Consider the following 57,671-nt stretch of genomic DNA (forward strand, 5'->3'; position numbering starts at 1 on the left):
GCGGTGCTCGTCCCGACCATGTGTGGGGCGCCCGTCCCCGTGGTGCTGGCGGGGCTGTCGTCAGCGATGATCGTGTCGTACCTGGTGATGCTCGCGCTGGTCGCTGGCGCCGTCCGAGGCGACCGCGGCTGAGTGCGTCCCGCTCCGGACGGACGGAGCGCGACGATGCGGCTCGGTGATGCCGGACGGCCTCTGACACGTCGGGCGGCGTTGCTCGGTGCGGCTCTGACCCCCGGCGTGGTGCTGGCCGGGCAGCCCGCGGGCGCGGACCGGACGGTGACCACCGCTCCGGACCGGACCGTGGACACCGCTTCGGACCGTGGCGTGACGTCGCTGCAGGGCGTCCTCGACGACGCGCAGCCGCACGCGGTCGTCGAGGTGACGCGCGCGTGGCGGCTCGCCGTCCCCCTGACGATCGACCGTCCGATGACGCTCCGGTTCTCCGGAGGGTCGTTGGCGACGGACCGGGACATCGACCTGGTCCACGTCCGCTCGGGAGCGGTCCGCATCGTCGACGCCGTCCTCGACGGCCCCGGCGCCGAGCACTCCGGACTCGGTCGCGGCATCCGCGCGACGGGCACGGCGGTGCAACCCCTGCGCGGCGTGCAGGTCACCCGAGCCCGCATCACCGGCTTTCCGCACGACGGCGTCCTGCTCGAACACTGCGAGGAGTTCCAGGTCGACGACTCGGTCATCGCCGACGTCGGCTACGCCGGGGTGCTCATGTTCTCCTGCGTCGGCGGTGCCGTCACCGGGAACCGCATCCGCCGCGTCACGCAGCCGGCGCCGTACCCGAACTCGTACGGGATCGAGGCGGTCCGCGCCACGACCACCGGGCTCGACGGGGCCCCGCGCAGCAGCCGGATCCTCATCGCGGACAACCACGTCTCCGATGTGCCGCACTGGGAAGGCATCGACACGCACGGCGGCTCGTCGATCGCCATCGTCCGCAACACGGTCGAGGACTGTCGTGTCGGCATCGCGGTGGTTCCGTCGAAGGACGAAGCCGACGCCGCGGCGACGAAGTACGCGCCGCTGGACTGCGCGGTGGTCGGCAACGTCGTGACACGGTCCGTCCCGGGCGCCGGTTCGGGCATCGTCGTGCGCGGTGCCGGCGAGACGGTCGGGTCGGCGGCGGAACGCGCGACCGGCATCGTGCTCCGGAACACCGTCGCGGGCTACGGCGACGGTGACCGGGACGCCGGGATCCTGGTCTACCTGACCCGGGACGTCCTGATCGCACACAACCGGTGTGCTGACGGCCTCCGGCGTGGCCTGTCGCTCTACCACTCCAACGAGGACGTCACGCTGGTCGGCAACGCGGTCGCGGGCCTCCGTCAGCAGGGGAGCGCGACGTCGGTCGCGGTCGACGTCCGTGCCACGGCGAACAGCGCCGTCCTCCTCGACAACCGCTACGAGGCCGGTGCGTCGGACACGCCCGTGACCGGGGTGCAGTGTCGCCAGGCCGACAACGACGTGGTCCTGGTGGCGAACGACTGGAGCGCCACGACCACCTCGGTCGTGGCGACCGCCGGCGCCGTCACACGCTACCGGGAGGCGTGACGCGGCGCTGCCGGCCCGGTCCCGGCGGTCGCCGGCGCCACAGTGGACGCTGGCCCGGCACCCGCCGGCGCCACAGTGGACGCTGGCCCGGCACCCGTCGGCGCCACAGCGGACGGCCTCCGAGTCACCGTCGGCGCCACAGCGGACGGCCGCCCGGTGGCCGCCGGCGCCAGAGCTGTCGCCCGTCCGGCAACCGCCGACAGCACGGCCCCGAACGGTCCGGCTGCCGGCGCGGCACGCTCGGTCGGTCCTCGGCCCGACCATCCGCTCCGCGGCGCGATCGCGAGCACGAGGGTCCCGACGAGCAGTCCGTGCGAGAGCATCGCCGTGAAGATCGACGTGTTGCTCAGCATGATGCTCGGCATCACGACCGCCATCGCCGCCACCCGGAGCGGCACCCCTCGTCCGGCGCGGTCCAGGAACCGGAGCCACACGAGCAGCGCGAGGGCAGCGACCGGGATGCCCGCCCAGCCGAGGTTCGCGAAGCCGTCGGCGAAGAGGTTGGCGTTCGCGTACCCGTTCGAACCCGGCACCAGGAAGGCCGCGATCCGCTTGGGCGGCGGGAGGTCGTACGGGTAGTCGACCCAGGCCCGCAGGAACGAGTACCCGTACCCGGCCGTCGGGTTGTCCGAGAAGTACTGGACGTACACCGAGCTGAGCAGCCCCGGCGTGAGCATGAAGCGGCGTGTGAACACCGAGGTCCACGTGATGCCGCCCTGGACCTCGTCGGCGACGGCCGACACGACCATGATGACGATCGGCGCGACGAGGAACGACGTCGATGCACGGGCGTCACGACCGCGGAAGAGCACGGCCATGCCGAGGACGGCCACGAACGAGAACAGCACCGCCTTGAACCCGGTGCTGGAGTACAGCAGGAACTGCCCGACGGCGGCCGCGACGACCAGGGTCGGCCGCCGTCGGGCGAGCCCCCGCGCGAGCACGAGCGGGTTGATCACGTACGCCTGCCCGGTGAGCAGGTAGCCGAGCGTGCCCCCGGACCCGACGTCGGCGGTGTACTCGGCCCGCACGTCGTAGATGTCGTCGAGCGCGAGGAACCGGACGTGGATTCCGGTCGTCGCCACCATCACCCCGTACGTCGCCGCCGAGTACATGCTGCAGACGGTCCAGGTCAGCACGCCGCGGTCGACGCCACGCGACCCGACGCGGATCTGGTCGGCCCCGCGCGACCCGGGCGCGCTCGGGTCCGCCCCGGCACCGGCACCGGCCCCGGCCCCCGCCCCCGCCCCCGCCGGAGCGTCGGCGGTCCGCGGCGTCGCCAGGCAGACCACCGCGAAGGACACCCCGACCGCACCGGTCACCGCGAGGGCCGTGGAACCCGGGAGGTACCCGGTCGAGGGGCTCATGAGCATCGTCGGCGCGACGCACACGACGAAGATCGTCCAGAGCACCACGTGCGACGGCCGCGCCAGGACGGCCGGGAGCGCGAGGGCGACGACCGCCGTCATGCCGGTCACGGCGAGACGGAGCTGCCAGGGCGCATCGACGTGCGTGAACCCGGTGTACGAGAACAGCGGCGCCACGAGGTTCGCCGCGATCCAGTCGGTGGTCACCCCGAGGACGGCGACGGCGGCGGCCACGACGACGACGCGGCGGAGCACCCCGGCGACCACCGCCTGCTCCGCGATCGTCAGCGACGGACGCACGGCAGCAGTTCGTCGTACATCGCGACCAGTCGGGTCGCCTCCCGCTCCCAGCGGAAGCGCTGCGCCGCGCGCCGCGCCGCACCACCGTGGCGTTCGAGCAGGGCCGGGTCCTCCGCGTACCGGCGCACGGCCCGGGCGATCGCCCCGGGGTCGTCCGGCGGGACGAAGGTCGCGCAGTCGGCACCCTCGAGCAGCATCCGCATCATCGGGGTGTCCGTCACGACCACGGCGAGGCCCGCGGCCAGGTACTCGAAGAGCTTCGTCGGGAAGATCTGGTCGGTCACGGGTGTGCGCCGGAACGGGACGAGGCCGATCCGCGCGCCCAGCAGCAGGTCGCGCGCCGCCGTCGGTCCGACGACCCCGCCGTGTCGGAGCAGCGCGCCGGCCTCGGCCGTTCGCAGCGCCGTCGTGTCGGTGGCGGCGTCGATCGACCCGACGAGCTCGATCCGCCACCCGGGTGGGAAGTCCGGCTGCTCCGGGACGGCGGCGACCACGTCGACGCCACGGTCCCGACTCAGGACGCCGACGTGCGCGACCACGGCGGGGCGCGCCTCCAGTGCGGTCTGCGTGTCGTCGGCCGCGCGCCGCAACGGGTAGTTGTGGATCGCGATCCGACGCGCCTGCGGGAAGCGGCGGCCGGTCCACTCCGTCGCGGTGACGACCCGGTCCGCCGTACCGGCCAGTCGCAGGAGGCCGTGCGAGAGCGCGGAGAGCACGGCGCGCTGCCGGTACGACAGGTAGTCCTTGCCCCAGATCTGGTCGGGCAGGTCCTCGTGGGCGTCGTAGACCACGATCCGGCCGGCCGCCCGGAGGACCGGGATCGTCCAGATCAGCTCGGGGTCGTGCAGGTGCACCAGGCGCGCCCGCGACCGCAGCGCCAGCAGGAGCGCCTCGGTCGTGGAGAGCAGCATGCGTCGGAGGCGTCGCCGGGGCGGGATCCGGACCACCTCGACCGGTGTCGGCGGCGCCTCGAGCGGGCTGTCGACCGCGATCAGGCGGACCCGGTAGCCCGCGTCCGCCGCCGCTGCTGCCTCCCGCAGGTGCACGCGGTTGTCCACCCACGGGTGCGCACTCGACACGTGCACGATGTCCGGAGTCATCCGGCCACCGCGGCGTCGAGGGCGGCCGCGTACCGACCGGCGAGGACCCGGTAGTCGTGGTCGCGGAGCACGTGGTCGCGGCCGCGTGCGCCCATCGCGTCGCGCTCAGCGGCTGGCATCGTCGCGAGCGCGAGCATGCCCTCGGCGAGCGCGTCGGGGTCCTCCGGGCGGACCTGCAACCCGCACCGGGCCGCCGAGACCGGTGCGAGGGGGACCGGCGCAGCGACCAGGAGGGGCCGTCCGCAGAGCATGTACTCGTACTGCTTGTTCATCGAGACTCCGTACCGGTAGAGCGACAGGTCGCGCATCGTGACGACGAGACAGCCGGCCTGTCGGCCGATGCGGCGCGCGGCGACCTGTGGCAGTCGTCCGTCCCAGACCACGTCCGGGCCGGACGGGAGGCTCGACACGCGTCGCCGGAGACGGCTCACGTCGCTGCCGTCCCCGACCAGGCGGAGTCGGAGCGGCGGGCCACCCGTCGCGCGGGCGCGGTCGTGTGCCAGGGCGAAGGCGTCGAGCAGTGTCTCGAGGTCGTTCGCCGGACCCATCGACCCGATGTACGTGATCGTGAAGGGGACGGGCCCGGGGCTGGGTGCGGTCCCCGTGCGGCCGACGTCCTCCGGCTGGACGCCGTTCGGGACCCAGGTGAAGGGTCGGTGCTGCCCGCGCTCGCCGTAGTACCGCCCGACGCTGTCGAGCGGGGACACGACGTGCACGGCCCGGTCGACCGTGCGTCGCTCGACCGACCGGAGGGCGCGGACGACCGGATGCCGTTCCGAGAGCCCGGCGAGCCCGATGGCGGACTCCGGCCACAGGTCGCGCGGTTCGAAGACGAACGGCACGTGGTGGCGCCGGGCCAGCACCGACGCTGCCCAGGCGGCGAGCGGGTGGAACGAGCTCCCGACGACGACGTCGGGGCGGGGGAGCCCGCGCAGCATGCCCGGGACGAGGAGGAGGAACGTGAAGGTCAGGAGGTCCGCCAGTCGGCGGACGGTCCGACGGAGCCCGGCGCCGCGGTGGTCGACGCCGCGCAGCCAGCAGAACTCGAGGCCGTCGCCGGCCCAGCGCTCGCGGAGGCGGCCGGGGCGCATGTGGGATCGTCCGGTCGGGTGGTCGGTGCCCGCCGCGATGACGACGGCGTGCCAACCGTGCGTGGGGAGGTGTTCCGCGAGCAGCTGGTGTCGGGTGGCCCGGCCGTCGCGCTCCCGGTGGTGGGCGTAGTGGTTGACGATCCAGACGACGCGGCGGCCGCAGCCCCGTGGGTGCTCGCGCCGGTGCGGGTGCTCGTTCCGGCCCGGGCGCTCGTTCCGGCTCACGCGCTCGTCCCGGCCCGGGCGCTCGCGCCGGCTCACGCGCTCGTCCCGGTGAACGTCTCGCTCGTGGCGTGGCCCGGTGTCGTGATCCCCTCGCGGCGGAGCACGACACCGACGGTCCGGAGCAGGATGCGGGCGTCGAGCGCGAGCGACCGGGTGTCCACGTACTCCAGGTCCGCGCGCAGCCGGTCGGGCCAGGGGAGCGCGTTGCGCCCGCGGATCTGCGCGAGGCCGGTCAGGCCGGGTCGGACGTCGTGCCGACGGTGTTGCTCGGGTGTGTAGAGGTCGAGGTACCGGCAGAGACTCGGACGCGGTCCGACGAAGCTCATCTCGCCGACGAGCACGTTCCAGAGGCTCGGGAGTTCGTCGAGGCTCGTCGACCGGAGCCAGCATCCGAACGCCGTGAGCCGGTCGGCGTCGCTGACCACGCCCTCCGCCTCGCACGGTTCGCGCATCGTGCGGAACTTCACGATGGTGAACGTCGCACCGTGCAGCCCCGGGCGGTCCTGTCGGAACAGGACCGGACGGCCGAGCCGGACTGCGACGAGCAGGGCGATCACGAGGAGCAGCGGGGCCAGGGCGACGAGCGCCATCACTGCCCCGACGGCATCGAGGGCGCGCTTCACGCTGCGCTCCCCTCGGTTGCGGACCTCGGCGCCCCGGGCCGCGTGTAGGAGCCGTCCGCGACGGGACGTCTGGACTTCGTGAGGACGACGCCGTCGGGGTGCTCGCCGACGCGTGCGAGTGCCGCCACGGCTTGCCGGACGTCCGAGCGCTTGGTCTGGCCCGCCGCGGCCACCAGCACGGTCGTGGACACGAGCGTGCTGACGAGGGCGGCGTCGGTGACGGCGAGGACGGGAGGCGTGTCGATGAGCACGACGTCGAACTGCGTCGCGAGGTCCGCCACCACCTGCTCCATCGCCGCTGAGCCGATGAGCTCGCTCGGGTTCGGCGGGATCGTCCCGGCGGGGAGCACGCTGAACACGTCGGCGCCCCACTCCTGCAGGACGTCGTCGAGCTCGGCACGGCTGACGAGCAGGTCGGTGAGGCCGACGGCCCCCTCGAGGTCCAGCGAACGGGCGACGTGCGGCCGGCGGAGGTCGGCGTCGACGACCACGGTCCTGATGCCGCTCTGCGCCAGGGCGATCGCCAGGTTCAGCGTCGTGGTGGTCTTGCCCTCGGCAGGACGTGCGCTCGTGACCGCGATCGTGGGGACGCCACCCGTGCGGAGGAACTGGAGGTTCGTGCGCAGGCTCCGGAACGCCTCGGCACGCGGCGTCGTCCCCTCGTCACGGCTGATGAGGGGCTGCCGGACCGCGTCCGGGTCGAGGCCGATCTCGCCGATCACGGGGACGTCGCCGTCGAGGTCGTCGGCGGACCGGACGCGGGTGTCGGCCGCGGCGCGGAGCAGTGCGAGCCCGGCGCCGACGGCGAGCCCCACGGCGAGTCCGAGCGCCAGGTCCGCCCTCGTCCTCGGCGCGATCGGCGACGTGGGGGTCGACGCCTCCGACACCCGTTCCAGCCGGACCGACGGTTCGCCGCTCGCGGTCGTCGGCTCGATCTCGGACACCACCTCGGCGAGCATCCGCCCGGTCGTGTCCGCGATCCGGGCTGCTCGCGCGGCGTCGCCGTCCGTCGCCGCGATCTCGATGATGACCGTCCCGGAGCTGACGACGCTCGTCACGCGGTGTCCGAGCGCCGCCGGTGTAGTGTCCAACCCGAGGGCGTCGATCACGCGTTCCAGGACCCGCGGCGACGATGCCAGCACGGTGTAGGACGTGATCTTCTGCTGCGCCGCGGTGGACCCCTGGGCGATGTCGCCGGCCGAGGCGTTCTGCTGCCCGGCGACGGAGACGTAGTACGACGTCGTCGCGCGGAACGTGGGCGGTGTGGTGCTCGTGACGACGAGGGCCGTCCCGCCGCCGACCACCGCGGTGGCGAGGACGATCCACCAGCCGGAGACGAGTGCTCGTGCGATGACGAAGTGGTTCATGCGGGTCCTCTCGTCGAGTGGTCCGGGTGCGGTGTCGCGTGCGGAGCGGGGTCCCCGTCGCTGGTGCCGGGGACCCCGCTCGGCGGTGAGGTCAGCTGCGCGTGTCGGCCGGGACCCGGAACAGATCCGACGTCGCGCTCCTGCCGAACGCCGTCTGCCGGATCGCGAAGGAGTACTCCGTCGCACCGGCCGCGACGGCTGCCTCGAACGACCAGGTGCCCTCGTCGCTGACCCGGAACGGGCCTCCCGGCACGATGACCGCGCCGTCGGCGTCGACCACGTCGTAGGTGGCGCCGGGCGTCGCGGTGCCCGTGAAGGTGTTCGTGGTCCCCGGGGCGACCGTGGCCGGGCCCGTGCGGGTGACGGGGGAGAGCTCACCAGCCTCGATGCGGACGGGTGTCGTCGCCGAGGCGGCGAGGGACCCCTGCGGCGCCGAGCCGCTCACCGCGATGCCGAGCTCGCCGGTCCCGGCGGCGGTGCCCGGGTTCCGCACCGGCACGCCGAACCGGATCTCCTGCCCGGGGGTCAGCTTCCACCCGGCGTTGCCCGGCGCCCACCGGAAGGTGACGGAGCGACCGTCGTCCGACACCACGCCGCCGACGAGGTTGTCCGCGGGGAAGTCCGTCCAGTCCCCGCCGGAGGCGGGACGCTGCTGGCCGCGGATCGTCGTGAGGTCGCTCGGGAAGGTCGTCCCGGTCGGCGCCGTGAAGCGCACCGTGGCGTCGGACCCGGGACCCGTGATCTCCGCGGCGGCACGGAGTTGACCGAACACCGTCGTGGTCGCACCCGCCGGCAGCGTGGTCGTCGTGCCGTTGACACCCGTCAGGAGTTCCTTCGGCGCGAACACCACGTCGACGGAGGTCTGGTCCTGGTAGGTGCCGTCGATGTACTGCTGGAACGTCAGGGTGTTCCTGCCGTCGCTGAGGCCGCCGACCACGGCACTCCACGTTCCGCTCGACGTCGCGGTCGCCACGACGACGCCGTTGCGGCGGATGGACGCGTTCGGGGTGGCGGTGCCGGTGACCGTCGCCGTTCGTGCGGCGTCGTCCTGACCGGTGAGCCTGGCGGTGATCGGACGGGCCGCGTACGGCCGGGTGATCGCGCCGAGTGACGTGGTGGCGGTGCTGTACCAGCCGTAGCCGAAGAGGTCTCGGCCGTAGGAGTGCACGTACCCGGAGGAGATCGTCTCGCCCTCGCGCCAGCTCGACGGCCACGGCACCAGGACCCCGTTGGTCGTGCTGACGTCCTTGAGGTCGATGCCGACGGCCGGGATCCTGACCCACGAGCGGCAGGACTTCCACCCGCTGCAGACGGGCGTGGCGGAGATGTACATCCCGTTCTCCCGCGCGGAGACCCGGACGTCCCGCGGTGCTCCGAACGAGCCGTACGGGGTGATGGCCGTCCGCGCGGACGGCTTCCCGCCGGAGTCCGGGTCGGGGCTGGCCGTCGTGCCCGGGGCAGCGCCCGCGGTGAGGACGCCCGTGGTGAGCAGGGCGACGAGGACCGCGGCCGGCGCGGCGCGGCGGAGGTGGTGCGTGGTCATGGCTTCCTTCCTCGGAGCGTGGAGCTGGAGTCCCCGGTGGGGCGGCCGCCGCGGGGCGACCGCCCGACCGGGGGTGTCGGTGTCAGCGGGTGTTCGCCGACACGGTGAAGAGCGACGTCGTGTAGCTCGCGCCGTCGATCGTGATGCGGAACTTGAACTTGAAGTCGAGCTGTCCGGCCGAGACCGCACGGTCGAAGGTCCAGCGACCGCCGGCGTCGATCGGGCGGATGCCCGGGACGATCGGGGTGCCCGATGCGTTCAGCACCTCGTACCGGGCACCGGCCGGTCCCGACCCGGTGAACGTGTTGACCTCACCCGGACGCACGGTCTGCGCGTCGGGGACCACCGGGGCGAACCCCGCGTTGGCGCGGAGCACGAACAGCTCGGACGTCTCGGTGACGCCGTCCTTGGTCTGCCGGATCCTGAAGCGGAACTCCGTGGCACCGTTCGAGATCACGCGGTCGAAGGTCCAGGTGCCGTCACCGGCCACGCTCAGGCTCCCGGGGACGAGCGGCGTGCCGGAGACGTTCAGGACCTCGTAGGTCGCGTCCGGTTCTGCCGTCCCGACGAAGGTGTTCGTCACGCCGGGCGTCACCGTGTCCGGGCGCGTCAACGTGACGGGTGCGAGCCGGCTGGTCGAGCCCGGGTTCACCGTGACCTCGGCGACGGTGGTGTTCGCACCCTTCGAGTGCTGCACCACGCGGAGGACGTGCTCCGACCGGTCGAGGGCGTCGGTGTCGAGGGTCCATCGTCCGTTCGGCAGGACGCCGTCCGCGCTCCGCCCGACGACCACGTCACCGTTGCTGGTGTCGAGGACCTCGATGCGGGACTCCGGCTCGCCGCGGCCCTCCATGCGGAGCGGTCCAGCGGGCTGGACGGAGTCGTCCGCCGGTGTGTCGATCGTCACCGCGGCGCCGTAGTCGACCCCCTTCGTGACGTCGTGGGTCGTGTCACGGAGGCCGCTGAGCGACTGGGAGGCGGTGACCCGGTACGAGCCGCCGGCATCGGGTGCCGGGATCGTGGTGGACCATGCGCCGGAGACGACATCTGCGGTGACGGGTGCACCGATCGGCTGCCCGTCGGGCCCGAACAGCGACACCAGCGCTCCCGGGTGTGCCGTACCCGATGCGACGACGGGGGCGTCGATGTCCGGGGGGAACGTCGTGTCGAAGGTCAGGGCATCGGCAGTGAGCTCGGCGGTCAGCGTCGCCGACCCCGTCTGCTCGCTTCCCTCGTACTGCTCGAGCGCGATCTGGTTCGGGCCGAAGACGAGCGACCCGACCGTCGTGGACCAGGCGCCGTTGCCGTCGACCCGGACCGGTGCGCCGCCGTTCACCAGGACGGTGGCGTTCGGGGTCCCGGTGCCCGAGATGCGCGCGGTCCGCGCGAGCACGTCGATGCCGTCGAGGCGGGCGGTGAACGCGGCGATGAAGTCGTCGATCGTCGGGACGCGGTCCGCGACGGTCTTCGACTGGAGCCGCATCACGTCGTCCTTGTTGAACAGCCCGAGGAAGCCGTCGTTGTAGGTCGACTTGAGGCCGGTGCCGATCGGGTTGTTCGAGCCGGTGTTCGCCGCCTGCGTGAACCGCTGCGCCGGGTCGTCGTCGTCGCACGCCTCGAGCGTGACCGGCGAGGAGTTCGTGATCGTCGTCGAGCCGGCGGTCAGACAGAGCCCGGGATCCGACTGCGGCCGCACGGTCGACGTGGAGCCGGCAGCCGGGACGAACCAGTTCACGGCGGCCGCCCGTGCCTGAGCGAGCGTCCCCGCCCGGTTCGCGGGGACCGGCTGTCCCGCCGCCGCTGCCGACGGTGCGCTGAAGGCCATGGCGCCCTCGAACGGGGAAGTCTCGGTGACGAGTGGTCCGACGACCTGGGGAGCGTCGTCGAGCGTCTGGGCGGCCTGGGCGCCGGAGGCGACGAGGCTCGACGCCACAGCGGTGACCACGATCACCCCCGCGCCCAGGACCCGACGCATCGGTGCCGTGGAGTGCAACTTCGGCATTGCTGCCCTTTCTGTTGAGAATGCAGAACGACACCGAAGATATCAGGTATTTCACGCCGGTCAATGGCTGAGAATGCAATATCGAGAAATGTCCCTACTTGCGAGATATCGACATTTCGAGAATGTCCGGTGCCTCGCGGACGTCTCCGATCAGCCGGTCCGCATGGCGTGATGAGTACGCTGACGCGGTGCCTGACTTCGCCGACTTCTTCCGTCGACGCCCGGAGGACGGGCCCGACCTGCTCACGATCGACGGCACCGACCGGTTCCTGCTCGACGAGGCCCCGCACGTGCACGGCGACGCGCTCCGGCAACCCGGCGCGGTGACCATCGTGGACGACCAGCGCGGCGTCCTGACCATCGGGGTCATCGCCGTGCACGGTGCGACGAACGTCCGGGTCGTCCAGGACTCGCTCGTCAGCCAGCGCGCCCTGCAGGCGAACGCCGGCACGTTCGGGCACCGCGGGTTCCACCACCCGGCGTCGTTCGAGGACGCCTTCCGCGACACCCGGCTCGTGCTGCTGCGGCTCACGAAGTCCCTCGACCGCCTCGACGAGGTCGCCCGGGCGGTCGCGCGCTCCGCCGCACCCGACGTCGTGCTGCTCTGCGGCGGCCGGACGAAGTTCATGACGCTGTCCCAGAACGACGTCCTGCGCCGGTCCTTCGGCGAGGTCGTGGCGTCACGGGGGCGCGCGAAGTCGCGGCTGCTCGTGGCGCAGGACCCGTTGACGGCCGCAGCGAACCGCGCCGCCATCACCGCCCCGTGGCCCCGCGTGGTGCACAACGACGAACTCGGGATGACGATCGCGGCCCACGGTGGGGTCTTCGCCGGTGCCTCGCTCGACATGGGCACGCGCGTGCTCCTCGACGCGATGGACGACGCGGTCCCGTCCGCCAGGGTGGCCGTCGACCTCGGCTGCGGCAACGGGGTCATCGCGACCGCGCTCGCTCGCCGACGCCCGACGATCCGCGTCGTCGCGACCGACGTCTCGCACACGGCCGTCGCGAGCACCCGCGCGACGGCCGACCTCAACGGCGTGGGCGACCGCGTCACCACGGTCCGGAGCGATGCCGGCGACGAACTCGACGAGGGCTCCGCACAGCTCGTGCTCTGCAACCCGCCGTTCCACGCGGACACCACGGTGACCACCGACGCGGCCGAGGCGATGTTCCGGAACGCGGCCACGATCCTCCAGTCCGGAGGCGAGCTGTGGTGCGTCTGGAACTCGCACCTGCGCTACCGACCCGTGCTGGAGCGGGTCGTCGGGCCGACCCGACAGGTCGTCCGCACCGACCGGTTCACGGTGACGGCCTCACGCCGCGTCTGATCCACGACGCGACGGGAGGCCCGTGGCTGCGCAGCCACGGGCCTCCCGTCGTCTGGTGGGTCGCGTCGCGACCAGCGGCTCAGGCCGGGACGTAGTCGAACGTGTCGGGGTCCGGACCCGTGCGGTGGCCCTTGTCGAGCGTGGTGATGTCGGTCATGTCCTCGTCGGAGAGCTCGAAGTCGAAGATCGCGAAGTTCTCCTCGACGCGCGAGCGGGTGACGGACTTCGGGAACACGATGTCGCCACGCTGGATGTGCCAGCGGAGCACGACCTGCGCGGGGGTCTTGCCGACGCTGCCGGCGATCCGGGTGATCGTCTCGTCGTCGAGGACCAGGCCCTGCGCGATCGGCGACCAGGCCTCGGTCGCGATGCCGAGCTCACGGTCGACGGCGCGGAGCTCCTCCTGCGCGAGGTAGGGGTGCACCTCGATCTGGTTGACGGCCGGCGTGACGGTCGTCTCGGCGATCAGACGGCGCAGGTGGTGTGCCTGGAAGTTGCTCACACCGATCGACCGCGAGGTCCCGTCGGCGTAGAGCTCCTCGAGGGCCTTCCACGTCGGGACGAAGTCCGTGACGGTGGGCAGCGGCCAGTGGATCAGGAAGAGGTCCATGTACCCGCCGAGGAGGTCGGCCGACTTCTTGCCGTTCTCGAGGGCTGCTGCGGGGGCGTGGAAGCCGTTGTTGAGCTTCGAGGTCACGAAGATCTCGGACCGGTCGATGCCGGACTCCGCGATGGCCTCGCCGACCTCCTTCTCGTTGCCGTACATCTCGGCGGTGTCGATGTGGCGGTAGCCGACCTCGAGCGCGGCCAGCGTGGCGGCCTTCGTCTCGGCGGGGTCGATCTGGAACACACCGAACCCGAGCTGCGGGATGGTCTTGCCGTCGTTGAGGGTGATGTCTGGAACGGTCATGGTCCCAGACAACCAGCCCCCACCCGACGCCCGCTCCAGCAACGTCCAGGGACGGGCTACTCCAGGGCCGCCGCGATGTACGCCGCGAGCGCCTCCCCGTAGGCCACCGCCGGGTCTGCCGCCGCGAACGAGCGCTCCGCGCCGCCGATCACCGTGGTCACGGTGTGCACGACGCGCTCGCCGGAGGCCACCCGGGTCAGGCCGACGAACGCGGGACCGAGGAGCTCGCGGAGCTGGTCCTCGCGCGGCAGCCACAGCGACTCGTCCGCGGAGACCGAGTCGAGCGCCCACTCCGTCGTCCCGTTGAACCCGAGCGTCGTTCCGGAGGGGTGGTCGTGCCGTTCGACGGTCATCTCGGACACCGTGTAGACGTCGTCGTCGACCCCGGGCTTGTCGATGACGAAGCGGTCCCCGGTCTCCGGGTGCCAGCGGAGGCCGGCGGCACGGAGGGTCTTGGCGAGTTCGACGGTGATCACGCCACCAACCTGCCACGTGTGCCCGTGCAGATGTCCCAGCAGGGAAGCCGTACTACCATCGCGGAGCACCCCTCGTGCGTGGCGCGCCCCCGGGCGTTCCACGCGCGCGACGCGACGACGCCCGGACGACCGGTGCCGTGCCTCCAGTCCGTGCTGGCCCCGGCACCCACCGCAGGCCGGGCCAGACCGCGGTGGACCGCACGAGCGGCCGCCCAGAGAAGGACCGCAATGACCCTCGACCGCGAGGAACTCCGCGACGCCTGGACCGTCTCGATGGTCGAGGAGACCGCACCCGCCGGCGCACCGGCGGGCGCGACCGGGAGCATCCCGGCCACGGTCCCCGGCCAGGTGCACACCGACCTCGAGCGCGAGGGGCTGCTCGCCGACCCCACGTTCGACCGGAACGAGCAGGAGACCGCCTGGGTCGGGCGTGCCGACTGGACCTACCGACGGCGGGTCGACGTCGACCCGCGCGGCCACGAGCGCATCGACCTGGTCTGCGACGGCCTCGACACGGTCGCCGAACTCACGCTCGACGGCGTACAGATCGGCGCGACGCGGAACATGCACCGGCGCTACCGCTTCGACCTCCGCGACGCGACCGACGGCAGCAACGCCAGGACCGAACGCGACCTCGAGGTCCTCTTCGAGTCGCCGTACCGCGAGGCCGGCCGCGTCGCCGCACGCTCCGGCGCGATGCCGGGCCCGTACGACGAGCCGTTCCCCTACGTGCGCAAGATGGCGTCGAACTTCGGCTGGGACTGGGGGGTCACGGCCGTGACGAGCGGCCCGTGGCGTCCGGTCGCGATCGAGCGCTGGTCCACCGCCCGGCTCCGGGACGTGCGTCCGCTCGTCGACGTCGAGGCCGGTGAGGGCGTCCTCGACGCACACATCGCGTTCGAACGCTCCGGGCCGACGAGCTTCGGCGACAACACGGCCGACCTCGACCAGGACGGGGAGGACGACGACCTCGTGCTCGTCGTCACCGTGTCGGGGGAGACCGTCGAGGGGACGAAGACCCGGCAGCGCTCCCGCGCCCAGGTCACCCCGAAGGACGACGAGACCGTCGTCACCGTCCGCGTCCCCGACGTCCGCCGCTGGTGGCCCCGCGGCTACGGCGCGCAGCCGCTCTACGACGTGGTCGTCGAGCTGCAGACGGTGGACGGCGAGGTCCTCGACCGCAACACGTTCCGCACCGGGTTCCGGTCGACACGGGTCGAGACCGCGGTGGACGCGATCGGCCGGCCGTTCGACGTGCACGTCAACGGGACGCGCATCGACGTCCGCGGCGTGAACTGGATCCCGGACGACGTCATCGTGTCGCGCGTCGACCGTGCCCGGTACGCCGCTCGCCTGCGGGCGGCGGCCGACCTGAACGTGAACCTCGTCCGGGTCTGGGGCGGCGGGGTGTACGAGTCGCACGACTTCTACGAGGTCTGCGACGAGCTCGGGTTGCTCGTCTGGCAGGACTTCCCGTTCGCCTGCTCGGCCTACCCGGAGGACGAACCGCTCCGCAGCGAGGTCGTCGCCGAGGCCCGGGACAACGTCGCCCGGCTCTCCCGCCACCCCTCCCTGGTGCTCTGGAACGGCAACAACGAGAACATCTGGCTGCACGACGTGGACGGGTGGGCCCCGACGCTGGGCGATCGGGGATGGGGTCTGGACTACTACCTCGACCTGCTGCCGACGATCGTGGACGCGGTGGACCCGTCGCGCTTCTACACGGTCGCGTCGCCGTGGTCGGGCTCCGAGTCGCTCCCCGCCAACGACGTCGACCACGAGACGCACCACTCGTGGGACGTCTGGAACCGGCTGTCCGACGACCACTACCGCGACAGCGTCCCGCGCTTCGTCTCGGAGTTCGGCTGGCAGGCGCCGCCGGCCTGGCGCACCATGCGGGACGCGGTCACCGACGAACCGATGACGCCGACGTCGCCGGGGGTCGTCCACCACCAGAAGGCCGCGGACGGAATGCGGAAGCTCGCCGACGGGATCGCGCCCCGGTTCGGCACGGTGCCGGACGACGACTTCGACCGCTGGCACTACCTGACCCAGTTGCAGCAGGCGCGCGCGATCGCGACGGGCGTGGAGCACTGGCGGACGCACTGGCCGCGGAACACCGGGGTGGTCGTCTGGCAGCTGAACGACCTGTGGCCGGTGTCCTCGTGGTCGGCCATCGACTCCGCCGGGCGCCTGAAGCCGCTCGCGCACGAGCTGCGCCGCCTGTACGACGACGTGCTGCTGACGATCCGTCCGGTCTCCGACGTGCCCGTCGCGGTCGCGCCGGCACCGAGCGCGCCGGCTCCGGACGCCGACCGGACGGGAGGCACGGCCCGCCCGACCGCGTCGCTGCCGGTCACCGACGTGGCCGGGTCGTCCACCGCGTCGCTGCCGGTCGCGGACGTGGCCGGGTCGTCGACGGCCTCACTCCCCGTCGCCGACGCGAGCGGGTCGTCGACGGCCTCGCTCCCCGTCGCCGACGTGGCCGGGTCGCCGGTCGAGGTCGCCGTGCGGAGCACGCGGGGCGGTCTGGACAGCGTCGTGCGGGTCCGCCGGATCGACCTCGCCGGCCGGGTCCTGGCCGAGGAGACGCTGCCTGTGCACCTCGACGCGGCGGGGGTCGCGGTCGTGCCGCTGCCGGACTCCGTGGGCGTGGTCGGGGACCCGCTGGGCGAGCTCCTCGTGGCCGACATGGACTGGCGCCGCGCGGTGTGGACGCCGTCGCCGGACCGGGACATGCGGTGGGAGCCCGCGCACTACCGCGCGGCGTTCACCCCCGCGGCGGACGGCGACGGCCTGGACCTCGTGGTCGAGGCGGAGTCGCTCGTGCGCGACCTCCTGCTCCAGCCGGACCGGGTCCAGCCGGGCGGGACGGTGGACCGCGGGTTCATGACCCTGCTGCCGGGGGAGCGGGTGTCGTACCGGCTCCACGGCGTCTCCGAGGCGGACGTGCCTCGGCTCACGGACACCGCGGTGCTGTGGTCGCTCGACCGCGTCCTGGCCCCGTGAGGGCACCGGCGCCGCGCATCCTGTGCGAACCGTGACCGTTGCCGACCGGGGCTGGGGTTCCACGACCATGGGAGTTACGATGGATGAACGACGGCTTCCGCCGAGCGCGTCAAGGACGACGTGCTGACGGCGACCAGTTCACGGATCAAGGAGACATGATGCTCGGAAACCTCACCGGTCTGCACCTGCTGATCATCCTCGGCATCGTCGTGCTGCTGTTCGGCGCGACCAAGCTCCCGGCGCTCGCCAAGGGCCTCGGCCAGTCGATCAACATCTTCAAGAAGGAGATGGACAGCGACGACAAGAAGGCCAAGGGCTCCGACGGCACCGTCCAGAACACCGCCGTGCCGACCACGACCGCCGAGCCGGTCGTCAACCAGGCCCCTGTGGTCAACCCGGCGCCGTCCGTGCAGCCCAACACGGACGTCCACACCAAGTAGTCCTCCCGGTCCTCCCAGAGCCCCGCGCCGGTCCACAGGCGCGGGGCTCTGTCGCACCCGGCACCCGCGAGGGCGCATGATGAGCGCATGACCGACGCTCCCGCCCCGCCGCACGCCGCGCCCCTCCGCGACGACCGCCGCGTCGTGCTCGTCGTCGCGATCCTGGCGTCGTTCGTCGTCGGGCTCGACTCGAGCGTGGTGAACGTCGCGCTGCCGGCGATCCGCACCGAGCTCGGCGGCGGGCTGGTCGTGCAGCAGTGGACCGTCGACGCGTACCTCGTCACCCTCGGGTCGCTCATCCTCGTCGCCGGGTCGCTGTCCGACCTGTTCGGTCGCGTCCGCGTCCTGCAATGGGGCCTGGTGGTCTTCGGTGTCGCCTCGGTCGTGTGTGCGATCGCGCCGACGGGTGCGGTCCTGATCATCGCCCGGGCGTTCCAGGGGGTCGGCGGCGCCCTCGTCACACCGAGTGCCCTGGCGCTCATCGTCGCGGCGTTCCGGGGCGCGGCCCAGGCGAAGGCGATCGGCACGTGGACGGCCTGGTCGAGCGCCGCGTCGATCCTCGGCCCGGTCGTCGGCGGCGTGATCGTGGACGGCATCGGCTGGCGGTGGATCTTCGTGGTGACAGCCGTGCCGATCGCCGTCACGATCCCGCTGGTCCGGCGGATCTCCGGCGACGTCGTCGCTGGCGACCGTCCGCACGTCGACGTCGTCGGTGCGGTGCTCGCGGTCCTCGGGGTCGGCGGGGTGGTGCTCGGGCTCATCGAGCAGGAGCGCCTGGGGTGGTCCGACCCCGTCGTGGTCGCGGCCCTGGTCGTCGGCGGTGCGGCGCTCGTGGCGTTCGTCCCGTGGGAGCTCGGCGTCGCTCGGTCGTCGGGGACGCCCCTGGTCCCGCTGGCGCTGTTCCGCGCCCGGAACTTCACGGTCGGCAACCTGGCGACGCTGTCGATCTACGGCGCGCTCGGCATGGTGTTCTTCGTCGTGACGCTGTTCCTGCAGGAGGTCTGGGGCTACCCGGCCTGGGTCGCCGGGCTCGCGACCCTCCCACCGACGCTGATGCTGCTGGCGCTGTCGACGACCGTCGGCTCGCTCTCCGGCCGGTACGGACCGCGGTGGTTCATGGCCGCGGGTCCGGCGATCGCGGCCGTCGGGGCGCTGGTGCTGCTCGCCGTGGGCGACGACCCGGCGGCGTACTGGTGGTCGGTGCTCCCGGGGCTCGTGCTCGTCGGCGCGGGGATCGCGGCGATGGTGACGCCGCTGACGAGCGCCGTCCTCGGGTCCGTCCCGCAGTCCGAAGCCGGTGCGGGGTCGGCCGTGAACAACGCGATCGCCCGCATCGCCTCCCTGGTCATGGTCGCCCTGGCGGGGATCGTCCTCGGTGGCGAGGTCAGTGTCGGGGCGCTGCACCGCGCGATGGTCGTGATGGCACTCCTGCTCCTCGCCGGTGCCCTCGTCAGCGCCCTCGGGATCCGGAATACGCCGTCGCGCACCTGAGTTGAGCCGAGTAGACTCAAGTACGAATCACGACCACGAAAGGACGGATCGCATGGCGAACCTCCAGGGCGCTCCTGACTCCCAGGAGCGTCAGAAGACCGCCCTCGAGCAGTACGGCGTCGACCTGACGGCCGTCGCTCGCAGCGGCAAGCTCGACCCCGTCATCGGCCGAGACGCCGAGATCCGACGCGTCAGCCAGGTGCTGACCCGTCGCACCAAGAACAACCCCGTGCTCATCGGCGAGCCCGGTGTCGGCAAGACCGCCGTCGTCGAGGGGCTCGCGCAGCGCATCGTCGCCGGTGACGTCGCCGACTCACTCAAGGACAAGCGGCTCGTGTCGCTCGACATCTCCGCGCTCATCGCCGGGGCGAAGTACCGCGGCGAGTTCGAGGAGCGGCTGAAGGCCGTCCTCAAGGAGATCAACGACTCCGACGGACAGGTCATCACCTTCATCGACGAGCTGCACACCCTGATGGGTGCCGGCGGCGGCGAGGGCTCCGTCGCGGCGTCGAACATGCTCAAGCCGATGCTCGCCCGGGGTGAGCTCCGACTCATCGGCGCGACGACCCTCGACGAGTACCGCGAGTACATCGAGAAGGACGCCGCCCTCGAGCGCCGCTTCCAGCAGGTCTACGTCGGCGAGCCCAGCGTCGAGGACGCCGTCGCGATCCTCCGCGGCCTGAAGGAGCGCTACGAGGCGCACCACAAGGTCACCATCAACGACTCCGCCCTCGTGGCCGCGGCGAGCCTGTCGAACCGGTACATCTCCGGCCGACAGCTCCCCGACAAGGCGATCGACCTCATCGACGAGGCAGCCTCGCGCCTCCGGATGGAGATCGACTCGAGCCCGGTCGAGATCGACGAGCTGAAGCGCACCGTCGACCGACTCCGCGTCGAGGAGTTCGCGCTGAAGCAGGAGAAGGACGACGCCTCGAAGGCCCGTCTGGAGACCCTGCGGAACGAGCTGCGGACGCGCGAGGAGCGTCTCGCCGAGCTCGAACAGCGCTGGCAGGCCGAGCGGGCGTCGCTGAACCGGATCGGTGAGCTGAAGCAGCAGCTCGAGGACCTCAACATGCGCAGCCAACGCGCCCAGCGCGAGGCCGACTACGCCACGGTGTCCCGGCTCGAGTACGGCGAGAAGCCGCGCATCGAGGCCGAGCTCGCGGCGGCGGAGCAGGCCGAGTCGAGCGACCGGATGGTGAACGACAGCGTCACCGACGAGGACATCGCCGCCGTGATCGCACAGTGGACGGGTATCCCGGTCGGACGGCTGCTGCAGGGCGAGACCGAGAAGCTCCTGCACCTCGAGACCGAGCTCGGTCGTCGGATCATCGGGCAGCGCACCGCCGTGGCCGCGGTGTCCGAGGCGGTCCGGCGCACCCGGGCCGGCATCTCCGACCCGGACCGCCCGACGGGCTCGTTCCTGTTCCTCGGTCCGACCGGTGTCGGCAAGACCGAGCTCGCGAAGGCCCTGGCGGAGTTCCTCTTCGACGACGAGAAGGCCCTCGTCCGCATCGACATGAGCGAGTACGGCGAGAAGCACTCCGTCGCACGGCTCATCGGCGCCCCGCCCGGGTACGTCGGGTACGAGGCCGGCGGGCAGCTCACCGAGGCCGTGCGGCGCCGCCCGTACTCGGTGATCCTCCTCGACGAGGTCGAGAAGGCGCACCCGGAGGTGTTCGACGTGCTCCTGCAGGTCCTCGACGACGGTCGTCTGACCGACGGGCAGGGCCGGACGGTCGACTTCCGGAACACGATCATGGTCCTGACGTCGAACCTCGGCTCGCAGTTCACGACCGACATGTCGCTCACGGAGCCGGAGCGCGAGGAAGCCGTCCGGACGCTCGTGCAGCAGGCGTTCCGTCCGGAGTTCATCAACCGACTCGACGACATCGTGGTGTTCCAGGCCCTGACCGCGGAGGACCTCGGCCAGATCGTGTCGCTGTACGTCGACCGGCTCGCCAAGCGCCTCACCGACCGCCGGCTCGAGCTCGCGGTCACGCCAGAGGCGCGGGGTTGGCTCGCCGAGCGCGGGTACGACCCGGTCTACGGCGCACGGCCGCTCCGTCGGCTCATGCAGCGCCAGATCGACGACCAGCTGGCACGCGCGATCCTCGCCGGGGACGTCCGCGACGGCGACACGGTCCGGGTCGACGTGGCGTCGGACGGCGACGGACTGACGGTCGAGCCGTTCGAACTGGCCGAGATCGTCGAGGAGTGACCGAAGCACCCGTGGCATGACGGGGCGCATGGCCCGGCACCGGTTCCTGGGACCGGTGCCGGGCCTCCAGGCCTAGCGTCGTGCCCATGCCCGAGATCCGCGCGCTCCGGCGCCTCACCGAGTCCATCGAACACGCGAGCGTGCTCGACACGGCCGTCGACTTCGACCGGAAGTTCGTCGACGCCACCGCTCGACCGCGCGCGCTGCGGCAGCTGCTGCACGGCGTGCCGTTCGGACACCCGATCCACCCGCTCATGGTCCAGGTGCCGCTCGGCGCCTGGATCTCCGCCGCCGTGCTCGACCTGCTCGGCGGCAAGGGCAACGCGAAGGCCGCGAAGACCCTCGTCGGTGTCGGGCTCGTGTCCTCCGGGAGCGCGAGCGTCGCCGGGTACGTCGACTGGTCCGAGCTCGACCGCGAACAGCTCCGCACCGGGTGGGTCCACCAGGCCGTGAACTGGGTCGGCATCTCCCTGTACGGGCTGTCCTGGCTGCAGCGGAAGCGTGGGAACCACGGCGCGGGCAAGCTGCTCGGCTTCGCCGGCCTCACCGTCGTCAGCGTCGGCGGGTACCTCGGAGGCCACCTCGCGTACCGACAGCGTGCCGGGGTCAGCACCGCGGGCGAGGTGCCGTTCGACGCCCCGCGCTGAGCACCGATCGTCGCCGCACGACCCGTCCGAGGTCACGGTGACGAAACACCTCGGCCGCCAGGCTCGGGGTCATGGAACACCTCAGCCTCGACACCATCCCGCTCACCGTGGTCCCTGATCGCGCCGGTCCCGGGTTCCTCGTCCGCGTCGACGAGGTGACCGGAGCGGTGGACCTCGATCCAGGAGCGGCATAGGAACACTGCATACAGTGTTCCGGTGCGCGTACTGGTGGTGGATGACGAGATCGCCCTGGCCGACCTGATCGCGAAGGGCCTGGAGCGGCAGGACATGGCCGTCGACGTCGCCTACCGCGGCGACCACGCGGACGAGCTGCTCGCGGTCAACGACTACGACGTCGTCGTGCTCGACCGTGACGTCCCCGGCGTCCACGGGGACGAGGTCGCACGGCGGCTGACGGCGCGCGGCGGTCTGACGCGCATCCTCATGCTCACGGCGGCGACCTCGCTGACGGACCGCGTGCACGGACTCGAACTCGGCGCCGACGACTACCTGACGAAGCCGTTCGAGTACCCGGAACTCGTCGCCCGGGTCCGGGCACTCGGGCGGCGGGCGGTCGCTCCCGTGGCGCCGGTGCTCGAGCGCGCGGGGATCGTGGTCGACACGAACCGACGCATGGCGACGCGCGACGGGCGTCCGCTCGACCTCACCACGAAGGAACTCGGCGTCCTCGAGACCCTTCTCCGGGCAGACGGCCGGATCGTCTCCGCCGAGGAGCTGCTCGAGAAGGTCTGGGACATGAACATCGACCCGTTCACGACGGCCGTCCGCGTGACGATGTCGAAGCTCCGGCGGAAGCTCGGCGACCCGGACCCGATCCGCACGGTACCGGGGACGGGCTACGCGTTGTGAGTCCCACCCGGTGGACACGCTCGTGGAGCATCCGGGCGCGGACCGCCCTGGTGTTCGCGCTCGCGGCGATGGCACTCGCCACCGGCGTCGTGGTCTTCACGAACGTGATGTCGCTCTCCGGTGTCGGATCCGACGTCACCGCCGCGTTCCGGACGACGCAGGACGGCCTCGACGTGGAGCGGGTGGCACCGGCGACACCCCTCACCGGCGCTGATGCCGAGCGGCTCGCCCGGTCGAGCGTGATCCGGCTCGTCGCCGTGCAGCAGTGGCAGTGGTCGGCGGTCGGCGTCGCGGGGGCCGGCATCCTCGCCGGGGGCATCGGGTGGCTCGTCAGTCGCCGCATGCTCGCGCCGATCGACCGGATCACCGCGACGGCGAACCGACTCAGCGCGTCGAACCTGCACGAACGCATCGCCCTCGACGGCCCGGACGACGAGCTCCGGCGGCTCTCCCGCACCATCGACGACCTGCTCGGACGCCTGGAGTCCGCGTTCGAGAGTCAACGGCGCTTCGTGGCGCAGGCCTCGCACGAACTCCGGACGCCGCTCGCGGTCCAGCGCGCGGCGGTGCAGATCGGCCTGCACGACGACGTCGACGCCGAGGACGTCCGGGCGGTGCGCGCGGAACTCCTGACGCAGAACCGGCGGACGGAGCACCTCGTGGAGTCGCTGCTCGTCCTCGCCGAGGCCGATCGGGGGCTCGGAGGCTCGGCGGTCGAGCTCGACCTCGCCGCGATCGCGGACGACGTGGTCGCGGCGACCGCCGACACCGCCCGACGGGCGGGCGTCGTCGTGACGCACGAGGACCGTTCGGTGCCACTCGGCCCGGACAGCCGACCGATGCTCGGCGAACCGATGCTCGGCGAACCGACGCTCGTTCGGCAGCTCGTCCGCAACCTGGTCGACAACGCCGTCGAGTACAACGCGCCGGAGGGGTTCGTCCGCATCGTCACCGACCGCAGCGGGATCCTCGTCGAGAACTCCGGCCCCGAGGTCCCGGCGGACGTCGCGCCCCAGCTCGTCGAACCGTTCCGCCGATGCCCGGGGAACGCCGGAACGGGGAACGCCGGAACCGGGAGCGATCCGGCCGGCCGGCACAGCGGCCTCGGGCTGTCGATCATCGCGTCGATCGTCCGGGCGCACGCGTGGGACCTGACGATCACGGCCCGGCCTGAGGGCGGCCTCCGCGTGCGCGTGGAGGTTTCGCCGATGTGACCCGCGGGCGCCGCGGCACGAAACACCCGGTGCGGTGTCCTGGATACATGAACACGACCACCACCACCACCAGGCGGACCACCGCCACCGTCTGCAGCATCGTCGCCGCGGTCCTGCTGCTCCCCGGGCTCCTGACGGCGTGCTCGACCAGCGCCCCGGCCGACGGGGTGACCACGGCGAAGGGCTCGTCGTCCGCCGGCTCGAGCCTGGCGGCGTGCATGCGCGGCAAGGGCTACGACATGGAGGACCCCTCCTCCGCCGGCAGCACGCAGTCGTTGTCCGCACCCGAGGGTGTGGACGCGGACCAGTGGAAGGCGGACCTGACCACGTGCCTGGACTCGGGTGGCGCGGGGGAGGCCGAGTACAAGCCGGCCAAGCCGATGCCCGGGCTGGAGGAAGCGCAGGCGAAGGCGACGGAGTGCATCCGTGCGAACGGGTTCGAGGACTACCCGGACGACCAGGCGGGCCAGATGGCGTACAAGCCGTCCGACGAGGAGACCTTCACCGGCGTGATCACGCGGTGCAACGAGGAGGCGTTCGCTGGGCTCGGCACGCCGGTCGATCGATGACGGGCACCACCAGGCGACGCGGCGTCGTCGTCGCCGGTCTCGTCGTCGCCCTCGCCGCAGGAGCGGGCACGTGGGCGCTGATCGACCTGCAGGGTGCCGAGACTGCGGCGGCGGACGCGCACCACCGGCCGCGGCACGCCACCGCCGTCGTCACGAAGGGCGACCTCACCGATGCGAGGGTCTTCGCCGGGACGCTCGGCTACGGCGCCCCCACGGGTGTCCCGGGAGCGGCGTCCGGCACGCTCACCTGGTTGCCGAAGCCGGGTCAGGTCATCCACCGCGACGAGGTCCTCTACGCGGTCGACGAGCGCGGCGTCCGCGCCATGACCGGCACGGTGCCGCTCTGGCGGACCCTCGAGCGGGGTCGGAAGGGCGCAGACGTCCGCCAGCTCAACGAGAACCTGCAGGCGCTCGGGTACGACGTCGCGACCGACGACGCGTTCGGACCGCGGACCGAGCGGGCGGTGCGGAAGTGGCAGAAGGACCGGGGCCTGACCGTCACCGGCACCGTCACGGCGGACGACGTCGCGTTCGTCGACGGTGACGTCCGCGTGGCGTCCGTCACGGGCAGGCTCGGACAGCCGGCCGGCGGCGACGTCATCGAGGTCACGAGCACCCGGCAGGTCGTCACCGCGACCGTGTCGCAGCGGGACGCCGAACGCCTCGCCGTCGGCACCGCGGTCGAGGTCCGGGTGAACGGCACGGGGGACCCGATGCCGGGTGAGGTCACCGACGTCCGACCGAGCACCGCCGAGGGCGCCGAGTCCAAGGTCGACGTGTCGATCACGTTCGCGGCGGGCGACCGCCAGCTACCCGCCGCCGCCGCGGCGCAGATCGACGCGAAGGGCACCACCGAACACGACGTGCTGTCGGTGCCGGTCGCCGCGCTGGTCGCCGGCCCCGGAGGATCCACCGCGGTGGACGTCGTCCGACGCGACGGCACGACGAAGCGCGTCGCGGTCCGGCCCGGGTTCTCCGCCGCCGGGCGCATCGCGGTCACCGGTGACGTCCACGAGGGGGACGAGGTCGTGGTGCCGGGATGACCGCCGTCCTCCGACTCCACGACGTCACGAAGACGTACGGCGACGTGCACGCGCTCCGCGGGGTGTCCCTCGAGGTCGATGCGGGCGAACTCGTCGCCGTCGTCGGACCGTCCGGTTCCGGGAAGTCGACGATGCTCAACGTGGTCGGCACCCTCGACCGGCCGACCTCGGGCACGGTGACGATCGCCGGCGCAGACGTCGACACCATGTCCGACGACGACCTGTCGATGCTCCGCGCGGACCACATCGGCTTCGTCTTCCAGCACTTCCACCTGCAGCCGGGAGCGACCGCGACCGAGAACGTCGCCGACGGCCTGCTCTACACGGGCGTCGGTCGGCGCCAGCGGCACCGGCGGGCCGTCGAGGCGCTCGGCCGTGTCGGTCTGGGGCACCGGGCCGACCACCGTCCGGACCAGCTCTCGGGCGGGGAGCAGCAGCGCGTCGCCATCGCCCGGGCGATCGTCGGCGATCCGACGATCCTGCTCGCCGACGAGCCGACCGGCGCGCTCGACACGGCGTCCGGGGCGGCGATCCTGGACCTCCTGCGCGAGCTCAACGCCGGCGGGACGACCGTGCTCGTCATCACGCACGACCTGGAGCTCGCCGCGTCCCTGCCGCGGCAGGTGCGGATGCGTGACGGAGCGGTGCAGGACGACTCCGGCACCGGCAACGGATCCGACGCCGCGACGCTCGCCAGCGCGATCCGGGGCGTCCGGTGAGCGCGCGGCGACCGGGCGTCTCCGTCGGCGACCTGCTCCGCCTCGGCGTCTTCGGCCTGCGCACCCGCCCGACACGGGTCGTGCTCTCCGCGCTCGGCATCGCGATCGGCATCGCGGCGATGATCGCCGTCGTGGGCATCTCCTCGTCGAGCAAGGCGAAGCTCGACCAGGTCCTCGACGCCCTCGGCACGAACGTGCTCACCGCGACGCAGGCGAACGGCTTCGGGACGCCGGAACCCCTGCCGGACACCGCGCTCGAGTCGGTGCTGCGGCAGGACGACGTCGAGGACGCCGCCGCCGTGGGCGTCACCCCGGAGGGGCGGGTGTACCGCAACCCGTACATCCCGGCGCCGGAGACGAAGGGCATCGCCGTCGCCGCGGCCTGGGGCGACGTCCCGCGGGTCCTTGGCGGCACCGTGCGGTCCGGCCGGTGGATCGACGACCGGGTGGACGCACCCCCGCAGGCCGTCCTCGGCGCGGCTGCTGCGGCGGCTCTCGGGATCGAGACCGTCGACCAGGACACCCGTGTCTGGACGGGCGGCCAGTGGGTCCAGGTGGTCGGGGTCCTCGACCCGCTCCAGCTCGCGGCCGACCTCGACGCCACGGTGTTCGTCCCGCGGGGCTTCGCGGAGCAGCTCGGTTTCGACGGCGCCCCGACGGCGGTCTACACGCGCGTCGACCCGGAGCGTGTGGAGCAGTCCCGCGACGTCCTCGCGCGCGCGATCCGCCCGGGAGCGCCCCAGGACGTCGGCGTCACCCGGCCGTCCGACGCGCTGGCGGCGAAGACCGCGACCGACGACTCGTTCACCGGCCTGCTCGTCGGCATCGGCGGCGTCGCCCTGCTCGTCGGCGGGATCGGCGTCGCGAACACGATGGTGATCACGGTGCTCGAGCGACGCGCCGAGGTGGGCGTCCGCCGTGCGCTCGGTGCCCGGCGACGGCACATCCGCGACCAGTTCCTGGTCGAGTCGCTCCTGCTGTCCCTCCTCGGCGGCGTGGCGGGTGTGGTCATCGGCGTCGGCGTGACGATCGGGTTCGCCGTCGGGCAGGGCTGGCCGGTTGCGATCCCGCTCTGGGCCGTCGGGGGCGGACTCGCTGCCACGGTCGTCATCGGCGGCGTCTCGGGGCTCTGGCCCGCGGCGCGCGCAGCGCGCATCCCACCGACGACGGCGCTGGCCGCCGTGTAGCTGCCCACCGCTCGCCCTGGAGGCCCGGTGCCGGTCCGCCGGACCCGCACCGGGCCTCCAGGCGGTCGCGGTGACCACGGACCGGCGTGCGCCGGCGGCGGGTCAGGCGGCGGCCCAGCGCTCCGTGCCCCAGGTCACCGGAACGTCCTGCATGAGCAGCACGTCCGAGAACTCGGCGCTGTCGCGGGGGAGCGACGCGATGAACGAGGAGTGCACACGGTGCGCCCGGGCGGCGTGCACGCGCCAGGCGTCGGTGTGCAGCTCGAGTCCCTCCAGGCCGCCGCGGTGCCCGGGCGACCATCCCGTGCTGCCCGCGCGGAAGAACGCGGACGCCTCGGCGACGTCGCGGAAGACGCTGCTCGTCCAGCGGTGGTCGGGGACGCGCTCGACGTCGACGTCCACCTCGGCGTCGGCGGCGTCGAAGCCGACACGGAAGCGGTCGCCGTCCTCGTCGACGTCGAACCGGGCGTGCTGGTGGACACCGGGCATCACACGGCCGCCGAGGGCGACGGGGACCCACGACGCGCTGTAGCGCTTCGGGATGTAGACACCGCGTCGGACGCCGTCGACAGCGTCCCACTCGACGGCGATGCGGTGCGCCGCGTTCTCGGCACCCCACGCGATGCCCCGCGGGACCCACGCGGGGCGGAGTCCGGCCATCCGGAGCAGGCACACCCCGGCGACCGCCGACCCGTCGACGACCTGCGGGCGGAGCCCGTCGGGCAGGACCCACCGGAGGGCGGCCGGGTCGACCCGGAAGTTCACGAGGAGCCGACGGTCGATGCGGGCGACGATGCCGGTCCGGGACGGAGCCGTGGGGTTCGACGGGGCGGCCCGGTGCGCTGCGGTGGTCACCCGATGGATGCTAGACCCGCTGCGGGTCCTCCACCAGGGGGACCGAATGGTGCCTGGTCATGACCAGTTCGTCAAGCATTCCGCAGGATTCGTTCGACATCCGTGATCCCCCGGAAACATGCGGATGTCCGCTCCTGTTCCGGCCGCGATCGGTGGTTGACATCCCCGCTCCGAGGGTCTTTCATTGCGATTACGCAACGTCCTTTCATAAAGGTCGGACCAAGGGAGTCAACGTGACACGCACGCGATTCGCCGCACTCGGTGCGCTCGGCCTGGCAGCCGCGCTCGCCCTCGCCGGGTGCTCCGCCGGAAGCAACGGAGCTTCCGACAGCGGGACGAAGTCCATCGGCACACCCGATGGCAAGGGCAAGACCATCAACGTCTGGATCATGAACGGCGACCTCAGCCCGAAGATCCTGTCCGTCGCCGAGCAGCAGTTCACCAAGGCCACCGGCGCCAAGGTGAAGCTCCAGCTGCAGCAGTGGGACGGCATCACGACGAAGCTCACGACGGCGCTGGCGCAGAAGGACGCTCCGGACATCGTCGACCTGGGCAACACCGACGTTCCCGTGTACGCGGCGACCGGTGGTCTGATGGACCTCTCGCCGTACAAGAAGGAACTCGCCGACGGGCAGACCTGGCTCTCCGGCCTCGAGGGGCCGGCGACCGTCGACGGCAAGCTCTACGGCGCACCGCTCTTCGCCGGCAACCGGGCCGTCATCTACAACAAGAAGACCTGGGCGGACGCGGGGGTCACCAGCGCCCCGACCTCGTACGAGGAGCTCACCGCCGACCTCGACAAGGTCAAGGCGGCGAACCCGGCGGCCGACTTCTCCGCGTTCTACATGCCCGGCCAGTACTGGTACGGCGGCCTGCAGTGGGTGTGGGACGCCGGCGGGCAGATCGCCACGGAGAAGGGCGGCAAGTGGTCCGGGGCGATCGACTCCGCGGACGCGGTCAAGGGCCTGACGGCGTGGAAGGACTTCCAGAACGACTACTCCGCCACGTCGACGCAGGACATCAACACCGACAAGCCCGCCGAGAGCGACGTGTTCGCGCAGGGGAACACGTCGGCGATCCTCGGTTCGGCCTGGGAGATCGGGTCGATCACGACCGCGAAGCCCGAGCTCAAGGACCAGATCGGCACCTTCGCCCTGCCGTCGACGACCGCGGGCAAGAACACGCCGGTCTTCCTCGGCGGCTCGGACCTCGGCATCCCGGCGAAGTCGGCGAACCAGGATCTCGCGCTGTACTACATGAAGATCCTCACCTCGAAGAAGTTCCAGGAGGACCAGGTCTTCGGTGTGGACGGCTGGGAGCCGAACTCCACGCAGCTCCTCGACGCGGTGTCGAGCAAGGTCGACGAACTCCACAAGCCGTACTTCGAGGCGGCCTCGACCAGCCGTCCGACGCCGGCCACCCCGGGCTGGGCCACCATCGAGGGCGACGCGAGCTTCCAGTCGATGTTCGCGGACATCGCCACCGGTCGGAAGTCGCCACAGGAGTCGGCCGACGACTTCTCGAAGCACCTCACCTCGGCGCTCAACGCGAGTCTGTAGTCCATGACCTCGACCGCTGACACGGCGACCGGCTCGGCTCCCGCCGGGCCGGTCGCCGGCGCCGGGCAGCCGCCCGTCGCCGGCCGGGTCCTCCGACCGACGGGGCGGCGGGGACAGTCCGGTCGCCCGCCCCGCCCCCGTCGCCGTTCCGTCGGGTCGTCACGCGCGCCGCTCGTGCTGCTCGCGCCGGCCGCGGTGCTCCTGCTGGCGCTCGTGGTCTACCCGCTCGTCCGGCTGGTCGTCATCTCGTTCCAGGAGTACGGCCTCCGCGCCATCTTCACCGGGCAGGCCGGGTTCGCCGGGCTGACGAACTACACGAACGTCCTCGGCGACGCGAGCTTCTGGCCCGTGATCCTCCGGACCATCGCCGTCACCGCCTCGATGGTGGTCGGCACACTCGTCATCGGCATGGCGGTGTCGCAGCTGCTCACCCGGCTCGGCGTCGCGATGCGGACGGTGGTCAGCGTCGTGCTCGTGCTGGCCTGGGCGATGCCGAACGTGGCGTCGAGCCTGGTGTGGCAGTGGCTGTTCCAGCCGTTCTACGGCGTGCTCAACTGGCTCATCACGCAGATGCGCGTCTTCGGGGACCACACGCAGGACAACTGGGCGTCGCACCCGGGGCAGGCGTACACGATCGTGTTGAGCCTCGTGATCTGGCAGGCGGTGCCGTTCGTCGCGTTGACGCTCTACGCCGCGCAGTCGCAGATCGCTCCCGAGTACTACGAGGCCGGGTCGCTCGACGGGGCATCGGCGTGGGCGATGTACCGCGCGATCACCCTGCCGGCCCTCGCACCGACGCTGCTGCTCGTGACGATCCTGTCCGTGATCTGGGACTTCAACGTGTTCAACCAGATCTGGCTGCTCACCAGGGGCGGCCCGGAGGACGCGACCCTGACCCTCGGCGTGTGGACGTTCGTGAAGTCCTTCGTCTCGAACGCCTACGGCCAGGGCGCCGCCATCGCCGTCATCTCGACGGTGATCCTCGGGGCGCTCACCAGCTACTACATCCGCCGGCTCATCCGGAGCGGGGAGGAAGACCTGTGACTGCTCCGTCCGTCCGACCGTCCGGCGCCGTACCGAAGGCCCGGAAGCGCAAGCCACGCGTGCTCGCCAACACCATCGCCGTGCTGTTCTGCCTGGTGTGGGTGTTCCCGATCTACTGGATGGTGAACACCGCGTTCAAGCCGGCCGACGAGGTCACCACGCTCACGCCGATCTGGGCGCCGCTGCACCCGACGTTCGAGAACTTCACGAGGGCGCTCACGCAGGAGGGGTTCCTCGGCTACCTGCGGAACTCCGCCATCGTCGTGGTCGCCGCCGTCCTCCTCTCGATCGTGGTCGGCTTCCTGGCCTCGGCGGCCCTCTCGCGCTTCCGGTTCCGGGGCCGTCGGGCGATCCTCGTGGGCATCCTGTTCGTGCAGATGATCCCGTCCGGCGCGCTGCTCATCCCGCTGTTCCTGTCGTTCCAGTCGCTCGGGCTGCTGAACAGCTACATCGGGCTGATCCTGGCGTACGTCGCGAGCGTCCTGCCGTTCTCGATCTGGGTGATGCGCGGGTTCTTCGTCGCGGTCCCGGTCGAGATCGAGGAAGCGGCGAAGACCGACGGCGCGGGGACCTTCCGCATCCTGTGGAGCGTGCTCTTCCCGCTCGTGATGCCCGGCGTCATCGCCACGAGCGTGTTCGCGTTCATCGCCGCGTGGAACGACTACCTCACCGCGTACGTGATGCTCAAGGACCAGTCGATGTACACGCTGCCGGTGTGGCTCGCGGGCTTCTCGACGAACAAGGGGACGGACTTCGGCGGGCTGATGGCGGCCAGCGTGCTGTTCAGCCTGCCGGTCGTCGTGTTCTTCCTCATCGTCCAGCGCCGACTGGTCAGCGGCATGACCGCGGGGGCGGTCAAGGGGTAGTCGCTCGCCCCACCACGGACGGGAGGCTCGGTGCCAGCTGGCACCGAGCCTCCCGTCCGTCGTCGGTGCGCGCCGGGCCGCCACCTAGTGCGGTCTCGAGGTTCCACGACTTGCCGCATGCGTACGACGAGGTTCCGTGAAGTGGCGGTTTCAGCGCTCGAGGTTCCGGAATTGTGGCATCTCGGGAGAGGGGCGGGCGAGTGCCGGCGAGGTGCGGGGGAGGGGCAGCGCAAGAGCACAGTTGCGGTTGTGTGGGATTGCGGCGTATGGTGCTCGAAACCAACGGGAACGAAGGAGTTCGGGCATGTACGCAACGGAGCGCCACGACGCCATCGCCGAGCAGCTGCAGGCCGCCGGCCGGGTCTCCGTCGCCGACCTCGCCGAACACTTCGACGTCACGACCGAGACCGTCCGTCGTGACCTCGACGCCCTCGAGTCCGCCGGCGTCCTCCGCCGCGTGCACGGGGGAGCGGTGCCGGTCGGCCGCTCGAGCGTGGTCGAACTCAGCGTCGCCGAGCGCGAAGGACAGCACGGTTCCGCCAAGTCCGCGATCGCCCGGGCCGCGATGCGCCTGGTCCCGCCGACCTTCACCGGATCGATCGCCCTCGACGCGGGGACGACCTGCGCCGCGGTCGCGTCCGAGCTGGCCCGGTGGGAGCCCGCCGAGCCCGGCGCCACGATCACCGTCGTCACGAACTCGGTCCCGATCGCGGCGACCCTGCAGCACAGCGCGCACGTCGAGCTGCACCTGCTCGGCGGTCGCGTCCGTGGGGTCACCAGCGCAGCGGTCGGCACGGCCACCGTCGAGCAGATCGGCGCGCTCCGCCCCGACATCGCCTTCGTCGGGACGAACGGCCTGTCCGCCGGCTTCGGTCTCAGCACCCCCGACGAGTACGAGGCGGCGGTCAAGGGCGCCTACGTGCTGGCAGCCCGTCGGAGCGTCGTGCTCGCCGACGCGGCCAAGCACGGCGTCGAGGCGCTCATGCGGTTCGCCCGCCTCGACGAGATCGACACGCTCGTCACCGACCAGGCCCCGCCCGCCGACCTGGCCGAGGCGCTCGCCGAGTCCGACGTCGAGGTCGTCGTCGCATGAGCGGTCGCATCGTCACCGTGACGCCCAACCCGTCGCTCGACCGGACCATCGAACTCGCCGGCGAACTGCAGCGCGGCTCCGTCCAGCGCGCGACCCGGTCCACCGCGGAGCCCGGCGGCAAGGGCGTCAACGTCTCCCGCGTCGTCGTCGCCAGCGGCGGGGACACGATCGCCGTCCTCCCCGGCGACGAGCTCGACCCCGTCCTGCTCGGCCTCGCGACCCGCGGCATCCCGACCGCGGCACTGCCCATCGGCGCACCGCTCCGGTCGAACGTCACCGTGACGGAGCCGACCGGCACGACGACGAAGCTCAACGAGCCGGGCCCGTCCCTCGCCGGGCGCCTCGACGAACTCGCCGCCCTCGTCGCCGCCGCCGCGGACGCCACCCCCACCGGACCCCGCGCCCGCTGGGTCGTCCTCGCCGGGTCGCTGCCGCCGGGGCTCCCCGACGACGCGCTCGCCGTCCTCGTCCGGGCCGTCCGCGCCCGACACGGCGACGCCGTGCGGATCGCGGTCGACTCCTCCGGCCTCCCGTTCACCGCGCTGCTGCAGTCCGGCGAGCGGATCGACCTCGTCAAGCCGAACGCCGAGGAACTCGCCGAGGTCGTCGGCGGCGACCCGGACGAGTACGAGCGAGACCACGACCTCGCCGCCGCGGCCGCCGAACGCCTCCGCGACCGCGGTGTCGACACGGTGCTGCTCACCCTCGGCAGCGCCGGCGCCGTGCTGATCGGACCGGACGGCTCCTACGCCGCCGCGGCACCCCGCATCGTCGCCCGTTCCACCGTCGGCGCCGGGGACTCCGCCCTCGCCGGGTACCTCCTCGCCGAGGTCGCCGGAGCGCCGGCCGACGAGCGCCTCGCCCAGGCCGTCGCCACCGGAGCCGCCGCGGCGGCACTCCCCGGCAGCGACGTCCCCGCCCTCGACCACACCGACCCGAGCGGCGTCACCGTCACCCGCATCGCCACGACCCCCGCGTCACTGCAAAGGAGCACACCATGACCGCTGAGCCCACCACGAGCCCGGGACTCATCAGCGTCCCCCTCGTCGGCCTCGACGAGGACCTCGGCGCCACGTCGGCCGACGTCATCCGCGTCCTCGCCGACCGCGTCGCCGCCAGCGGTCGCGCGGCCTCGGGCGAAGCGCTCGCGGCCGACGCGATCGCCCGCGAGGCCTCCGTCGGCACCGGCGTCCCCGGCGGCATCGCCATCCCGCACGCCCGGTCGGCGTCGGTGACCGAGCCGACCCTGGCGATGTCCCGCCTGGCCCGCACGGTGCCGTTCGGCGCTCCGGACGGCGACGCCGACCTCGTCTTCATGATCGCCGTGCCCGAGGGTGCCGACAAGGACCACCTCACCGTCCTCTCGACCCTCGCCCGTGCGCTCATCCGCGAGGACTTCACCGCCGCCCTCCGCGCCGCCACCACGCCGCAGGAGATCGTCGACCTGGTCGACCGCGAGGTGACCGGCGAGGTCGCCGACGCCGGCGTGACGGGCACACCCCGAGCCTCCAGTCCGGCCGCAACGACGGCCGGGACGACGGCCGGGACGACCAGCGCGACCGGCGCGCCCGCCGCCCGCAAGGTCATCGTGGGCGTCACCGCCTGCCCGACCGGCATCGCGCACACGTACATGGCCGCGGACGCCCTCGTCGCAGCAGCCCAGCGCGCCGGCGCCGAGATGCACGTCGAGACGCAGGGGTCCTCGCAGGTCGAGCCGCTCGACCCGGCGCTCATCGCCCGCGCCGACGCCGTCGTCTTCGCGGTCGACGTCGACGTCCGCGACCGCTCCCGCTTCGCCGGCAAGCCGCTCGTCTCCGGACCGGTCAAGCGCGGCGTCGACGAACCCGACGCGATGATCGCCGAGGCGCTCCGCGCCGCCGACGACCCGAACGCCGCCCGCGTCTCCGGCTCGGCCGCCGAACCCGGCACGAGCACCGCGAAGGACGAGCACTTCGGCCAGTCGCTCAAGCGCTGGCTCCTCACCGGCGTCAGCTACATGATCCCGTTCGTCGCGGGCGGCGGGCTGCTCATCGCGCTCGGCTTCCTGCTCGCCGGGTACGGCATCGCGCTGACGCACGGCAACGACGGCGTCAACAACGCGGTCTACACGCTGCAGCACTTCACCCTGCTCGACCTGCCGCCGCAGGGCCTGCACTACTACCTCGGCGCGGCCGCGTTCGAGATCGGCTCGGTGTCGCTCGGGTTCCTCGTGGCGGCGCTCGCCGGGTACATCGCGTACGCCATCGCCGACCGCCCGGGCATCGCACCGGGCTTCGTCGCCGGCTCGATCGCCGTGTTCATGAACGCCGGGTTCCTCGGTGGTCTCGTGGGCGGCCTCATCGCCGGTGCGGCCGCGTACTGGATCGGCCGGATCCCGGTCTGGCGCTGGCTGCGCGGCCTGATGCCGGTCGTGATCATCCCGCTGTTCGCGTCGATCATCGCCTCGGGGCTGATGCTCCTCGTCCTCGGCGGTCCCATCGCCTGGGTCATGACCGAGCTCACCGCGTGGCTGAACTCGCTCTCCGGCGCCTCGGCTGTGCTGCTCGGGATCATCCTCGGCCTGATGATGGCGTTCGACCTCGGCGGACCGGTGAACAAGGTGGCGTACGCGTTCGCCGTCGCCGGGCTCGGTGCCGGATCGGCCACGAACGTCGTGCCGTTCGAGATCATGGCCGCCGTGATGGCCGCGGGCATGGTCCCGCCGCTGGCCCTGGCACTCGCGTCCACCGTCCTCTACCGCCGCGGCTTCACGAAGCCCGAGCGCGAGAACGGCAAGGCCGCGTGGCTGCTCGGCGCCTCGTTCATCTCGGAGGGCGCGATCCCGTTCGCCGCCGCCGACCCGCTGCGGGTCATCCCGGCGTCGATGGTCGGCGCTGCGGTCACCGGGGCGATCTCGATGGCCGCCGGGGTCACCTCGCGGGCGCCGCACGGCGGGATCTTCGTGTTCTTCGCCATCGGGAACATCTGGATGTTCATCGCGGCGATCCTCGCCGGCACCGTGGTCTCCGCGCTCGTGCTGGTGGGCCTGAAGAAGTGGGTGCGGCGCACCCCGACCGCGGACGTCGCCGACGTCCCCGGGACCGGGGCGGCGGTGCCGGCGGACGACCGGGTGGCGGTCGCCGTCTAGGCAACGGGGGTCGACGCGTCCGACCGGACGGACGACGGACGGGAGGCTCGGTGCCAGCGGGTGCCGAGCCTCCCGTTCGTCATCGCGTCGGTCCGCCGGTCAGGCGGCCAGCAGGAGCGGCGCGGTGTCCGCCGACGTCGACCGGGCGAGCGCACCGGGGTCGAGCGGCGGCACGGACGCGTGCGAGATCTTCGGGTGCACCGGACGCCGCTCGGTCTCGCCGCGCCCGATGAGGTCCTCGTGGAGCTTCTCGCCCGGCCGGAGCCCGGTGAAGACGATGTCCGAATCGCCCCCCAACGCCGCGACCATGCGCCGTGCGATGTCGAGCACCCGGACCGGCTCGCCCATGTCGAGCACCAGGACCTCGCCCGGCTGCGCGATCGCCGCGGCCTGGATGACCAGGTGGCAGGCCTCCGGGATCGACATGAAGTAGCGCGTGGCATTCGGGTGTGTGACCGTCACCGGACGCCCGGTCCGGATGAGCTCGGCGAACAGGGGCAGCATCGAGCCGCGGCTGCCGAGGACGTTGCCGAACCGGACCGACACGAAGTCCCGGCCGGTCTCCGCGGCCGTCCACGCCGTGAGCCGCTCGGCGAGGCGCTTCGTCTGCCCGAGGACGCTCGTCGGGTTGGCGGCCTTGTCGGTCGAGATGTTCACGAGCGTCTGCACGCCGGACTCCGCCGCGGCGCCGAGGACGTTGCGCGTGCCGAGGACGTTCGTCTTCCAGCCCTCGTCCGGGTACTGCTCGAGCATCGGGAGGTGCTTCAGCGCCGCGGCGTGGAACACCACGTCCGGGCGGCGGTCGAGCATCACGGCGTGGATCGCCTCGGCGTCGCGGATGTCGGCGAGCACGACCTCTCGGCTGTCGAGGAGCCCGTGCCCGGCGACGGAGACCTGCACCTGCTGCAGGGCGGTCTCGTCGCGGTCGAGCATGATCACCTCGGCCGGCTCGAAGCGCAGCAGCTGGCGGCACAGCTCGCTGCCGATCGAGCCGCCGGCCCCCGTGACCAGGACCGTGCGGTCGCGGACGAAGTCGACCTCGAGCCCGAGCTCGTCAGCGGGGTCGCGGCGGCCGATGAGGTCGTCGACGTCGAGGCCGTCGAGGCCGGGGATGGTGCAGTCGGACATGGGACTCCTCGCGCCGGTGGTCGATCCTCCCCACCGTAGCGTGTCACATGTCAGTCGGCCAGAGGGTCAGTCCGCGATGTTCGCCGTGACCGCGTCGATGTACGCCGCACGCTCCTCGCGGGAGCTCGGACGTCCGGGGACACCGGGGCGCTCCTGCCACGGGAACGGTCCGGTCTCGTGCCGGTACTCGATCCCCATCGCCTCGAGCCGTGCCAGGTGCTCGACGAGTCGGCCCCGGAAGTCCGCGACGTCCCGCGGTCCGCTGGCGTCGGCGGACCAGAGTGCCTCGGCGAGGGCGGCCACGCGCGGGAACAGCTGGTAGTCGAGCTTCCGGACGGTGTCGACGTGCTCGGTCCACATGTTGCCCTGGCCCCCGATGACGTGGGCGCGCTCCGCGTCCGTCAGGTCCGACGGCACCGGGTCGAACGCGAAGACGTCGTCCACCGATAGCACGATGGCCACCGGGACCGGCTCGTTCGGCAGGTCGCTCTGCCGGTAGTCGAGGTACACCTGGTCGTCCGGCGACGAGATGACGTCGTGCCCGCGTCGGGCCGCCGTCGTCGCACCGCGGAGACCGCGCCACGACACGACCGTCGCCGACGGGGAGAGCGTGCCGCCCTCGAGGATCTCGTCCCACCCGAACGCCCGACGGCCCTTCGACTCGAGGTGCGCCGCGAGCCGGCCGATGATCCACGCCTGCAGCTGCTCCTCGTCCTCGAGACCGAGCTCCCGGATCCGCTCCTGCGTGCGCGGGTCCTGCTCCCACTGCACCTTCGGGCACTCGTCGCCACCGAGACCGATGTAGGCGCTCGGGAACAGCGCGACGACCTCGTCGAAGACGTCCTGGAAGAACGCGATCGTCGACTCCTCCGCGTTCAGGACGTCCTCGGCGATGCCCCACTCCGTCCAGACACCGACGCCGGACTCCGGGTGCACGCCGAGCTCCGGGTACGCGGCCAGTGCGGCGCGGACGTGCCCGGGGGTCTCGATCTCCGGCACGACCGTCACGAACCGGTCCGCTGCGTAGGCGACGATCTCGCGGACGTCGTCCTGCGTGTAGTGCCCGCCGTGCGGCCGTCCGTCGAACCCCTGCGGGCGGAGCGTCCCCTCGGCGTCCGGCACGTGCGCGCCGACCTGGGACTCGCGCCGCCACGACCCGACCTCGGTCAGGCGCGGGTGCTTCCGGATCTCGATGCGCCAGCCCTGGTCGTCCGTCAGGTGGAAGTGCAGCGTGTTGATGCGGTGCGCCGCGAGCTGGTCGATGACGCGGAGGACCTCGGCCTTCGTGCGGAAGTGCCGGACCACGTCGAGCATGACGCCGCGCCACGCGAACGCCGGGGCGTCCTCGACGGTCTGCGCGGGGACCGTCCACGGGCCCGTGCCCACCCGCCCCTTCCGGTACACGTCCGGCGGCAGGAGCTGCAGGAGCGCCTGCACGCCGTAGAAGACACCGGCCGCGGAACCGCCGACCACCTCGACGCGGTCACCCGTGACGACCAGGCGGAACGACTCCGCGGTCGAACCCGCGGGGCCGGCCGGCAGCGGCGACCCGGTCGTCCCGTCCGCGGTCGCGACCCGCAGGGTGATCGTGTCCGGTGCCGACGCCTCGGCGGTGCCGTCCGGCGCGTCCCGCACCGGCAGCCCGGTGGAACCGCGGAGCGTCTGCTGCAGGAACAGGCGGACCGACTCGCTGGCGGCGTCCGCGGCGATGCGGGTCGACGGAGTGATCTCGAAGGCGCCGACCCCGGAGGTCGACAGACGCGGGCGGGGGATGAGCATGTCGGAGTCCACCATTCCTCAACGGTCTTTCGTAATATGGAGGCTATGGCTGTGCACGAGACCCTGTCAACGATGAGCACCCCGGGTGCCCTGCGCCTGGTGAACTCCCGCGCCATCCTCGACGAGCTCTTCCGCGTCGAGAGCTCCGCCACCGTCACCGAGCTCAGTCACACCGTCGGACTCTCCCGCCCCACGGTCGAGGCGTCCCTGGCCGACCTGGTCGCGGAGGGGTGGGTCCGTGAGGCGGACGCGATCGCCACGCCCAACAAGGCCGGACGCCGGGCCAAGCGGTTCGAGGGCGACGCCAGCGCCGGCTCGGTGCTCGGGGTCGACCTCGGACTGCACGGCATCGTCGGGATCCTGGCCGACCTCCGCGGCGAGGAGATCACCCGCGTCGAGGAGGTCTACCCCGACCTCGCCTCCGCGGACCAGGCATGGGCGAGCGTGCAGGACGTCGTGCACCGACTGACCTCGACCCCAGGTGCCGGCCGACTCCTCGCCGCGACGTTCGGCGTCCCCGCCGTGGTGGACCGCAGCGGCGCCATCGACTACACGATCGCGGTGCCACAGTGGGTCGAGGGACGGATGCCCGGTCGCATCCACGACCTCTTCCCGGACGCCACGACGATCTTCGACAACGACGCCAAGCTCGCCGCCACCGCCGAGGCCATGTGGGGCCGCTTCCACGGGGTGCGCGACGCGCTCTACCTCGTGATGGGTCGTCAGATCGGTGCCGCCTACCTCGTCGACGGCGCACTGGCGCGCGGCGCACGCGGCGCAGCCGGCGAGGTCGGCGGCCTCGCCTCGACCGGCTGGCCGAGCGCACCGGCCCGACTGGAGGCACGGATCCCGTCCGGATCGGACGTCGAGTCCGTCATGGTGTCGGCCGGGCAGGGGGACCGCGCCGCTGCCGAGGTCGTCTGCGCCCTCGCCGAGGACGTCGCGATCGGTGTCGCGCAGCTCGTCGCGACGATCGACCCCGAGGTGGTCGTCGTCGGTGGCGAGGTCCTGCCGGCGGCGGAGGTCTTCTGCTCGGCGCTCGCCGCGGCCGTCGGACCCGCGCTCCGGCACCCGGTGGACGTCGTGCCGTCCACGGTCGGGCGGGACGCGGTGGCCAGGGGCGCACTCGCGCGGTCGCTGACGCACGTGCGGGAGACGCACATGGGTCTGGGTTGACGACGGCGTCGACCTGAACGTCCTGCAACCTGTCAGGGCGCTCAGGGAGGATGGCGCCATGACGACTGCCATCGCTGCCGCCACGTCCTCGCCCGACGCCGACATGGGCGGGCTGTCGGGGATGGTCCTCCGACTCATCGACGCGCTCGGCGAGTGGGGCGTCGCCCTCATGCTGTTCGTCGAGACGGTCTTCCCGCCGATCCCCTCCGAGGTCATCCTGCCGTTGGCCGGGTTCCTCGCGGGGGCCGGGCGGATGGATCTCGTACTCGTGCTCGTCCTGGCGACGCTCGGCTCGTACGTCGGCGCGCTCGTGCTCTACTGGCTCGGGCGCGCGATCGGCTTCGACCGCACCGTCCACTGGCTCGGCAAGCTCCCCCTCGTCGACGAGGACGACTTCCGCAAGGCCGCCGCGTGGTTCCACCGGCACGGCCGGAGCGCTGTGCTGTTCGGACGCCTCGTCCCGATCGTCCGGAGCCTGATCTCGCTGCCGGCCGGCGCCGACCGGATGAGTCTCTGGTCGTTCTCGCTGTTCACGGTCCTCGGCTCGGGGATCTGGAACAGCCTGCTCGTGCTCGGCGGTGCGGCACTCGGCACGCAGTACGACCGGATCGAGGGCTACACCGAGTGGATCGACCGCGCGATGTACGCCGCGATCGCCGTGGTCGTCGTCGTGTTCGTCGTCCGGCGGGTTCGGCGTTCGCGCGCCGAGCGTGCGGCACGCGAACGCTCGCGGGTCACGCCTTCGTGAGCGCCGACTCCTTGTGGGCGGCCTTCTTGCCCGACTTCTCCGACTCGATGATCCAGTAGGGGTCGTCGTCGGTCGGCCGGAACGTCTGACCGTCGAACTCGAAGTCGCTCGTCCGCTTCTCCACGAGCTTCCCGGTGGTCTTCCCCTGCGAGGTCTTCCAGTGCACCTCGTCGCCCTTCGACAGCGCCATACGGACAATCCCTTCGTCGTGTGTGCACCGAAGCTAGACCCCGCGCATCCGCGTCAGTACAGGGATGTACCCCGCGTCACGAAGTCATAACGTCCGCACTTCGCGACGCGTTGGCGCGTACCGTTGTCGAGGAGTCACACGGCGAGCACCGACGCCATCTCGACGACTCACCACCCTGACGGAACGACATCACGATGACCCTGGTCGACAGCGCCCGCACGGAGACCGTCCTCTCCGGACGGTACCGCCTGTCCCGGCTCATCGGCACGGGCGGCATGGGGTCCGTCTACGAGGCCCGCGACGAGCACACCTACCGCCTGGTCGCGGTGAAGCTCTTCGCGACGCCCCAGGCGATGACGACCGCCGACCGCGTCCGCCAGGAACGCGAGATCCGACTGCTCAGCATGCTGTCGCACCCCGGGCTCATCCCGCTGTACGACGCCGGCACGCACGAGTTCTCCGACGGCCCGCACCGGTACATCGTGATGGAGCTCATCGCCGACATGACGCTGCTCCGGCGTCTGGCCGAGGGGCCGCTGCACAACTACGAGGTGGCCGACCTCGGCGCGCAGCTCGCCGACGCCCTGGCGTACGTGCACTCGCGCGGGATCGTGCACCGCGACGTCAAGCCCGCGAACATCCTCATCAGCGACGAGGGCTCCTCCGGCTTCGCCCGCACGGTCAAGCTCACCGACTTCGGCGTCGCGCACTTCGTCGACGGTTCACGCCTGACGAACGACGGCACGATCATCGGCACCGCCGCGTACCTCAGTCCCGAGCAGGTGGCCGGTGAGCCGATCAGCTACGCCACCGACGTCTACTCGCTCGGACTGGTGCTGCTCGAGGCCCTGACCGGCCACCAGGAGTACTCCGGCACGCTCGTCGAGGCCGCGCTCGCCCGACTCCGGAACAGCCCCGAGGTGCCGGAATCCGTCGGGCCCGAGTGGCACGACCTGCTGCTCCGGATGACCGACCGCGACCCGGCGCGGCGTCCGACCGCCGTCGCGGTGGCCCGCGCCCTCCGTGGAGGCTCGACGCAGATCACGGGGCCCGTCCCGTTGGGCCCGCACCGCGCGGCGCACAAGCGCGACCACCGGATGCACCGGGCGGCGCACCGCCACGCCAAGCGCGGCACGTTCGTGGCCGTCCGGCGGTGGCGACGACGGAACATCGTGGCCGGGTCGTTCGCGGTCCTCGGCGTGGTCCTCGCCTGCACCGCGAGCTACCTCGCGGGCGCACTGCACTGATCGCCAGGAGCTGACCCGGGGCCGACCGGTTTCGTGCAGGATGGACTGCATGACCGACCAGCGCTGGATCAAGATCTGCGGCCTGTCGACCCCGGAGACGGTCGACGCCGCCATCGACGCAGGGGCCGATGCGGTCGGGTTCGTCTTCGCTGCCGGCAGCCCCCGGACCGTGACCGCCGACCTGGCGAAGGAGCTCGTGGCGCGCGTGCCGGACGGCATCGACGCCGTCGGGGTCTTCCGGCACCAGGAGATCGACGAGGTCGTCGGCATCGCGTCAGCGGTCGGCCTCACCACGCTCCAGCTGCACGGCGGCGAGGCGGCGAGTGACTTCGCCCGTGCCCGTGATGCGGGGTTCTTCACGATCCGGGCGGTGTCCGCGGTCGACTACCTCGCCGAGACCGAGGAACAGCGCGCCTCGTACGACCACGACCTGCTGCTCCTCGACGCCGCGGTGCCGGGCAGCGGTCGGCTCATCGACCCGGAGACCATCAACGGCGGCGTGGACGAGGCATGGATCCTCGCCGGTGGACTGACACCCGCGAACGTCGTCGACGCGGTCGAGCGACTCGATCCCGACGGGGTCGACGTCTCGAGCGGCGTCGAGTCGGAGCCCGGCGTCAAGGACGCCGCGAAGATCCGGGCGTTCGTCGAGGCGGTCCGCAGCATCCCCTGAGCGGCCGAGCCGAGCCTCCAGGCCGGCTGGTTCGGCTGGTCTGGCTGGTTCGGCGGCGCGGGTGGCGCCCTGCCGCCATCGGGCGTCAGGCGGACCGGACCCCGAGCGTCGGGATCAGGTCGGTCAGGAACGCGTCCGTGTCCTCCCAGCCCTCCACCGCATGGCAGGGAACGCCGAGGGCCTTCACCGGGTAGTCGTTGCCTTCGGGGTCGAGGCGGTCGCCGACGAAGAGCATGTCGTCGAGCGCGATGCCCGTGAGCTCCGCGAGACGACGCATGCCGTACGCCTTGTCGATGCCCTTGCGGGTGATGTCGACGCTCGTCGAACCGCCGGAACGGACCTCGAGGTCGGGCAGCTCCGCCTGCACGCGCCGACGGAGGTCGTCCTTCTTCGCACCGGTCGGGTCCCACGCCTTCTTCTCGGCGACCGGAGCGGCCTGGCCGAGCGCGGAGAACGTGATCTGCGACCCGCGGTCCTCGAGGATGTCGCCCCACGTCCGCGACTCCCAGTACCCGGCGGCCTTCGCCTCGGCCTCCACCGCCGCGAGGGCCCGGGCCTTCTCGTCGTCGGTGAGGTCTTCGGCGTACTGCAGCGCCCAGTCGTCCCCGGCCCAGCGGTAGTACCGGGTGCCGCACGTCGGCAACAGGTGGAGGTCGTCGAGGGTCAGTCCGTCGCGGTGGCGGAGCGGGGTCACGAGCTGCTGGTCGAACTGGTGGAAGTTGCCACCGCTGATCACCGCGACCGGGACGACCTCGAGCAGCGCGGCGAACGTGTCGAGCATGCGCGGGTCGAGAGCGGACTTCGACGGGGCGAGGGTGTCGTCCAGATCGAAGGCGACGAGACGTGGAGCGGTCATGCCCCCGATTGTGTCATGCGGCATCCTGACGACCAGCGGCGCTGGACGCACCTGTGGACAGACGAACGCGGCCAGGCCCTGTGCAGGACCCAGCCGCGTGCGACGCTCGGTGGACTACTCCTTGACGAGCACGACCTCGTCGAGCGGGATGCGGGTACGGGGTGCGACCTCGCGCGCTGCGGCCTTCTCGTCGAGCTGCGACGGGTCCGCGACGGTGCCGATCGCCGTGACCGTGAACGGCACGAAGCGCTCCGGCAGGTCGAACGCCGCAGCGATCCCGGCGGCGTCGATGCCCGCCATCTGGTGCACGTGCAGGCCCTCGGCGTGCGCCTGGACCGTCAGCGCGGCGATCGCCTGGCCGAGGTCGTACTCGGCGAAGCGTCGGACGTCGCCCTCCTCGGACGTGGTCTCGAGGACGCCGACGACCAGGGCGCTCGCCCGGAACGCCCACGCGGCGTTGAAGCCCATCAGGTGCTCGTTGACCTTCCGGAACGTGTCCGTGCCCCGGCGACCCGCGATGAACCGGCGCGGCTGCTGGTTGCTGGCGGACGCCGCCCAGCGGGCCGCCTCGAGCACGGCGTCGAGCTGGTCGTCCGTCATCGTCGCGGTCTCGTCGTAGGAGCGCGGGCTCCACCGCTCCTCGAGGAGCGGGACGAGCGGCTGGCTCGAGTCGGTCGAACGGGAGAGAGTCGTCGCGTTGGTCATGTCGACGACAACGATGCTCCATGCGTCTGCATTTCCGCGATGAACGACCTCACAGCGCGCCGCGAGCGCGTCCACCTGCCAGGATGGGTCTGATGAGTGGCGTCCTGATCGGTTTCGCGATCATCGGCGTGATCATCGCGACCGGGTACGTCGTCGGGCGCATCGGGCTCCTCGGGCCGCACGCGCAGTTCGTCATGAGCCGACTCGCCTTCTTCGTGCTGATGCCGTGCCTGCTGTTCCACACCATCGCGACCGCCGACATCGCCGCGCTGGTGTCGCCGATGCTCTGGGTGTCGCTGCTGAGCGCCCTCGTGGTCGCACTGGGGACCGCGCTCGTGTTCGGCCTGGCCCTCCGACGCTCCGTCGCCACGACGACCGTCGGCGCGCTCGCCGCGAGCTACGTCAACGCGAACAACATCGGGCTGCCCGTCGCCGTGTACGTGCTCGGACAGGCCACCGCCGTCGTGCCGGTCATCCTGCTGCAGCTCGTCGTGATGGCGCCGATCGCGCTGACGGTCCTCGACGCCGCGACCGCATCAGGAGGCGGGTGGCGGCGACGCGTGCTCGGCCCGGTGACGAACCCCCTCATCATCGCGTCACTGCTCGGGTTGGTCTGCTCGGCGTTCCGGATCGAGCTGCCGACCCCGGTGCTCGAGCCCTTCTCGCTGGTCGGGGCCGCCGCCGTGCCGCTCGTGCTGCTGTCGTTCGGCATGAGCCTGCACGGGTCCACGCCGCTCCGTGACCCCGGGATCCGCACGGACGTCATCGTCGCGTCGGCGATCAAGCTCGTGGTGATGCCCGCCGTCGCCTTCGTGCTCGCCCGGTTCGTGTTCGGGCTCGACGACCAGCAGGTGTTCGTCCTGACGACGCTCGGGGCGCTGCCCGCGGCGCAGAACGTGTTCAACTACGCGCAGCGGTACGACGCGGCGGTCCCCGTGGCGCGGGACGTCGTGCTCATCTCGACGCTCGGTGCGGTACCCGTGCTCGTCGGGGTCGCCGCGCTCCTGCACCCGTAGGGGCGTGGCGCGCGGGAGCGGGGTGGGGCGGGGTCGGGGCGGGGTCGAGGTTCCGTAAGTTCGGCACCTCGCACGTCGAGGTTCCAGAATTCTCGGACCGCGGCGTCGCCCACGCGGCGAGTCGTGGAACCTCGGCGGGGTCGAGTGGTCGAAGTTCGGCGGGGCCGAGTGGTCACGACACCCCGCGCGTTGGACGCCGAGTGGTCGGTACTCGTCGGACGGAGAGGTCGCGGGCGACGTTCCTCGACCGGTCGGCGGAGGTGAGCGGGATGTCGTGACAAGTCGGGCAGGCGGGCGACGGGTGACGGCGCCGGGCAGCGGGCGACGGGCGCCGGAGCGGGTCCGGCGTCAGAAGATCATCGGACGGTCGTCGTCGAGGGACGTCTCGAGGTCGAGGTCCACGACGACCGGCACGTGGTCGCTCGGGGCGTCGCCCTTGCGCTCGTCACGGTGGATCGACGCACCGGTGACGGCGTCCGCGAAGCCCTGCGAGCCCATCACGAAGTCGATGCGCATGCCCTCGCCCCGGGGGAAGCGCAGCTGCTTGTAGTCCCAGTACGTGTACCCGCTCGGCACGAGGGGCCGGACGACGTCCTGGAGTCCCCGCGCCTCGAACTCCCGGAAGGCGGCCCGCTCCGGCTCGGTGACGTGGGTGTGCCCCTCGAACACGGAGACGTCCCACACGTCGGAGTCGAGCGGCGCCACGTTCCAGTCGCCCATCAGCGCGAGCTTGAGGTCGGGGTCGGCGTCGAGCCACTCGGTGGTGCGGTCGGCCAGCTGCGCGAGCCAGTCGAGCTTGTACGTGTAGTGCGGGTCGCCGATCTCCCGGCCGTTCGGGACGTACAGGCTCCAGAGCCGGACGTCCTCGACGGTGACCCCGATCGCCCGGGCCTCGACGGGCAGGTCCGGCCCCTCGTGGCCCTTGAGGAACCCGGGCTGGCCGGGGAAGTCCCGCGTGACGTCCTCCATCGGCAGGCGGCTCGCGAAGGCGACGCCGTTCCACTGGTTCAGGCCGTGCGCCTCGACCTGGTAGCCGGCAGCCTCGAACGCCTCGGTCGGGAACTGCTCGGGCTTGCACTTGATCTCCTGCATGCCGAGGACGTCGACGTCCTCGCGGACGAGCCAGTCGACGACACGGCCGACTCGGGTGCGGACGGAGTTCACGTTCCAGGTCGCGACGCGCATGGGATCGAACCTACCGGGCGGGACATCGGAGCCGCTCGGTCGCAGGGGGCGTTGCCGTGACCGGCAGCTCAGCGCAGCTGTCGGAGCAGCGTTGCAGCGACCTCTGGATCGAACTCGGCAGCGGCGATCCTCTGGGCGAGCTCTCCCCGCCGCCGTTCGAGCTCGGCTTGGTCCGACCGGCCGGACTTCCGGTCGAGGTCGAGCACGTTCACTTCGGTGCCGGCCGCCAACTCGGTGAACTCGCTCGACGGCGACCGGTAGAAGCGCAGCGCCGAACGCAGGGCCGCGTGTGCCCGGACCTCGTCGTGGAGTCGGATGTACACGAGGGCGAGCCGCGTGTCGTCGATCGCGGTGTCCCCACTCGGATCTCCGAAGACCTGGGCGTCGATCGCCCGCGCTCGCCGGAACCGGCGGAGCGCCACCGTCAGCTGCGCAGCGGCGCTCGGCCCCTCGCCTCGCCGCTGGTCGATCCAGATGCTCGCACGTGTGAGGTGGACGTCGCCCTGAGCGAAGAGGACCGACGCCATGTCCCTGCTCGATGCGGAGTCCGGCTCGAGCAGGGCGACGGCGCGCGCCAGGACCCGCTCAGCCTCGTCCAGATGTCCGTCCCCGTGATCGGGATCGAGCTCCGCGCGCTTGATCGAGAGGCGACCGAGATGGAGGTACGGGATCGCCGCGAAGCGGTGGGTACCGCCACCGGCACGCTCGTAGATCGCCACCGAGTCCTCGAGACGTGCTTCCGCTTCCTCGAGTTCGCCGGCGTCGAGTTGCGCCCACCCGAGGTCGTTGAGCTTCGCCGCGTACAGGGTCGAGTCCTCACCGGTCGTCCGCCGGGCGTACTCGGCGCGCTCACGGAGGATGGGGACGGCCCGCTCCGGGCGACCAGCGGCGAGGTGTGCGTGACTCAGCGTCTCGCGCAGGAGGTCCTGGTGCCCCGGATCGGCGTCGACGGAGAGCAGCGGCTCCAGGAGTGCCACGGCTGCGCCGGGAGCGAGTTGTTCCGCCCTGATCAAGGCGCGGTGGATCGCGACCACGCCGCCGACCTCCTCGCCGAAGCGCTCTTCCAGCTCGTCCACTGCCCGCAACGCATCCGAGTACCGGCTCCGCCACTCCAAGCCCAGGATCCGGGAGATCAGGGCGTCCATGACCGCCGCAGTGTTGCCGACGCCCACTCCCAGCGCGAGGGCACCACTCAGGACCTCGTCGGCTTCGGTCATGCGACCCTCGTGTGTGAGGAACGCCCCCTCGAGACCCATGAGCGTGGCGCGCGCGACCTCGGGGGACGTCGTCTGGTCGACGAGCGCCCCAGCAGCCTGGAAGGCACTCCGGAACCCGCTCGCCCGACTGAGGTTCACCGCGGTCCTGGCCAGGTCGGTGAAGATCGTGAAGTCCTCATCGGGTGACTGGCCAGCAGCGCGCACGAGCATCGGGACGGACGGAGCGAAGCTGTCGAAGGCGATCGCCTGTCTGGTCCCGGACGACAGGAGCAGCATGTCGAGGGCGGTCCTGCAGCCGTCGCGGACCGAGTCGGCGGTGGCGGGTCCGTGCAGTCGGGCAACCAGCGAATGGCATCGGACGACACCGCTGTCCTCCGTCTCCACCAGCCCGACGGCACGCAGCGCAGCCAGCGCGTCGTCGACCGCGAAGACCGCGTCCCCGTCGGGCTGCACCGCCGCCAGGAGGAGCTGCCGCGGGATGCCGACGTCACCGCAGACGGCGATCATCGCCAGGACCGCTCCGGACTCGCGGTGCAGGGCGACGGCACGGGCGAGGTTCTGCGCGAACGTCAGGGCGAACGAGTCCGGGTGGTCACGTGGTGCGAAGCGTTCGAGTACCGCAGTGGTGTCACCGCGGAGTCGGTCGAGCACGTCGGCAGCGGAGAGTCGGGTCGACCGCATGTAGGACGCGACCTGCTGCAGCACCAGCGGCGACCCGCCCACGAAGGTCGCGAGATCGTCGAGGTCTTCGCCGTCCTGTCCGTCGACACCCGCGAGCTGTCGGAGCAGGTCCGTCGACTCGACGTGGCCCAGCGGGCTGAGCGGCACGGTCCACGCCCGTGGGAGGTCGAGGTCCGACTGCGCGGTCATGATGAGCGACGTCCCCGCGGCCGCAGCCACGTCGAACGGTTCCACGTCCTCGGCTCGTTCGACTCCGTCGAGGACGATGAGGCAGTCGCCGCTGGTGGAGACGGCCGCCATCAGGGCGGCGATCGGGTCTTCGGTGTCATCGAGGCCGTTCGACGTCAGAGCCGCCGCGCAGTCGGCCTGCAGCGTCCGCCGGTCCCCGGCGCGGAGCCAGAAGACCGTCCGGTCACTGCCTCGAGCAACCGCACGTGCGACCGCGGACTTGCCGTTCCCTGGGCCCCCGACGACGACACACCGCGCGTGCTGGTCGAGAGCGATCCGCACGGCGCCCTCGGCGGTTGGCCGCTCCTGGTAGTGGCCGCCGCCCTCCCGGTCGTTCTTCCGGAGTCCGAAGCCCTGGAGTCCACGACCCTGCTCGGAGGGCCCGTGTCCTCGTCGGCCGCCGTCGTGATCGGGGTGCCCAGAGGGGTCGACGGGGAGGGGGGTCAGTTGCGCGAGGAGGAGCGCGGGCAGCAGCGGGCTGCCGCTCTTCCGTGCGTCGCGCCGGAGGCGGAGGTCGAGCGCGTCGGCGAAGTCGTTCCCGAACCGATGGAGGTCGAGCGCACCGAGCTCGAGTCCCTCGGTCGCGCGGACGACCCGGCGGACGACCTCGGCCCATCGCGGTCGCGCGTGGCCGAGTCCGTGCCGTGTGACCGTCTCCGAGAAGAACAGCTCCTCGGGGCGTCCGGCCGCGAGGACCGCTTCGGAGATGACCGTGGCCATGGCGGAGGCGTCGCGCAGCTGCTCGGCGGCAGCGTCCTCCACCGCGTCGACGATGCACGGAGTCAGGGCGCGTCCGAGGGCTCCCCGACTGAGACTGGTGCGCACCAGACCGGTCGCCGCCGTCGCGAGACCCTTCCCCGCGGCCCCCGCCGCCACTTCCAACACGTCCTCACGGTATCGCGGGTCGGTCCCGTCCCGGCCCGAGGTGACAGGATCGAGTCGTGTCGTCGATCAGCGCAGAGCCGACTCCGGAAGCGCCGGTGCCCGCCGCCCTCAGCGCGGTGATCGAAGGTCGCCCGGCCGTCCCCGTCTGGGTGAACGAGATCGGCGGCATGACCTTCCGCATCGGCGGTGACGGCAGCGTCGGCATCGCCGAGGAGTACGTCAAGTGGGTACCGACTCGCTACGCCGCGTGGATCGCCGACGAGGCAGCCCGACTGGCGTGGGCAGGGCGGTGGCTCCGCGTGCCGGAGGTCCTCGACCACGACGCCGACGAGGACGGCGCCTGGCTCCGGACCCGGGCGCTCCCGGGATGGAGCGCCGTCGACCCCCGCTGGCGCGACGAGCCCCGCACGGCGGTGGTCGCCGTGGCCGAGGGTCTCCGGGCCCTGCATGACACCCTGCCCGTCGAGGACTGCCCGTTCACGTGGTCGACCGCCGACCGTGCTGCGCGAGCCGCTGCCGTCGGTGCCGATCCCGCAGCGCTCGGCCCCGAACCGCCCACCGACCGGATCGTGGTGTGCCACGGCGACCCCTGCACGCCGAACACCCTGATCGGAGCGGACCGTCGCTGGTACGGCCACGTGGACCTCGGGGCGCTCGGGGTCGCCGACCGCTGGGCCGACATCGCCGTGGCGACGATGGCGCTCGGGTGGAACCACGGTCCGGGGTGGGAGCAGCTGTTCCACGAGGCGTACGGCGTCCCGTTCGACCCCGAGCGCACCGCCTGGTACCGGGCGCTCTGGGACCTCGACGACGACGGGGTCTAGAACCCCACGCCGCGCGCCGCCATGAACGACACCGGATTGGTCGTCCCGCCGCCGACGTGGGTCTCGTAGTGCAGGTGGCACCCGGTCGAGTTGCCGGTGGACCCGACCAGTGCCACGAGCGTGCCCGCTGCGACCTGCTGGCCCTTCGTCACGCGGAACCCGCCGTTGACGATGTGTCCGTAGGCGCTCTTCACCCCGTTGCCGTGGTTGATCCGCACGTAGTTGCCGTACCCGCTGTACCAGCCGACGTACTCGACGGTGCCGGCCGACGCAGCGACGATGGCCGACGAGCAGGCGCTGCCGAGGTCGATGCCGTCGTGGAAGCTCGTCGCGCCGGTGATCGGGTGCACCCGCGTGCCGTACGAGCTGGTGATCCGACCGCCGGCGGGCCGGACCCACCCCGTGCCGGAACCGGAGCCGACGGAACCGCCGCCCCCGCCGCCGCCACCGGAACCACCGGAGGCGGCGCGTGCCGCCGCCGCTCGTGCCGCGGCCTCGGCGGCCTCGCGCGCCGCACGTTCCGCGGCGGCCTTGCGCTCCGCCTCGCCCTTGGCGAACTCGGCTTCGGTCCGGACGCGACCCGACTTGAGGGTGGCGAGCTGGGCCTCCAGTCGGGCGCGGTTGTCCTGCTGCTCGTCGTACGCGGCCTGCGCTCGGTCGGACGCGGCCTGTGCCGCGGCCATGCGCTCCTCGGCCGCCTTCGCGAGCTCGGCCAGCGCCTCGGCCGCACGGTCCGCCTGGCTGGAGAGTGCGCGGGCGACGGCGGCGTCGGTGGTCGCGACGGTCTCGACGCGTTCCGCCTGCTCCGACAGCTTGCTCAGGGCGCCGAGGTCGTACAACAGGTCGCGGGTGTCGTCGCCACCGGCGAGCACACTCGTCGTGACGTCCGCGCCGCCGGACCTGGCCATCTGCGCCGCGAACTGTCCGGCCTGCGCGGCGCTCTCCTCGGCGACCTTCGCGTGTTCCTCGGCGTCGGTGCGGAGGGCCTGCTCCTTCTCGGCCGCTCGTTGGGCCTTGCGCTGCGCGTCGCCGTACTCGTTGCCGCGCGCCTCTGCCTCGGCCGCGGCGGTGTCTGCTTCCGTCCCCAACCGCCCGATCAGCCCCTCGATGTCGGAGATCTGGTTGTTCTTGGCGGCTTCCTGCCCACGGGCGGCGAGGACGTCGTCCCACGAGGGGTAGGTGGCCGCCGACGCCGGGGGAGCATCGAGCACCAGCGTGCCGGTGAGACCGAGCAGGGCGAACCCCGTCACGACCAGGCGCAGACGCAGGGCGGCAACGGAGTGCGTGGGGCGGGGGGCAGAGCGAGTCATCGTGCACGAGCCTATACATCCGTACAGGCTCGACGAGGACCCGACGCTCCGGCTGTGGAGAACTGCGACGCGGAGGAACGGGTGTGGAGGAGCTCAGAACCCCCGCTCGCGCAGGATCGCCTCCGCGCTGCCGACCACGTCCTCCCGCAGCCGCGCCGCACCGGCGGTGCCCGCGTAGTCCCAGATGTCGAACCCCGTGCAGTGCGTGACCGACGCCGGGGCACCGAGCGAGTCCTCGACCGGCGTCGACCAGACGTCCCCGGAGCCGACCACGACGAACGTCGGCTCGGCCCCGCGGTACGCGCCGAGGTCCACCAGCCACGGGTACGTGCGGAACGTGTCACGGACCTGCAGCAGTCCGATGTTGGTCGAGCTGTACGCGGCGAGCGGTCGCACCGTCCAGTACTGCCCGACCCCGACGACGTCGCGGCCGTCCGCCCAGCGGTCCAGGCACGACGCCGGGGTGTAGGCTGCGGTCCGGACCGCGCGGAGGGTCGACGGGGCGAGGGCGACGCCGGCGGCGACGACCACGGCCGCCCCGATCGCGAGCGCGACGCGGACGCCGCGGAGCGGCCGGTGCACCTGGGTGCGGCGGACCGTGGTGCGGACCAGCTCGCAGACCGCGACGAGGGCCGTGAGCGGCGCGACGACGACGGGCTCCAGGTACCGCGGGGTGGCCGACCCGGCGACGACGACCCCGATCGACACGGCGACGATCGTCACGAGCGGGAGCACGGACGCCACGAGCACGGTGCGCGACGTCCGGACGCGCCAGCCCCAGACGGTGCCGCCGACGCTCAGGAGCACCCCGACGAACATCAGCAGGAGCCCGGCGTCCCCGAGGGCGGTCCCGGCGCGGACGTCGGTGAGGGACGCGAAGAAGCCGAGTGTCCGACCCGCCAGTTCCGGGTGCACGTAGGTCGACGGGTCCAACGAGACGAACGGCCCGAGCGGGATCCGGACGAGGTACCCGACGAGGGCGCCGCCGACCACGACCGCCGACAGCCAGAGCGCCGGCCGCCACGGCACCCGCCGGGCGAGCCCGAGGAGCAGCAGCGTGACGACCACCGGGGCGCCGGACCACGGGACGTAGAGCGGGTTCGACGCCGTCGTGCACGCCGCGACCAGCCCGAGCGTGACCAGCACCACGGGCGACGCACGACCGACGCGGATCCCCCGCAGCACGAGCGCAGCGGTGGCGAGGAGCGCCAGCACGACCCCGTAGTAGTACGTCGTGGTGAGCAGGAGCGAGGCCAGCTCGAGCGAGGTCGCCGTCGCGGTGGACTCGGTGAGGACGAGGAGCGTCAGGAACCCCACCGCGAGCGCGGCCACGGCGATGCGTGCCGACCGTCGAGCGGACGGCATGAGCTCGTTCGCGACCGCCCGCAGCAGTGCGTACACCGCCACCATGACCAGCACGCCGTTGAGTGCCAGCGCCTGCTGCGGCGAGCCGGTGACGAGGGAACAGACCAGGTAGACCGGCAGCTCCGGGAAGAAGAAGAGCGCCGGCGACATCGCCCACTCGAACGGCTGCCCGAGCTGGATCGACCGGACGACCATCGGCAGCAGGACCGAGTCGCCGTCGTACCAGAGCAGGGCCACGCGGGCCGTGGCGAGCACGTGCCGCAGCGCGATCACGGCGAGCGTGACGGCGACGAGCGCCCCGAGCGCCTCGCGGCCGACCGCGCCGCCCACCCGACGCAGTCGGGCCGTCCCGACGCGGTCGCGCGGCGGTGCATCGAGGGACATACCCGGAGCGTACCGACGCCGACCCGGCGTGAGCGGCGAGGTCGCCTGATCGTCCACGCAGACTGGATGAGCGCCGCGGGGCCTCGACCGGCTACCCTTGAGCGCTGTGACGGACGCGCGCGAGCAGTTGATCGACCACATCACGGCCGAGGCCGTGTTCCACGGCGACTTCACGCTGACCAGCGGCAAGAAGGCGACGTACTACATCGACCTCCGCAAGGTCAGCCTGGACCACCGCGTCGCCCCGCTCATCGGGCAGGTCATGACCGACCTCATCGCCCAGGTCCCCGACGTCTCCGCGGTCGGCGGCCTGACCATGGGCGCCGACCCGATCGCGAGTGCGGTCCTGCACCAGGCCGCGGCGCGTGGCGGCACGTACGACGCCTTCGTCGTCCGCAAGGAGCCGAAGGACCACGGCCGCGGCAAGCAGGTGGAGGGCCCCGACCTCCGCGGCAAGCGCGTCGTCGTCCTCGAGGACACCTCCACCACCGGTGGATCGCCGCTCAAGGCAGCGGAGGCGCTCGAGCGCGAGGGCGCGATCGTCGCGGCCGTCGCCGTGGTCGTCGACCGCGACACCGGCGCGAAGGAGAAGATCGAGGCCGCCGGGTACCCGTACTTCGCCGCGATCGGCCTGGCCGACCTGGGGTTGTCCGCGTGACCGAGGAGCGTCCGGACGGCGCGCACGAGCCCGACCAGACCGGCGGTCCCGACAGCGGGAGCGACGGACTGGAGGCTCGTCCCGCGTCCGCCCCGGACGCTCGGTTCCCGGGGCTCCGCAGTGCCGCCGACATCTTCGGTGCTCCGAGGAAGCCCGACGAGTGGCCCTCCCGCCGCGAGCGGCGGGAGGCCGAACGCGCCGCCGCCGAGACCGGCGCACCGCTGCCGGAGCCGTTCGTCCCCGACGAGCAGGCCCCGGTGCCGCCGGCGCCGGACGCGGAGTCGCCGGTGGCGGACGCAGCGTCGCCCCGCCCGGACGCGCAATCGTCCCGCCCGGACGCGCAATCGTCCCGCCCTGACGCGACGACGCCGCCTGCGTCGATGCCCGCACCGCCGCCCGCACGGCCGACCCCGCAGGACGACGGTGCCACGCAGGCGATCTCGATGCCCGAGGAGCTCGCTGCGCCGTCCCGTCCGGCGCCGCCCACGTCCGACCCCGACCGCTCGCTGCTCGGGTCCCGCATCCCACCGGCATCGGCCGTCCCGCCGAACTCCACCGCGCCGCACCCGAGCTCGATCCAGCTGCCCACGGCGCAGGCGCACCGCGACCAGCGTGCCGCCGAGACCCGGGCGATCGAGGACGAGCGTCGCCGCCTCGACCCGCGCGGCGAGGGGCGCGACGACGTCGACTGGCTCGGCCGCGCCACCGGGTCCACGCCGACCAGGAACGACGCCGCTCCCTCGCAGCCGGTCGGTGTCGAGGGCGTGCTCCCGTCGAGCACCGAACCCCCGAGCTTCACGGACCTGCTCCGTGTCCAGGGCGGCGACCTCCAGGGCCGTCCGGCGCCGGCGCGTCCGTTCGACTGGGCGGTGCACGACGACGAGACCGGCGAGGTCCCGACGACGCTGACCAGCGACTCGTTCGACACCACCGCGCTCGGCGCCGGGGCGTGGCACATCGCGGACGACGACGAGGCCGACGTGGTGTCCGACGAGCTGCCCGTGGCGAGCATCGCGGACACGACGGCCGACACCACGGCCGATGCCCCGACGACCGCGCTGCCGGTCCCGGAGACGGTCGACGCCGCCGACGGCGCGAGCTGGTCCCTGGCCGACGAGGCCGCCAGGACCGGCGAGGTGTTCCCCGGCGACACGATGGACGACCCGGCTGACGACACCGCCGGGCACGGCGACGCCGGCCGCACCGACGCTCCGGTGGTCGACGAGACGCCGGCGCCGCGGGACGTGGACGCCCCGACCACCGCGTTCGACGCCCCGGTCGCAGCGGCAGCGACCTCGGCGGCGACTCCGGCACCGACCCCGTGGTGGGCCGAGCCCGAGTCGACGGTCCCGCCGGCGGTGCCGCCCCTCGTCGAGCCGGCAGCGCCGGCCGAGCACGGTTCCCCGGAGCACCTGCCGCCGGCGGTCGGCCCGGACTTCGAGGCGCTGCTCGGCGGCCACGACGACCACGACGAGTGGACGCCGGCGCCGGCGACCGATGCCGCGCCGGTCCTCCCGCGCTCGGCTCCGGAGGACCTCGACCAGTCCGAGTGGCACGGTCGCGAGACGAGCGACACGAGCGTCATCAAGGACCTCTTCGGCACCCAGGCCGTCGACCAGCTCGGCTCGAGCGGCTACGACCCGAACGACACCGGCACACGGATGATGCCCGCGTCGGCGATGCCGGCGCACACCCCCGCGGCGGGACGGGCTCCGTCCGCGGCCGGAGGACCCGTCGGAAGCACCTCCGACCGGGGCGGCCTGATCAACGACGGCTTCGCGCGCCTGCGTGGTCAGGGCACCCGTGGCAAGCAGCTGCTGTTCGGCGGCGCGATCGCGATCATCGTCGTGATGCTCGTCGCCGTCTTCCTGCTGACACGGTGGATCATCGGCAACAACATCGAGGAGAAGACCGTCCCGCCGACGAAGTCGCCCGCTGCGGCATCGGCGCAGGTCAGCACCGAGCCGTCGGCCGGACCCTCGGCGCCCGTCACGGCCGCGGCAGCGCCGACGATCACGTTCGCCTCGTCACCCGCGGCACCGGGGCAGCACCCCTGGTACGAGCTCGCGGGCGGGGAGTGCCTGACGCCGTTCGACAGTGCCTGGGCGCAGGAGTTCACCGTCGTGGACTGCGGCACCGAGCACACCGCACAGCTCACCGCACGCGGCACGATCGAGGGCGACACGTTCCCCGGCGCGGAGGCCGTGCAGACCCAGGCGGCGACCCAGTGCCAGTCCGCCGCCGGACTCGACCTGACCGGCGCCGCGAAGTACGGCGACGTCCAGGTGCAGGGCGTGTACCCGCCCGACCAGGCCTCGTGGGACCAGGGCGACCGCTTCTGGTCGTGCTTCGTCACCCGCTCCGGCGGCGGCGCGCTGACGGGTTCGCTCGCCCCGACGGCGTAGCGCACCCGCGCGCCGCCCCACCCGCGCCGCCCCACCCGCGCGGAGCCTCGTCCGCGCGCCGCTCCGTTCGCGCAGAGTCGACGCAGAACGACGGGGTCGCTGTCGTACGACAACGACCCCGTCGTTCCGAGTCGACCCTCAAGGGGTGGAGGGCCCGACCCCTACGCGTGGACCTTCGACGACACCTCGTCGAGCGTCACCAGCTCGTCGTCCGTGAGCTCGAGCTCCGCCGACGCGACGAGTGCCGGCAGCTGCTCGGTGTTCCGTGCCGACGCGATCGGCGCCACGACGTCCGGCTGGGCCTGCAGCCACGCGAGCGCGACCGTGGCGATCTCGGCGTCGTGCGCGGCGGCGATCTCCGACAGCGCGTCGACGACGGCGAGTCCGGCGTCCGAGAAGTACCCGCTCACCTGGCCCTCGCGGTCCTTCCCGGCGAAGTCCTCCTTCGTCCGGTACTTCCCCGTCAGGAACCCGGCGGCCAGGGCGAAGTACGGCACGACGCCGAGGTGCTCCGACGCCGCGAGCGGTGCGATGTCCGTCTCGTAGGGCTGCCGCGTCACGAGGTTGAAGTGCGGCTGGATCGCGACGGGCAGCGCCAGGTCGTTCTCCTTCGCGATGCGGATCCACTCCGCGGCGCGGTCCTTCGAGTAGTTCGAGATCGCCGTGTACCGGACGATGCCGTCGCGCACGAGCTGGTCGAACGCGCGGACGGTCTCCTCGAGTGGGGTGTCCTGGTCGTCGAAGTGCGCGTAGTAGAGGTCGATGCGATCCGTGCCGAGGCGCTGCAGGCTGGCACGTGCGGCCTTCGCGACGGTCTCGGCGCCGAGGCCCTGGAACGCCGGGTGCTGCGAGCCCTTCGTGGCGATCACCACGTCGTCGCGCTTGCCGGACTTCGCCAACCACGAGCCGATGACGGTCTCGGACTCGCCGCCGGAGTTGCCCGGCGCCCAGGCCGAGTAGACGTCGGCGGTGTCGATGAAGTCGCCGCCGGCACCGGTGTAGGCGTCGAGCACCTGGTGCGAGGTGGCCTCGTCGGCCGTCCAGCCGAAGACGTTGCCGCCGAGGGCGAGGGGGAAAACGGTGAGGTCGCTTGATCCGATGCGGGGCATGGGGGTCCTTTCGTGGTGGAACGATCCGACCTGTCCACGCTAGGCCGGTGCGC

At 72.3% G+C, this 57,671-nt stretch carries 48 protein-coding genes and 1 pseudogene (1 of these 49 cut by a window edge); 29 read left to right on the forward strand and 20 right to left on the reverse strand.

The window, feature by feature from the left end; all coding sequences use genetic code 11:
* Both FS641_RS07095 and FS641_RS07100 read left to right on the forward strand, forming a co-directional pair.
* On the forward strand, nucleotides 1-132 hold the end of the coding sequence (locus FS641_RS07095; RefSeq protein ID WP_186317623.1) for a lipopolysaccharide biosynthesis protein. It extends 1,101 nt beyond the left edge of the window; 132 of the gene's 1,233 nt are visible here — the last part of the coding sequence; its start codon lies off the left edge, out of view; the stop codon is at nucleotides 130-132.
* Nucleotides 133-276: 144 nt separating this feature from the next.
* Nucleotides 277-1,563, forward strand: a complete 1,287-nt coding sequence (locus FS641_RS07100) for a right-handed parallel beta-helix repeat-containing protein (protein WP_186317624.1) — start codon at nucleotides 277-279, stop codon at nucleotides 1,561-1,563.
* Here FS641_RS07100 and FS641_RS07105 read toward each other — a convergent pair.
* The 7 genes from FS641_RS07105 to FS641_RS07140 form a co-directional block, all read right to left on the reverse strand.
* Nucleotides 1,548-3,230: a hypothetical protein gene (locus FS641_RS07105; RefSeq protein ID WP_144762011.1), complete on the reverse strand. Its 1,683-nt coding sequence runs from the start codon at nucleotides 3,228-3,230 to the stop codon at nucleotides 1,548-1,550. The genes FS641_RS07100 and FS641_RS07105 overlap by 16 nt on opposite strands.
* A complete protein-coding gene (locus tag FS641_RS07110) occupies nucleotides 3,215-4,330 on the reverse strand; it encodes a glycosyltransferase (protein WP_144762014.1) in 1,116 nt (371 codons plus the stop codon). Before FS641_RS07110 ends, FS641_RS07105 begins: the two co-directional genes overlap by 16 nt.
* Nucleotides 4,327-5,646: a glycosyltransferase family 4 protein gene (locus tag FS641_RS07115; protein WP_144762017.1), complete on the reverse strand. Its 1,320-nt coding sequence runs from the start codon at nucleotides 5,644-5,646 to the stop codon at nucleotides 4,327-4,329. Before FS641_RS07115 ends, FS641_RS07110 begins: the two co-directional genes overlap by 4 nt.
* Nucleotides 5,647-5,678: 32 nt before the next feature.
* A complete protein-coding gene (locus FS641_RS07125) occupies nucleotides 5,679-6,269 on the reverse strand; it encodes a sugar transferase (RefSeq protein ID WP_144762020.1) in 591 nt (196 codons plus the stop codon).
* Entirely contained in the window at nucleotides 6,266-7,636 is a 1,371-nt protein-coding gene (locus FS641_RS07130; protein WP_144762023.1) for a polysaccharide biosynthesis tyrosine autokinase, read from the reverse strand. Before FS641_RS07130 ends, FS641_RS07125 begins: the two co-directional genes overlap by 4 nt.
* Before the next feature lie 91 nt (nucleotides 7,637-7,727).
* Nucleotides 7,728-9,179 (reverse strand): hypothetical protein, encoded by a 1,452-nt coding sequence (locus FS641_RS07135; RefSeq protein WP_144762026.1) that lies wholly within the window; start codon nucleotides 9,177-9,179, stop codon nucleotides 7,728-7,730.
* Between the two features lie 82 nt (nucleotides 9,180-9,261).
* Nucleotides 9,262-11,181: a ricin-type beta-trefoil lectin domain protein gene (locus FS641_RS07140; protein WP_144762029.1), complete on the reverse strand. Its 1,920-nt coding sequence runs from the start codon at nucleotides 11,179-11,181 to the stop codon at nucleotides 9,262-9,264.
* 188 nt (nucleotides 11,182-11,369) lie between these two features.
* On the opposite strand from FS641_RS07140, the gene FS641_RS07145 reads away from it, so the two are divergent.
* Nucleotides 11,370-12,509: a class I SAM-dependent methyltransferase gene (locus FS641_RS07145; RefSeq protein WP_260855724.1), complete on the forward strand. Its 1,140-nt coding sequence runs from the start codon at nucleotides 11,370-11,372 to the stop codon at nucleotides 12,507-12,509.
* A 79-nt stretch (nucleotides 12,510-12,588) separates the two neighbouring features.
* Here FS641_RS07145 and FS641_RS07150 read toward each other — a convergent pair whose 3' ends face one another.
* Nucleotides 12,589-13,419 (reverse strand): aldo/keto reductase, encoded by an 831-nt coding sequence (locus tag FS641_RS07150; protein ID WP_144762035.1) that lies wholly within the window; start codon nucleotides 13,417-13,419, stop codon nucleotides 12,589-12,591.
* A gap of 56 nt (nucleotides 13,420-13,475) precedes the next feature.
* Nucleotides 13,476-13,895 (reverse strand): pilus assembly protein CpaE, encoded by a 420-nt coding sequence (locus tag FS641_RS07155; protein ID WP_144762038.1) that lies wholly within the window; start codon nucleotides 13,893-13,895, stop codon nucleotides 13,476-13,478.
* 228 nt (nucleotides 13,896-14,123) lie between these two features.
* Here FS641_RS07155 and FS641_RS07160 point away from each other — a divergent pair, with 228 nt between their 5' ends.
* The 12 genes from FS641_RS07160 to FS641_RS07210 all read left to right on the forward strand — a co-directional run bounded on the left by FS641_RS07160 (nucleotide 14,124) and on the right by FS641_RS07210 (nucleotide 27,305).
* The gene (locus FS641_RS07160; RefSeq protein ID WP_222122059.1) at nucleotides 14,124-16,904 is read left to right on the forward strand and encodes a glycoside hydrolase family 2 protein; all 2,781 of its coding nucleotides are present in this window, start codon (nucleotides 14,124-14,126) and stop codon (nucleotides 16,902-16,904) included.
* Between the two features lie 155 nt (nucleotides 16,905-17,059).
* A complete protein-coding gene (locus FS641_RS07165; RefSeq protein ID WP_395879136.1) occupies nucleotides 17,060-17,344 on the forward strand; it encodes a Sec-independent protein translocase subunit TatA in 285 nt (94 codons plus the stop codon).
* A gap of 87 nt (nucleotides 17,345-17,431) precedes the next feature.
* Nucleotides 17,432-18,835 (forward strand): MFS transporter, encoded by a 1,404-nt coding sequence (locus tag FS641_RS07170; protein ID WP_144762043.1) that lies wholly within the window; start codon nucleotides 17,432-17,434, stop codon nucleotides 18,833-18,835.
* A 52-nt stretch (nucleotides 18,836-18,887) separates the two neighbouring features.
* Nucleotides 18,888-21,056 carry an ATP-dependent Clp protease ATP-binding subunit gene (locus tag FS641_RS07175; RefSeq protein ID WP_144762047.1) on the forward strand — a complete coding sequence of 723 codons (2,169 nt, stop codon included), beginning with the start codon at nucleotides 18,888-18,890 and terminating at the stop codon, nucleotides 21,054-21,056.
* Between the two features lie 86 nt (nucleotides 21,057-21,142).
* Nucleotides 21,143-21,703: a DUF2231 domain-containing protein gene (locus FS641_RS07180; RefSeq protein WP_144762050.1), complete on the forward strand. Its 561-nt coding sequence runs from the start codon at nucleotides 21,143-21,145 to the stop codon at nucleotides 21,701-21,703.
* 71 nt (nucleotides 21,704-21,774) lie between these two features.
* Nucleotides 21,775-21,897, forward strand: coding sequence for a hypothetical protein (locus tag FS641_RS18420; protein WP_260855725.1), 123 nt, complete (start codon nucleotides 21,775-21,777; stop codon nucleotides 21,895-21,897).
* 22 nt (nucleotides 21,898-21,919) lie between these two features.
* The gene (locus FS641_RS07185; protein WP_144762053.1) at nucleotides 21,920-22,573 is read left to right on the forward strand and encodes a response regulator transcription factor; all 654 of its coding nucleotides are present in this window, start codon (nucleotides 21,920-21,922) and stop codon (nucleotides 22,571-22,573) included.
* Nucleotides 22,570-23,787 (forward strand): HAMP domain-containing sensor histidine kinase, encoded by a 1,218-nt coding sequence (locus FS641_RS07190; protein ID WP_144762056.1) that lies wholly within the window; start codon nucleotides 22,570-22,572, stop codon nucleotides 23,785-23,787. Before FS641_RS07185 ends, FS641_RS07190 begins: the two co-directional genes overlap by 4 nt.
* Before the next feature lie 47 nt (nucleotides 23,788-23,834).
* Nucleotides 23,835-24,356 (forward strand): hypothetical protein, encoded by a 522-nt coding sequence (locus FS641_RS07195; RefSeq protein ID WP_144762059.1) that lies wholly within the window; start codon nucleotides 23,835-23,837, stop codon nucleotides 24,354-24,356.
* Nucleotides 24,353-25,399 carry a peptidoglycan-binding protein gene (locus FS641_RS07200; protein WP_144762062.1) on the forward strand — a complete coding sequence of 349 codons (1,047 nt, stop codon included), beginning with the start codon at nucleotides 24,353-24,355 and terminating at the stop codon, nucleotides 25,397-25,399. The genes FS641_RS07195 and FS641_RS07200 overlap by 4 nt, the downstream gene beginning before the upstream one ends.
* On the forward strand, nucleotides 25,396-26,118 hold the full coding sequence (locus tag FS641_RS07205) for an ABC transporter ATP-binding protein (protein WP_144762065.1): 723 nt from the start codon (nucleotides 25,396-25,398) through the stop codon (nucleotides 26,116-26,118). The genes FS641_RS07200 and FS641_RS07205 overlap by 4 nt, the downstream gene beginning before the upstream one ends.
* The gene (locus tag FS641_RS07210; protein ID WP_144762068.1) at nucleotides 26,115-27,305 is read left to right on the forward strand and encodes an ABC transporter permease; all 1,191 of its coding nucleotides are present in this window, start codon (nucleotides 26,115-26,117) and stop codon (nucleotides 27,303-27,305) included. Before FS641_RS07205 ends, FS641_RS07210 begins: the two co-directional genes overlap by 4 nt.
* Nucleotides 27,306-27,407: 102 nt before the next feature.
* Here the strand turns inward: FS641_RS07210 and FS641_RS07215 are convergent, their stop codons facing one another.
* Nucleotides 27,408-28,160, reverse strand: a complete 753-nt coding sequence (locus FS641_RS07215) for a DUF2071 domain-containing protein (protein WP_186317625.1) — start codon at nucleotides 28,158-28,160, stop codon at nucleotides 27,408-27,410.
* 233 nt (nucleotides 28,161-28,393) lie between these two features.
* Between FS641_RS07215 and FS641_RS07220 the strand changes: the two genes are divergently transcribed.
* The 6 genes from FS641_RS07220 (at nucleotide 28,394) to FS641_RS07245 (ending at nucleotide 35,849) form a co-directional block, all read left to right on the forward strand.
* A complete protein-coding gene (locus FS641_RS07220; protein ID WP_222122060.1) occupies nucleotides 28,394-29,719 on the forward strand; it encodes a sugar ABC transporter substrate-binding protein in 1,326 nt (441 codons plus the stop codon).
* Between the two features lie 3 nt (nucleotides 29,720-29,722).
* Nucleotides 29,723-30,763 (forward strand): carbohydrate ABC transporter permease, encoded by a 1,041-nt coding sequence (locus FS641_RS07225; protein WP_144762077.1) that lies wholly within the window; start codon nucleotides 29,723-29,725, stop codon nucleotides 30,761-30,763.
* Nucleotides 30,760-31,629 carry a carbohydrate ABC transporter permease gene (locus FS641_RS07230; RefSeq protein ID WP_260855726.1) on the forward strand — a complete coding sequence of 290 codons (870 nt, stop codon included), beginning with the start codon at nucleotides 30,760-30,762 and terminating at the stop codon, nucleotides 31,627-31,629. Before FS641_RS07225 ends, FS641_RS07230 begins: the two co-directional genes overlap by 4 nt.
* A 304-nt stretch (nucleotides 31,630-31,933) precedes the next feature.
* Nucleotides 31,934-32,722, forward strand: a complete 789-nt coding sequence (locus tag FS641_RS07235) for a DeoR/GlpR family DNA-binding transcription regulator (RefSeq protein ID WP_144762080.1) — start codon at nucleotides 31,934-31,936, stop codon at nucleotides 32,720-32,722.
* Entirely contained in the window at nucleotides 32,719-33,723 is a 1,005-nt protein-coding gene (locus FS641_RS07240) for a 1-phosphofructokinase family hexose kinase (protein ID WP_144762083.1), read from the forward strand. Before FS641_RS07235 ends, FS641_RS07240 begins: the two co-directional genes overlap by 4 nt.
* Entirely contained in the window at nucleotides 33,720-35,849 is a 2,130-nt protein-coding gene (locus FS641_RS07245; protein ID WP_144762086.1) for a fructose-specific PTS transporter subunit EIIC, read from the forward strand. Before FS641_RS07240 ends, FS641_RS07245 begins: the two co-directional genes overlap by 4 nt.
* A gap of 99 nt (nucleotides 35,850-35,948) precedes the next feature.
* Here FS641_RS07245 and FS641_RS07250 read toward each other — a convergent pair.
* A pseudogene (locus FS641_RS07250) lies at nucleotides 35,949-36,944 on the reverse strand (UDP-N-acetylglucosamine 4,6-dehydratase family protein); the annotation flags it as partial.
* 99 nt (nucleotides 36,945-37,043) lie between these two features.
* Nucleotides 37,044-38,771 (reverse strand): beta-N-acetylhexosaminidase, encoded by a 1,728-nt coding sequence (locus FS641_RS07255; RefSeq protein WP_144762092.1) that lies wholly within the window; start codon nucleotides 38,769-38,771, stop codon nucleotides 37,044-37,046.
* Between the two features lie 57 nt (nucleotides 38,772-38,828).
* Between FS641_RS07255 and FS641_RS07260 the strand changes: the two genes are divergently transcribed.
* Together FS641_RS07260 and FS641_RS07265 are read left to right on the forward strand one after the other, a co-directional pair.
* Nucleotides 38,829-39,932: an ROK family transcriptional regulator gene (locus FS641_RS07260; protein ID WP_186317626.1), complete on the forward strand. Its 1,104-nt coding sequence runs from the start codon at nucleotides 38,829-38,831 to the stop codon at nucleotides 39,930-39,932.
* Nucleotides 39,933-39,990: 58 nt separating this feature from the next.
* Nucleotides 39,991-40,680 carry a DedA family protein gene (locus FS641_RS07265; RefSeq protein ID WP_144762098.1) on the forward strand — a complete coding sequence of 230 codons (690 nt, stop codon included), beginning with the start codon at nucleotides 39,991-39,993 and terminating at the stop codon, nucleotides 40,678-40,680.
* Here the strand turns inward: FS641_RS07265 and FS641_RS07270 are convergent.
* Nucleotides 40,667-40,870 (reverse strand): DUF2945 domain-containing protein, encoded by a 204-nt coding sequence (locus FS641_RS07270; protein WP_144762101.1) that lies wholly within the window; start codon nucleotides 40,868-40,870, stop codon nucleotides 40,667-40,669. The genes FS641_RS07265 and FS641_RS07270 overlap by 14 nt on opposite strands.
* Nucleotides 40,871-41,064: 194 nt before the next feature.
* Here FS641_RS07270 and FS641_RS07275 point away from each other — a divergent pair, with 194 nt between their 5' ends.
* Nucleotides 41,065-42,117, forward strand: coding sequence for a serine/threonine-protein kinase (locus tag FS641_RS07275; protein ID WP_144762104.1), 1,053 nt, complete (start codon nucleotides 41,065-41,067; stop codon nucleotides 42,115-42,117).
* Nucleotides 42,118-42,166: 49 nt separating this feature from the next.
* Nucleotides 42,167-42,790 (forward strand): phosphoribosylanthranilate isomerase, encoded by a 624-nt coding sequence (locus FS641_RS07280; protein WP_144762107.1) that lies wholly within the window; start codon nucleotides 42,167-42,169, stop codon nucleotides 42,788-42,790.
* A gap of 85 nt (nucleotides 42,791-42,875) precedes the next feature.
* On the opposite strand, the gene FS641_RS07285 is transcribed toward FS641_RS07280, so the two are convergent.
* Together FS641_RS07285 and FS641_RS07290 are read right to left on the reverse strand one after the other, a co-directional pair.
* Nucleotides 42,876-43,646 (reverse strand): HAD-IIB family hydrolase, encoded by a 771-nt coding sequence (locus FS641_RS07285; protein ID WP_144762108.1) that lies wholly within the window; start codon nucleotides 43,644-43,646, stop codon nucleotides 42,876-42,878.
* A gap of 114 nt (nucleotides 43,647-43,760) precedes the next feature.
* Nucleotides 43,761-44,351: a nitroreductase family protein gene (locus FS641_RS07290; protein ID WP_144762111.1), complete on the reverse strand. Its 591-nt coding sequence runs from the start codon at nucleotides 44,349-44,351 to the stop codon at nucleotides 43,761-43,763.
* Nucleotides 44,352-44,443: 92 nt separating this feature from the next.
* Between FS641_RS07290 and FS641_RS07295 the strand changes: the two genes are divergently transcribed.
* Nucleotides 44,444-45,367 (forward strand): AEC family transporter, encoded by a 924-nt coding sequence (locus FS641_RS07295; protein WP_144762114.1) that lies wholly within the window; start codon nucleotides 44,444-44,446, stop codon nucleotides 45,365-45,367.
* Between the two features lie 348 nt (nucleotides 45,368-45,715).
* Here the strand turns inward: FS641_RS07295 and FS641_RS07300 are convergent, their stop codons facing one another.
* Nucleotides 45,716-46,552, reverse strand: a complete 837-nt coding sequence (locus FS641_RS07300; RefSeq protein WP_144762117.1) for an exodeoxyribonuclease III — start codon at nucleotides 46,550-46,552, stop codon at nucleotides 45,716-45,718.
* Nucleotides 46,553-46,620: 68 nt separating this feature from the next.
* Nucleotides 46,621-49,563: a tetratricopeptide repeat protein gene (locus FS641_RS07305; protein WP_144762119.1), complete on the reverse strand. Its 2,943-nt coding sequence runs from the start codon at nucleotides 49,561-49,563 to the stop codon at nucleotides 46,621-46,623.
* 56 nt (nucleotides 49,564-49,619) lie between these two features.
* Between FS641_RS07305 and FS641_RS07310 the strand changes: the two genes are divergently transcribed.
* Nucleotides 49,620-50,387: an aminoglycoside 3'-phosphotransferase gene (locus FS641_RS07310; RefSeq protein WP_260855727.1), complete on the forward strand. Its 768-nt coding sequence runs from the start codon at nucleotides 49,620-49,622 to the stop codon at nucleotides 50,385-50,387.
* On the opposite strand, the gene FS641_RS07315 is transcribed toward FS641_RS07310, so the two are convergent.
* Both FS641_RS07315 and FS641_RS07320 read right to left on the reverse strand, forming a co-directional pair.
* Nucleotides 50,384-51,697, reverse strand: a complete 1,314-nt coding sequence (locus tag FS641_RS07315) for a M23 family metallopeptidase (protein ID WP_144762122.1) — start codon at nucleotides 51,695-51,697, stop codon at nucleotides 50,384-50,386. The genes FS641_RS07310 and FS641_RS07315 overlap by 4 nt on opposite strands.
* Nucleotides 51,698-51,790: 93 nt before the next feature.
* Entirely contained in the window at nucleotides 51,791-53,446 is a 1,656-nt protein-coding gene (locus FS641_RS07320; RefSeq protein ID WP_144762125.1) for a hypothetical protein, read from the reverse strand.
* A 106-nt stretch (nucleotides 53,447-53,552) separates the two neighbouring features.
* On the opposite strand from FS641_RS07320, the gene pyrE reads away from it, so the two are divergent.
* Nucleotides 53,553-54,104 carry an orotate phosphoribosyltransferase gene (gene pyrE, locus FS641_RS07325; RefSeq protein WP_144762128.1) on the forward strand — a complete coding sequence of 184 codons (552 nt, stop codon included), beginning with the start codon at nucleotides 53,553-53,555 and terminating at the stop codon, nucleotides 54,102-54,104.
* Nucleotides 54,101-56,509 (forward strand): septum formation family protein, encoded by a 2,409-nt coding sequence (locus FS641_RS07330; protein ID WP_144762131.1) that lies wholly within the window; start codon nucleotides 54,101-54,103, stop codon nucleotides 56,507-56,509. Before pyrE ends, FS641_RS07330 begins: the two co-directional genes overlap by 4 nt.
* 161 nt (nucleotides 56,510-56,670) lie before the next feature.
* Here FS641_RS07330 and FS641_RS07335 read toward each other — a convergent pair whose 3' ends face one another.
* A complete protein-coding gene (locus tag FS641_RS07335; RefSeq protein ID WP_144762134.1) occupies nucleotides 56,671-57,618 on the reverse strand; it encodes an aldo/keto reductase in 948 nt (315 codons plus the stop codon).
* Nucleotides 57,619-57,671: the final 53 nt, after the last annotated feature.

Source organism: Curtobacterium sp. 9128 (assembly GCF_007673775.1).
Classification (GTDB): Bacteria; Actinomycetota; Actinomycetes; order Actinomycetales; family Microbacteriaceae; genus Curtobacterium.

Bases quoted from the DNA above. Each gene is read 5' to 3' on its own strand.
- FS641_RS07245 (WP_144762086.1), top strand. From the start codon at position 33,720: ATGACCGCTGAGCCCACCACGAGCCCGGGACTCATCAGCGTCCCCCTC.
- FS641_RS07275 (WP_144762104.1), top strand. From the start codon at position 41,065: ATGACCCTGGTCGACAGCGCCCGCACGGAGACCGTCCTCTCCGGACGG.
- FS641_RS07315 (WP_144762122.1), bottom strand. From the start codon at position 51,697: ATGACTCGCTCTGCCCCCCGCCCCACGCACTCCGTTGCCGCCCTGCGT.
- FS641_RS07195 (WP_144762059.1), top strand. From the start codon at position 23,835: ATGAACACGACCACCACCACCACCAGGCGGACCACCGCCACCGTCTGC.
- FS641_RS07110 (WP_144762014.1), bottom strand. From the start codon at position 4,330: ATGACTCCGGACATCGTGCACGTGTCGAGTGCGCACCCGTGGGTGGAC.
- FS641_RS07260 (WP_186317626.1), top strand. From the start codon at position 38,829: ATGAGCACCCCGGGTGCCCTGCGCCTGGTGAACTCCCGCGCCATCCTC.
- FS641_RS07140 (WP_144762029.1), bottom strand. From the start codon at position 11,181: ATGCCGAAGTTGCACTCCACGGCACCGATGCGTCGGGTCCTGGGCGCG.
- FS641_RS07205 (WP_144762065.1), top strand. From the start codon at position 25,396: ATGACCGCCGTCCTCCGACTCCACGACGTCACGAAGACGTACGGCGAC.
- FS641_RS07200 (WP_144762062.1), top strand. From the start codon at position 24,353: ATGACGGGCACCACCAGGCGACGCGGCGTCGTCGTCGCCGGTCTCGTC.
- FS641_RS07130 (WP_144762023.1), bottom strand. From the start codon at position 7,636: ATGAACCACTTCGTCATCGCACGAGCACTCGTCTCCGGCTGGTGGATC.
- FS641_RS07135 (WP_144762026.1), bottom strand. From the start codon at position 9,179: ATGACCACGCACCACCTCCGCCGCGCCGCGCCGGCCGCGGTCCTCGTC.
- FS641_RS07235 (WP_144762080.1), top strand. From the start codon at position 31,934: ATGTACGCAACGGAGCGCCACGACGCCATCGCCGAGCAGCTGCAGGCC.
- FS641_RS07150 (WP_144762035.1), bottom strand. From the start codon at position 13,419: ATGACCGTTCCAGACATCACCCTCAACGACGGCAAGACCATCCCGCAG.
- FS641_RS07280 (WP_144762107.1), top strand. From the start codon at position 42,167: ATGACCGACCAGCGCTGGATCAAGATCTGCGGCCTGTCGACCCCGGAG.
- FS641_RS07300 (WP_144762117.1), bottom strand. From the start codon at position 46,552: ATGCGCGTCGCGACCTGGAACGTGAACTCCGTCCGCACCCGAGTCGGC.
- FS641_RS07165 (WP_395879136.1), top strand. From the start codon at position 17,060: ATGATGCTCGGAAACCTCACCGGTCTGCACCTGCTGATCATCCTCGGC.
- FS641_RS07175 (WP_144762047.1), top strand. From the start codon at position 18,888: ATGGCGAACCTCCAGGGCGCTCCTGACTCCCAGGAGCGTCAGAAGACC.
- FS641_RS18420 (WP_260855725.1), top strand. From the start codon at position 21,775: ATGGAACACCTCAGCCTCGACACCATCCCGCTCACCGTGGTCCCTGAT.
- FS641_RS07180 (WP_144762050.1), top strand. From the start codon at position 21,143: ATGCCCGAGATCCGCGCGCTCCGGCGCCTCACCGAGTCCATCGAACAC.
- FS641_RS07170 (WP_144762043.1), top strand. From the start codon at position 17,432: ATGACCGACGCTCCCGCCCCGCCGCACGCCGCGCCCCTCCGCGACGAC.
- FS641_RS07295 (WP_144762114.1), top strand. From the start codon at position 44,444: ATGAGTGGCGTCCTGATCGGTTTCGCGATCATCGGCGTGATCATCGCG.
- FS641_RS07290 (WP_144762111.1), bottom strand. From the start codon at position 44,351: ATGACCAACGCGACGACTCTCTCCCGTTCGACCGACTCGAGCCAGCCG.
- FS641_RS07225 (WP_144762077.1), top strand. From the start codon at position 29,723: ATGACCTCGACCGCTGACACGGCGACCGGCTCGGCTCCCGCCGGGCCG.
- FS641_RS07240 (WP_144762083.1), top strand. From the start codon at position 32,719: ATGAGCGGTCGCATCGTCACCGTGACGCCCAACCCGTCGCTCGACCGG.
- FS641_RS07335 (WP_144762134.1), bottom strand. From the start codon at position 57,618: ATGCCCCGCATCGGATCAAGCGACCTCACCGTTTTCCCCCTCGCCCTC.
- FS641_RS07265 (WP_144762098.1), top strand. From the start codon at position 39,991: ATGACGACTGCCATCGCTGCCGCCACGTCCTCGCCCGACGCCGACATG.
- FS641_RS07255 (WP_144762092.1), bottom strand. From the start codon at position 38,771: ATGGTGGACTCCGACATGCTCATCCCCCGCCCGCGTCTGTCGACCTCC.
- FS641_RS07285 (WP_144762108.1), bottom strand. From the start codon at position 43,646: ATGACCGCTCCACGTCTCGTCGCCTTCGATCTGGACGACACCCTCGCC.
- FS641_RS07160 (WP_222122059.1), top strand. From the start codon at position 14,124: ATGACCCTCGACCGCGAGGAACTCCGCGACGCCTGGACCGTCTCGATG.
- FS641_RS07270 (WP_144762101.1), bottom strand. From the start codon at position 40,870: ATGGCGCTGTCGAAGGGCGACGAGGTGCACTGGAAGACCTCGCAGGGG.
- FS641_RS07320 (WP_144762125.1), bottom strand. From the start codon at position 53,446: ATGTCCCTCGATGCACCGCCGCGCGACCGCGTCGGGACGGCCCGACTG.